At 45.4% G+C, this 42,602-nt stretch carries 32 protein-coding genes; 4 read left to right on the top strand and 28 right to left on the bottom strand.

The features are described from left to right. From BUA56_RS15130 to mnmM, 12 genes are all read right to left on the bottom strand, one after another. A partial coding sequence (locus BUA56_RS15130; RefSeq protein WP_158641013.1) for an immunoglobulin-like domain-containing protein occupies positions 1–8,519 on the bottom strand: 8,519 nt, incomplete at its 3' end. A 162-nt stretch (positions 8,520–8,681) separates the two neighbouring features. Then, positions 8,682–8,930 (bottom strand): GIY-YIG nuclease family protein, encoded by a 249-nt coding sequence (locus BUA56_RS15125; protein ID WP_072853232.1) that lies wholly within the window; start codon positions 8,928–8,930, stop codon positions 8,682–8,684. A 212-nt stretch (positions 8,931–9,142) separates the two neighbouring features. Further along, positions 9,143–9,937, bottom strand: coding sequence for a M23 family metallopeptidase (locus BUA56_RS15120; protein WP_072853229.1), 795 nt, complete (start codon positions 9,935–9,937; stop codon positions 9,143–9,145). A 78-nt stretch (positions 9,938–10,015) separates the two neighbouring features. Next, positions 10,016–10,906 (bottom strand): SpoIID/LytB domain-containing protein, encoded by an 891-nt coding sequence (locus BUA56_RS15115; protein WP_072853227.1) that lies wholly within the window; start codon positions 10,904–10,906, stop codon positions 10,016–10,018. A gap of 493 nt (positions 10,907–11,399) precedes the next feature. After that, the gene (locus BUA56_RS15110) at positions 11,400–12,386 is read right to left on the bottom strand and encodes an aldo/keto reductase (RefSeq protein ID WP_072853225.1); all 987 of its coding nucleotides are present in this window, start codon (positions 12,384–12,386) and stop codon (positions 11,400–11,402) included. Continuing rightward, positions 12,374–13,426 carry a zinc-dependent alcohol dehydrogenase gene (locus BUA56_RS15105; protein ID WP_072853223.1) on the bottom strand — a complete coding sequence of 351 codons (1,053 nt, stop codon included), beginning with the start codon at positions 13,424–13,426 and terminating at the stop codon, positions 12,374–12,376. The genes BUA56_RS15110 and BUA56_RS15105 overlap by 13 nt, the downstream gene beginning before the upstream one ends. 14 nt (positions 13,427–13,440) lie before the next feature. After that, entirely contained in the window at positions 13,441–14,433 is a 993-nt protein-coding gene (locus BUA56_RS15100) for a substrate-binding domain-containing protein (RefSeq protein WP_072853222.1), read from the bottom strand. A gap of 34 nt (positions 14,434–14,467) precedes the next feature. Further along, entirely contained in the window at positions 14,468–15,421 is a 954-nt protein-coding gene (locus tag BUA56_RS15095) for an ABC transporter permease (RefSeq protein WP_072853220.1), read from the bottom strand. Continuing rightward, positions 15,378–16,961, bottom strand: a complete 1,584-nt coding sequence (locus BUA56_RS15090; RefSeq protein WP_072853218.1) for a sugar ABC transporter ATP-binding protein — start codon at positions 16,959–16,961, stop codon at positions 15,378–15,380. Before BUA56_RS15090 ends, BUA56_RS15095 begins: the two co-directional genes overlap by 44 nt. A gap of 29 nt (positions 16,962–16,990) precedes the next feature. Continuing rightward, positions 16,991–18,223 carry an anhydro-N-acetylmuramic acid kinase gene (locus BUA56_RS15085; protein ID WP_072853216.1) on the bottom strand — a complete coding sequence of 411 codons (1,233 nt, stop codon included), beginning with the start codon at positions 18,221–18,223 and terminating at the stop codon, positions 16,991–16,993. A 178-nt stretch (positions 18,224–18,401) separates the two neighbouring features. Continuing rightward, on the bottom strand, positions 18,402–19,448 hold the full coding sequence (locus BUA56_RS15080; RefSeq protein ID WP_072853214.1) for a LacI family DNA-binding transcriptional regulator: 1,047 nt from the start codon (positions 19,446–19,448) through the stop codon (positions 18,402–18,404). Positions 19,449–19,686: 238 nt separating this feature from the next. After that, entirely contained in the window at positions 19,687–20,253 is a 567-nt protein-coding gene (gene mnmM, locus BUA56_RS15075; RefSeq protein ID WP_341443462.1) for a tRNA 5-(aminomethyl)-2-thiouridylate-methyltransferase MnmM, read from the bottom strand. A gap of 250 nt (positions 20,254–20,503) precedes the next feature. Here mnmM and BUA56_RS15070 point away from each other — a divergent pair, with 250 nt between their 5' ends. Continuing rightward, on the top strand, positions 20,504–21,202 hold the full coding sequence (locus BUA56_RS15070) for a response regulator transcription factor (RefSeq protein ID WP_072853212.1): 699 nt from the start codon (positions 20,504–20,506) through the stop codon (positions 21,200–21,202). Next, a complete protein-coding gene (locus BUA56_RS15065; protein ID WP_072853210.1) occupies positions 21,177–23,429 on the top strand; it encodes a sensor histidine kinase in 2,253 nt (750 codons plus the stop codon). The genes BUA56_RS15070 and BUA56_RS15065 overlap by 26 nt, the downstream gene beginning before the upstream one ends. A gap of 61 nt (positions 23,430–23,490) precedes the next feature. Here BUA56_RS15065 and BUA56_RS15060 read toward each other — a convergent pair whose 3' ends face one another. The 5 genes from BUA56_RS15060 to BUA56_RS15040 all read right to left on the bottom strand — a co-directional run bounded on the left by BUA56_RS15060 (position 23,491) and on the right by BUA56_RS15040 (position 29,847). Then, complete coding sequence (locus BUA56_RS15060) at positions 23,491–24,777, bottom strand: O-acetylhomoserine aminocarboxypropyltransferase/cysteine synthase family protein (protein WP_072853208.1); 1,287 nt, start codon at positions 24,775–24,777, stop codon at positions 23,491–23,493. Between the two features lie 141 nt (positions 24,778–24,918). Further along, entirely contained in the window at positions 24,919–25,281 is a 363-nt protein-coding gene (gene crcB / locus BUA56_RS15055; RefSeq protein WP_072853206.1) for a fluoride efflux transporter CrcB, read from the bottom strand. Positions 25,282–25,357: 76 nt separating this feature from the next. Beyond that, positions 25,358–27,781: a transglutaminase domain-containing protein gene (locus tag BUA56_RS15050; RefSeq protein ID WP_072853204.1), complete on the bottom strand. Its 2,424-nt coding sequence runs from the start codon at positions 27,779–27,781 to the stop codon at positions 25,358–25,360. A gap of 21 nt (positions 27,782–27,802) precedes the next feature. After that, positions 27,803–28,894: a DUF58 domain-containing protein gene (locus BUA56_RS15045; RefSeq protein WP_072853202.1), complete on the bottom strand. Its 1,092-nt coding sequence runs from the start codon at positions 28,892–28,894 to the stop codon at positions 27,803–27,805. 2 nt (positions 28,895–28,896) lie between these two features. Then, on the bottom strand, positions 28,897–29,847 hold the full coding sequence (locus BUA56_RS15040; protein WP_072853200.1) for an AAA family ATPase: 951 nt from the start codon (positions 29,845–29,847) through the stop codon (positions 28,897–28,899). Between the two features lie 214 nt (positions 29,848–30,061). Between BUA56_RS15040 and BUA56_RS15035 the strand changes: the two genes are divergently transcribed. Further along, the gene (locus BUA56_RS15035) at positions 30,062–30,643 is read left to right on the top strand and encodes an adaptor protein MecA (protein WP_072853198.1); all 582 of its coding nucleotides are present in this window, start codon (positions 30,062–30,064) and stop codon (positions 30,641–30,643) included. 78 nt (positions 30,644–30,721) lie between these two features. Here BUA56_RS15035 and BUA56_RS15030 read toward each other — a convergent pair whose 3' ends face one another. The 10 genes from BUA56_RS15030 to BUA56_RS14985 all read right to left on the bottom strand — a co-directional run bounded on the left by BUA56_RS15030 (position 30,722) and on the right by BUA56_RS14985 (position 41,218). Beyond that, complete coding sequence (locus BUA56_RS15030; RefSeq protein WP_341443491.1) at positions 30,722–31,876, bottom strand: MFS transporter; 1,155 nt, start codon at positions 31,874–31,876, stop codon at positions 30,722–30,724. 84 nt (positions 31,877–31,960) lie between these two features. After that, positions 31,961–32,632: a YczE/YyaS/YitT family protein gene (locus tag BUA56_RS15025; RefSeq protein WP_072853194.1), complete on the bottom strand. Its 672-nt coding sequence runs from the start codon at positions 32,630–32,632 to the stop codon at positions 31,961–31,963. A 160-nt stretch (positions 32,633–32,792) separates the two neighbouring features. Next, on the bottom strand, positions 32,793–33,779 hold the full coding sequence (locus BUA56_RS15020; protein ID WP_072853192.1) for a C-terminal binding protein: 987 nt from the start codon (positions 33,777–33,779) through the stop codon (positions 32,793–32,795). A 25-nt stretch (positions 33,780–33,804) separates the two neighbouring features. Beyond that, positions 33,805–35,232, bottom strand: coding sequence for a sodium:solute symporter family protein (locus BUA56_RS15015; RefSeq protein WP_072853190.1), 1,428 nt, complete (start codon positions 35,230–35,232; stop codon positions 33,805–33,807). A gap of 28 nt (positions 35,233–35,260) precedes the next feature. Next, the gene (locus BUA56_RS15010; RefSeq protein ID WP_072853188.1) at positions 35,261–37,357 is read right to left on the bottom strand and encodes an acetate--CoA ligase family protein; all 2,097 of its coding nucleotides are present in this window, start codon (positions 37,355–37,357) and stop codon (positions 35,261–35,263) included. Between the two features lie 15 nt (positions 37,358–37,372). Beyond that, on the bottom strand, positions 37,373–37,906 hold the full coding sequence (locus BUA56_RS15005) for a 2-oxoacid:acceptor oxidoreductase family protein (RefSeq protein WP_072853186.1): 534 nt from the start codon (positions 37,904–37,906) through the stop codon (positions 37,373–37,375). Then, positions 37,903–38,643 carry a thiamine pyrophosphate-dependent enzyme gene (locus tag BUA56_RS15000; RefSeq protein WP_072853184.1) on the bottom strand — a complete coding sequence of 247 codons (741 nt, stop codon included), beginning with the start codon at positions 38,641–38,643 and terminating at the stop codon, positions 37,903–37,905. The genes BUA56_RS15005 and BUA56_RS15000 overlap by 4 nt, the downstream gene beginning before the upstream one ends. A gap of 12 nt (positions 38,644–38,655) precedes the next feature. Continuing rightward, positions 38,656–39,711 carry a 3-methyl-2-oxobutanoate dehydrogenase subunit VorB gene (vorB, locus tag BUA56_RS14995; RefSeq protein WP_072853182.1) on the bottom strand — a complete coding sequence of 352 codons (1,056 nt, stop codon included), beginning with the start codon at positions 39,709–39,711 and terminating at the stop codon, positions 38,656–38,658. Positions 39,712–39,723: 12 nt separating this feature from the next. Further along, positions 39,724–39,924, bottom strand: coding sequence for a 4Fe-4S binding protein (locus tag BUA56_RS14990; RefSeq protein ID WP_072853180.1), 201 nt, complete (start codon positions 39,922–39,924; stop codon positions 39,724–39,726). A gap of 31 nt (positions 39,925–39,955) precedes the next feature. Beyond that, positions 39,956–41,218, bottom strand: coding sequence for an MFS transporter (locus BUA56_RS14985; RefSeq protein WP_072853178.1), 1,263 nt, complete (start codon positions 41,216–41,218; stop codon positions 39,956–39,958). Positions 41,219–41,566: 348 nt separating this feature from the next. On the opposite strand from BUA56_RS14985, the gene BUA56_RS14980 reads away from it, so the two are divergent. Next, on the top strand, positions 41,567–42,292 hold the full coding sequence (locus tag BUA56_RS14980) for a FadR/GntR family transcriptional regulator (RefSeq protein ID WP_072853176.1): 726 nt from the start codon (positions 41,567–41,569) through the stop codon (positions 42,290–42,292). A gap of 72 nt (positions 42,293–42,364) precedes the next feature. Here the strand turns inward: BUA56_RS14980 and BUA56_RS14975 are convergent, their stop codons facing one another. After that, positions 42,365–42,538, bottom strand: coding sequence for a hypothetical protein (locus tag BUA56_RS14975; protein ID WP_341443427.1), 174 nt, complete (start codon positions 42,536–42,538; stop codon positions 42,365–42,367). Positions 42,539–42,602: the final 64 nt, after the last annotated feature.

Here is a 42,602-nt window from a genome sequence, read left to right as displayed (position 1 = left end):
GTTGCCATCGCTCCGCTGCTCTTCAGGTAGTACCAGGTCTTTCCGTCCTGCAACCAGCCCGTTGCCATCGCTCCGCTGCTCTTCAGGTAATACCAGGTGCTGCCATCCTGCAGCCAGCCCGTCGCCATAGCCCCGTTATCCTTCAGATAGTACCAGGTACTTCCCACATAGACCCATCCGGTTTCCATAATACCATCTCTGTTCAGATAATACCACTGGCCTCCAGTAAAGAGCCAACCGGTCTTCATGTAGCCGTCACCGTCAAAATAATACCACTGACCGCGAATCTGTTTCCAGCATTCCACGGCAAAGGTTCCGTCTCCGTTGTCATACTTCCACTTTCCGTTCTCTGCCACCCAGTGAGGCTGCAGCTTTTTGGTAACCGTTACTTCAGCTGAACCCTTATTTCCCTTGCTGTCAGCTGCAGTGATAATCGCTTTGCCCTCTTTGATTCCCGTTACCTTGCCATTCTGATCCACAGCCGCAACTTTTTCATTAGAAGAACTCCATGTCAGGCTTCCCTCATAATTTCCGGTCGCTGTGATTGTAAGGCTGCTTGCAGCAGGTACAATTGCCTTTGCAGGATCCAGTTTGATTTCCACGGGCTTCTCCGGCTCTTTTGTAACAGTAACCTCTGCGGTTCCCTTGTTCCCCTTGCTGTCGGCAGCTGAAATGGTCACTGTTCCTTCTTTCACCCCTGTCACCTTGCCGTTCTGATCTACAGTGGCAATAGCATCATCAGAGGAACTCCATGTGAGGCTTCCCTCATAATTTCCGGTTGCGGTAAGAGCAACACTGTCACCCTCAGCCACTTCTGCCTGGGAAGGATTAATCTTGATTTCAACCGGATCCACAGGTCCCTGACCGCTCAGCGGAATCATAATCACATTTACTGAATATCCAGGTACCTTATAAACCACTTTACTTCCAGCAATAGAAACGGAAGATTTCTGAGGCGTAATGCCCTCATTGTCCATAGTATTTACTGCATTCAAACTGTCGCCCTTCAGAGATATAACAGACGCCTCGCTGCCTGTGATATTCAAATTAGACAGATTTAAGGTGATCTGCTTATTGCCGCTCTCTGTGTTGACCAATTTTACATATACATAGTCATCGTCTTTGGAGACAGTGTTGTAGATGTCGTTATGGTATGGCCTTAAGTTCATACTGTAATCCTCTGCATAGCGTGTCACACTTGCTGAGGTATAGCCAGCTTCCAGACGGTCGTTAATTCCATAATTAAAGCTTACAGTTACCGCTTCATTTACTGGGAACTTCGTATATCCAGGCGATGAATAGTAACTGGAATTGTACCATTCATGATCGTTGGAGATTACATTGCCGTCTGAATTAGTACGTGACCTCTGTACAACATTTCTGCTGTCTGACCACCCACCCATGTTATACCAATAGTAGTCACTGCCGCTGGTGGCTCCTGCGCCTACCATAAATCCTTCATTGCCGGATTCTTTTACTACAACGGCTTCTACCTTATAGTCATACCATTCAGGATCGTTTACTACACTGGGAATCCATACCCCATTGGTGCCAGATGCCTGGGACAGGTAGAGTTTTCCATCCTTGATCTCAAAGCTGCCGCCCGATCCGGGGAATTTCTCCCAGAGATCCAGTGTTTCACTGTCATCCTCAAATGTCTCGTCCAGAAGTACTGTCCCGTCTTCTCTGGTAACCTTAACGCTTTCCACATACCCTTTTGTTGCGTAGGTAGCCAGTACCGGGCTTCCTGTATTCACCGTATACCGTTCTCCCTGTCTGTCAAGAAGCGCCTTTATCGTCTGATCCCCTGTGTACTTGGAGAACATCTGCTGCACATAGTAGTTGATAGATCCGATGCTGTTATACTCATCAAACCAGATGAGGTCAGTCTGCCAGTTGGTGCTGCCCATTTTGTTAAACAGAGGTGCATAGGATACATTCTTTACAATATCGCTGTTTCTCTCAATACCGGTCATATAAGCTGCATCTGACAATGCTGATTCCAGACTGTTTGCCACGCCAAGCCTTGTGGCATATTCTCCCAGAAATACGGGAAGTCCGCCTTCCTCTTCTCTTAAGAAGTAGTCATAACGATCGTCCTGTCTCTGTGAGAAATTAGTACCTACATAGTAATGTTCATCCACCAGGATGTTATCACCTTCATGATTTTGCTTCAGCCAGTTCCATGCCTTCTGATTGTTTCCATCATCTGCGGCTGTTCCGGAAGCTGCAATTACGGTCAGTTCCCGATCCGGATAATTGGCCTCTTTGTATTCCATGACTCTGTCATAAATAATGTCAAAGTTCTTAAAGTATTTGTCATCCCAGTTCTCATTTCCAATGCCCACGTATTTCAGGTCAAAGGTTTCTTCATGCCCGTTCTGTGCACGTTTGGCTGCCATTTCATTGGTGGCGGGATCGCCCCAGCAGTAATCCAGCAGATCCGTTGCATCCTTTACAAACTGATCTAAGAGTTCTCCGGTTGCTGCCGGTATATTGTTGCTTCTTGCCTGGCAGAGTACACCTGCATTTAAGATTGGATACGCTTCTGCACCAATCTCTTCACAGAGGGAGAGGATTTCATGATATCCGAATCCATAGGACTGCATGTAACCGTAGGTCGCATCATTGCCCCAAAGGTTAGGAATCTGTTTCCTTTCCTCCAGAGGCCCAATGGTGTTCTCCCAGTCATAGTAGGTATCCCACTCGTAAGCGCCCTCAATGATACAGCCGCCCGGGAAACGGATAAATCCAGGATTGATGTCTGCAATCTTCTGCACCAGGTCAGCTCTCAGACCTGCACCGTGTCCATAATTGGTGTCCCCGTATCCAAATGTATCCTGGGGGCTGACAGAGATCATGTCCACACTGAGCGCACCCTCTCCTGCTCCCTCTACTTTGAATACCAGCTGGCCCTTTTCTGTTGCTTTGCCGGTAAGTTTTCCGGTAACCTTTGTCCACTCGCCTGTCTTAGCGGGCTCAACTGTGATTTCATCCGTCAGTGCCTCGCCTGCCGCGTTCTGGAGTTTCACCTTCATTACTCCGGCGTAGGATGGATCTGCTTTTGTAAATACAGAGAAGTTCATATCCACCCCTTCTTTTACTGCCATAGAAGGTGTACCCAGAGAGTTAATAGGCGTATATCCATTGTTTGTAAGTGTCAAATCTCCTGTAAGCACCGCATAATTCGGGTTGTTCCCGTTCAGAGGATTCTCAGAGGCAACTGCAAACCTGTCTGCTGCGTCGCAGTTCCACATATTCTTGTAATCATTGACTCTGCGTTCCCCGTCATAGCGGTAATTCTCAAAGGAATTGTTCTTAACCATTTCAGGATTTAAGCCGCCGTCTGCGGAATTATTGATGTCTTCAAAGAATAAGCCTACCAGACGATCGTTGATATCAACCCCGATATTATTTCCGTCAATGTCCATAGAATAATCGGTTGTCCCTGCAGGAAGCAGATAAGCCTCATATTCTTTTTCCAGGCTGGCCTCTCCCTTGCTGAAGGTAGCTGTAACCTTTATTTTAGTTTTTTCTTTTACATTTCCTACTACTTTACCCGCATTGGTAACATAGATAGGATTACCGCTGACCCATTTGATTCCTACATTATATTTGTCATCCCTTGTAAGAAGCCCCAGATCTCCGGTAATAATTCCATTGTCAATGCCTTCTATCACATATTCTTCTGCTGCACGGCGGACAGATTCCTCGTCGGACAGCCCTTCAAGGTAGCTCTTTTCAATTTCCTCATCTGTCAGTACTTTATTGTAGATCGTAATATCTTTGAAGGAGCCTTTAAAAATAGGATCCGGATAAGATGATTTGCCCAGATACGCTGCCAGATCCGAACCAAAATCGCTTACTGTTCGGTCTAACGCCACAGTTCCTATCTTTTCTCCATTCATATAGCCCGTAATGCTGTCTTCCGTAATTACCGTAGTATATTTTACCCACTGGCCCTTCAGAGACTTTGTGGATGGTCCTGCAATCCCTTTTGTACTGTCTGAGGGTGAGATACCCACCTCTGTCATATAAGGTTCTTTTGCATTAACCGTATTGGTAAATACCGTTTTCATATTCCCGGCCGGGTTGGACGGATTGAGCAGCCAGTAGCTGACCGGCAGATCCTCCTTTGTCCCAAAGAACATAGCCGCGTAATTATTCGGATCTAACTCATTCTTTACCCACAGGTCCACAGTCAATGTATTCTGGCCTGCAAACATACTGCCCGGAAGTTCCACATAATTTGTATTCTGGCTGGCAGTAGCACCCGGAAGGGTGAGAACGCCATCCTGGACGGTAACATTTCCTACTATTTTACCATTATTGCCATGTCCTGATACATCCTTTACGCCATCGCTGAAATCATATTTGGCAATAATGTCAGGATCCGGCTCTTCCTGATTTCCCTCAATCTTAACGGTCATGGTTACTTCCTGATACTGAGGATCCACAGCCTGATCCTCGGTCATTTTCAGAATCGGTGTTCCGTCGGCTGCCCAGTGTACCGTCTTGATTCTGGCATGACGTCCGGGATCATGCAGAGGATCTCCGTTTACGGTTGTTGTAGATCTGGCATGGTACACAAAAATATCATTGCCGTACTCATCTGTAGTAAATGAGTTGTGCCCCGGCCCGTATTCTCCTTCCACATCCGCTGAATTCAATACGGGGTATGGTGTCTTTGTCCAGTTATCCAGATTCAGAAGATCCGCATTTTCATCTGCCGTCATCATACCGATACAATATTCAGCTCCGGTACCTGCGGCTGAGAAGCACATATACACTTTTCCATCCCGTTTTAATACAGAGGGACCCTCATCCACGTTATAGCGGATGCGCTCCCAGGCGTACTCCGGAACGGTAAGCACCTGCGGCTCTGAAGTCAGTTTCCACGGTTCATCCGGGTCTATAGTTGCGATCAGCAGACTGGAATTCCCAATGGTTTGTGCCCAGATTACATAGTGCTGTCCGCCCGCCTCAAAGTGTGTCATATCCAGTGAAAAGTTTGTAAATGACAATGCATCTCCATTAGATGCTTCCATTCTCTGCACGCTCCAGGATGCAGGATCCATTGGATTGCCGCCCTCTTTGCATACAAGGATATGGGGACGAATGCCAAATGGGTTATTCTTCTCTACACTTCCTGTAAAGAATACATACCATCTGCCGTTTATCTGGTGAATCTCAGGTGCCCAGATATAACGGTATACGCCCTCTGCAGCGCTCCAGTTCCAGATAGAGACCTCTTCCGCTGTCTGCAGGCCTTTGATGGTTTTAGCTCTGCGCAGAGTCACACGGCTGTACCCGTTGGAATCACCGCCGCCGTTCATTGGATAAGATGCCGTAAAATAGTAATACCCGTCATCCCCTTTCGTGATCCACGGATCCGCCTTGGACTCAATAAACGGATTATCATATTCAGGATACCCCACCTTACCTGTTACGGTATAGGTTCCATCCTGTTTATAGTTTACGCTGGAATCATCCCAGGTTACAGGGATCTCTGCATTGGATCCGTCACTGTAGGACGCGTCCACAGACTGAACGGTATCCGGTAATTTACCCTCTTCCGCCTGTACGGTCACGGAAGATGGCAGACTGCTGATACCTGTGTTCACAACAGGGGCCAGTTTCTTGACTACTCTTTCATATTCCTCCTGATTTACCTCCAGCACGTTGCCGGCATTGGCTCCGTCCGGTATGGCAGCCTCAACACTATCCTTATCTCTCCCCTGTATCTCAACGGGAGCAGAGGCTGTCTGCAGATCTGCGGATGTGTTCTGATAGGTTTTCTCTCCGTCTGTCCAGGTAATGATATATTTCTCACCATCCCACTCACAGACCGGTTCCAAAACCTTCTTATCCGTATTCAGATCTAATTTCGATTCGTTGTTAAAAAGAAGCAGATCTTCTGAGTCAAATACATATATGTAGCTGTAGTTATTATTATTGGTCGCTGCAAATGCATAGCTTCCGTCTGCTTTTCTGAAAAGATACGGGGATAAAATACCGTTGAGAGCATCCTTATTATCCGTAAAACAGATACCGGAATCGTAATTCAGAGCGCTGTAGGTGCTGCCGTCCTGGCTGTATCCCATATGCAGACTGTTTGCAAGGGCCGCTTTATTCTCACTGCTGGTATCTGAAAAACCTTTTTTGTCTTTTGATCCTGTATAAGAAAGCAGGTATCCGTAAGGTTTCTGAAGGACTACTGCCGGAAAATCTTTATGTGCAGTTACTCCGCCCAGGGTAATTTCCGCCTTAAGAGTAACATTCTTATCACCGTCTTCCGGTCTTGTAACCTTACCGTCATTACCAATATATTCCGGGCTGTCCGAGGTCCATGTAACCGTAGCACCATTGGCGGCAGCTGCAGGCAGAGTAAGATCCTTTGTTACGTAGTACGTTCCGATAGAAAGATCTTTTACTGCTGCCACCAGATCTCCCTCAGGATTATTGTACTTTACGGTAAGCGGAAACTCTTTTGTTACGGATTGCCCCTTTAATGTCAAAGTAGCTGTCAGAGTTACATCCACATCCTGGTCTTGCGGCCTGTTTACCTTCCCGTCATTTGTAATATACTCCGTTTTATCAGATTCCCACGTAATGGAAGACTGATACACAGATCCCGCATCAGGAAGGGTGATATCCCCTCTGATTTCGGTTGTTGGAAGGGTTAATGCTGCCTTATCCTTATTGAGCATCTCCAGGATAACCGATTCATCTGCAGTATCACTGTAGTCTTCTATAATTTCATCCTCTGTTAAGGCCTTCGTATATACTCTTACGTCCTTAACGCCGCCCTTATAATATTTATCCGGATAGGAAGACCTTCCGATATATCCCACCAGATTGCTTCCGAACTGAGAAACAGGCCTGTTGGTCTCTACCGTGCCCACCTTTACGCCATTATGATATCCTGTAATAGAATCTTTAGTGATTACCGTGGAGTAATAGGTCCAGCCTTCCCCTGTAGCGGGTCCAGCAATTCCCTGAGCGGCATTTGTTGGAGATATCCCGTACTCTGTGGACCAGGGTGCGCCGCTGTCGTTGCCGTTAGTAACAACAGATTTCATAAGTCCTGCGGGGTTGCAGGGATTAAACAGCCAGTACTGTCTGGGATAATTTTCTGTAGTTCCGAAAAACATAGCAGCGTAATCCCCATTTTTTGTCTCGTTTTTCAGCCAGAAGGAGATTGTCAGGGTATTCCGCCCGTCAAACATCCCTGTTGGCATCTGTACATAGGCTGCGCCTGAACCATTGGCACCGCCCGGAAGGGTTAATGTTCCATCGGCTATGCCAGCGTTTTTCCCATGAATTGTACCATCGTTCCCATTACCTGAAGTATCCGCAACAGTACTTCCTTCTGTCGCCGCTCCGTCGGCAAACTCATAGTGAAGCAGAAGGCTTTCCTCTTTCGTAAGCTCTGCCTGTGCCTTTACGGTAACAGGAAATTCTTTTGTCGTACTTGCGCCGAGAGTTCCATATGAAATGGTGGCAGTAAGCACCGCAGATTTGTCCCCCTCCTCAGAAGGAGCCCTGTGTATGGTACCGTCTGCCTCTACTACAGCTGCATCACTGGTCTCCCAGGTGATAGAAGAGCCGTAATTCCCTGCATCCTGAAGCACCAGATCCTCAACAACAGCATCCAGTCCTCCCATCGTCAGCTCAGAGGCATCCAGGTTTACGATACCCTGATCGTACTCTGCCTGTACCTCATCGTCTGTCAGTTCGTCGGTATATACTTTGACATCTCTGACTCCGCCCTTGTAAAGTTTGTCCGGATACAGAGATTTTCCAATGTAAGATACCAGATCACTGCCAAAATCACTGGCGCTTCTTCGCAAGCTTACCGTACCCATGTTTTCTCCGTTATAGTATCCGGTAAGTGTATCTGCAGTAATAACCGTGGTGTAAAGACCCCAGCTGCTGTCAGTAGCGGGTCCCAGTATTCTTTCCCCGGTAGAAGCCTCGTTTGTGGTAAAACCGGCTTCATGGAGATATGGCATTCCATCCTGTGCCACCTCGTCTGTAAGAGCAGTCTTCATTGCCCCCTGCTCCAGATTACACGGATTTAAGATCCAGTAGTGAAGGGGCATGCCGTTTACAAGTTCCTTGCTGCCGAAAAACATAGCTGCATAATTTCCCTTGCCGGTATCGTTTTTCAGCCACAGGGAAATGGTCAGGGTATCCTTTCCGTCAAACATCCCCTCCGGCAGTTCCACGTATGCGGCATCGCTCCCGTTAGCGCCGCCCGGAAGGGTTAGAGTACCGTTGGAAATCTGTGCACGATTTCCCCTGATGACACCATCGTTGCCGTTCCCTGAGACATCCTGGATCAACTGGCCGTCTTCGGCCGATGTTCCCGAGAAGTCATAATGCAAAAGCGGAGTCTTTTCAGGCTCCGCTTTTACTTCCAGAACAGTTCCCAGCATATCTGCCGGTATACTTCCCAGTACCAGAGCGAAGGTCAGCAATAGTGCAATAATACGTTTGACTTTACTCTTCTTCATTCAATTTCCTCCTTTTTCTTTATAATATTTCTATTATAAAAGTTGTATGGAGGGTGATTAAATGATGTTTTTTATCCACTTTGTTGGATATTTTTCGCTCTTTTATTTTTTATATTGTTTTTATGAACTTTGTTGGATATTTTATGGAATAAGTGTGTTTTCTTATGCATTTTTTGCATGCAGCAATTTTAGCTTGTCCGTCCGCTTCAGCCGTTTTATGGCATATTCCCTGCTCATTGCCTCTTCTTTTGTGGAGAATTCTTCCACGTAAACAAGTTCTACCGGACGCCTGGTCCTGGTATATTTTGCACCTTTTCCCGCATTGTGATCCGCCACTCTTTTTTCCAGATTGTTTGTCCATCCCGTGTAGAGGGTTCCGTCTTCACACCTAAGAATATACGTATAATTCATGGTACTGCTCCTATACTATGTATATGTAAGATTTTGCAAACAAACTGTCTGCAAAATCTATCAGATTTATATAAAGCAACCGGAGGAGAAAAAGGTACTCTACCCAAAAAACAAACAATAAATAGTAAAGCTGTGAAAAACCGGCTGCTAATATTGGTATATGATTGCTCACATAGTATATTATACTCTATTTATCCAATCCTGTGCAAATCCTAAGGCAAATACATTACAGGATCAATTGGTGTTCCGTCTTTTGTCATCTCGAAGTAAAGATTGCTTCCTTCTACGCTGTAGTATTTAGTTGGTTCACTGATGTATCCGATAACGGAACCGCTTGCCACGGTATCCCCCTCTTCATACGGAACTTCCTTTAACTGTCCATAGACAGCCTGGTAACCATTTCCCATATCCATGGTAAGGGTAGTACCTGTCTCTTCATTGGTTGTAATAGACAATACCTGGCCGTTGGCTGCTGCCAGAACCGGTGCATTTACGTCTGATGAAATAACAATTGCAGGATTGTATTTATACTCGTTTAATGTTGGGAAATAGACAGTTTTGTCCATGCTGTAATCCAATAATACATCCCCATTTAACGGCCACTCCATAAGAGAAGACTCAGAAAAATTAATTTCCGGAGCTTCTGCCTCTACATTTTCTGTGGCTGCACTTTCATTTGCTGCATTGTCCTGTGCATCCGGATTCTCCTGTGTATTCTGGTCTGCCTGCGCATCCTCAGCCTCCGGTGTATTCTGGTCCGGCTGGTCCTCTACTTCTTTTGTTCCTTCTACATTCTCTGTACCGGATTCCTGGCTTTCCTCTTCCTGCATATCCTGGCTGTCATTTGCCGCCAGTTCTTCTCCGTCTGTGTCTTTTGTTTCTTCCGCTAAACTCTGTTCCTTCTTCGTATTGGTACTCCCTGTCTTATAAACACCCACACAGGTGGCAACAATAGCTACCAACAGTACACTGCTAACAACAATACGAATCATTTTTTTACTGTTCATCATATTCTTCACCTCAACTTATAGTCAATTGTTGTAACTATAGGGTTTCCAGAATATGTGAAAGTATTCATTATTTTCTTAATTCTGACCAATAACTGTTTTTACATCCTGAATTTCCAAATCCGGGAAAAAATATGTAATAATTTCCTTATAATTCTTTCCCTCTTTTCCCATCTGATCTGCGGTATACTGACTCATTCCCATTCCATGGCCGATGCCCTTGCACAGAAACCGAATCTTTTCCCCCAGATCCTGCACCGTAAAGCAGGAGGATGTCAGACCCAGAGCATCTCTCAGCTCCTCACCCTGGAATTCCTGGTTTCCCACCTGAATCTCCAGGACATAATCCGTACTGTCTGTTTTTATGATTTTTACAGGTTCCTCTTCCGATTCCCCCCATGCAAATCCCGGGTATTTCGTTTTCAGCTTTTCTTCTATTTCTTCAGAAGTAAAATAAAAACCTTTTAAATAATCCTCACTGTCAATGTCATTGCCGGTATCTACAGAAGGCACATACGCATAAGAATCACCCAGAACCTCTTTTCCGTCCCTGGTCTTTCCCCCGCTCAATCTGCAATAGGGAATATCCGTAAGCTTCCCCTGATTACAGAGAACCTGCCCTTCTGTCTCCTGTACCGCCTCCTGGTAGTTTTGAAAACGTTCCAGGAAATCATCATTCATTTTATTTTCTTTTAACTGATCCACCGCATGTTTTACTTCTCCGGAAACAGCACCTTCCTCTAATTGTGTATAGAGGTTGCTGCGGGATACTATGGCCTGCGCTTTGAGCGCCTCTTTCGAATAGTTCCATGGAATTTCCATGGCCACAATAGCCGGGAGGTAGTCTTCCACCTCCACTTCTTTTATTATAGGACATGCCTCTCTCCCCGAGATGAGAGCGGTAATTAATAAGGGGAGGAGAAGAAGGATCAGCAGTAAACTTATGATAAGCTTGATATTTTCTTTCATATCATATCCAAAGATGTGTTCTTACATACTATATGAGAGAATGTTTGTCTTAAATGATAGTTTTGTGTATGTAGTTTGAGGTTATACAGGCGGGGGAGGAGCATAGCAGACGGACGGTCAAGAGAGGAGGTCTTGGGGCCTGGTAAGGGAGGGTACTGCTTCTATCTGTTTGCTACTGCGCTTCTCCTCTGCTAACTGCTTAGCCGTTCACTAAGAAGCTCAGGAGAGCCTTCGCTCCTAAGTGACCGCTGGCAGTGGATCTTCGGACGCACTCCGTAGTCTGCGCAGATAGAAGCAGTACCCTCCCTTACCAGGCCCCAAGACCTCCTCCCTTGACCTGGCAGAGACTCACTTCACATTCACGAAAAACGGGCGGGGATGGTCGTGAGTGGTACACTTTTCCTCTGCTTGTTTAGCACTCTTGGTGGCTCAATGTTTTGAATAAACTGCCAAACAGCATCATCCGTTCAGCAGCAGTCTTTCCTACAACTAATTAAACAAGTTCCCCTAAATCCCTTCTCTCGTTCCCCCAAGGAAGGATATATGGTTCCAAACTCGGCCTGAATGGTACCATATTATAAATCTCATCTAACCGCTCCAGAATATCCTTTGGCAATGGTCCTTTTTCTACAGATTTGTAATTGCTGATAAATTCCTCTTCTGATCTGGAACCGGTCAGGACACAGCTCACAATTGGATTAGAAATTACAAATCGCATGCTCATTTCGATGATATCCATCCCCGTATCATCCAAGAGTTTATATAACTCTTTAAATTGATTTCTTCTGGGAAGGCTTATCCAGGGTGCTCCATTTTCAATTATATCATCTCTTCTCACAGCCAGTGCCCCCTGCTGCAGAGGCGAACCGCAGACAACACCCATATTGTGCTTTTTTGCAGCCGGGAGGATCTCATACTGTGCCTCTCTCCATAATAGACTATAGTTAAATGCCGTTAAAACCACATCAAATTTTCCTGTATCACATACCATAGCAAGTTCATGCGCAGCAGTCCCCCCAACGCCTGTATATTTAATCATACCGCTTTTCTTCATCTCATCCATGGCATCTATGACAGGACCTGTACAAGTCAGGGGATCCTCCCACCAATCCAGATACAGATTTCTCTCCGGCTCGTGAACAAATAACAAGTCAATGTGATCTGTATGTAACTTTTCAATACTTATTTCTACCGATTCTATGATATCTTTTTTTGATTTAGGATCAAAGGGGGCAGGCATCCCAATTTTGGTAGATATAAACGGTTTATCTCCATGCCAATCCTTTAAAATATTTCCAAGTACCGTTTCACTGTTAAAATAACTGGGCGCTGTATCAATATAATTAATGCCTGACGCAAGGGCAAACAAAGTTGCCTTTTTAGATAGTTCAAAATCCCCTACTAAATCTGACATAAATAAACCGCCAAGGGACATCTTCGTTACTTCCATTCCAGTTCTGCCTAAAACTACTTTCTCCATTGTCCTTTCTCCTCCTCTGTCTGATATAGTCGGATAACCGACTTGATTGCCTTTTTGCTTCTTACATATTCATACGCCTCAGGGGCATTTTCCCATGTAAATATATGATTTTTATCCAGCCAGTTAGAGGCATCCAGTCTGCCGGATCTGATAAGCTCTATTACCTCCTGATGAGTTTCCGCTTCATCATAAACGGCGTTGTAGAAACGGAATGATACAGGTCCGAGGATGGGATTAAAGCTGTAGCTGTAATAGTCATCCATGCCGTACACTGCCACAGTGCCTCCTGTTTTCAGACAAGTCATATAGGGTGTAAGTGCTTCCTTTTTACCTGTTGCATCAATGATATAGTCAGTCTGGCCCTTATGAGTCTCTATCAGGGTTTCCACGTCCTTTTGAGACCTGTAATCTATATATTCCTGCATTCCCGCCCCAAGTGCGCTGCCTTTTCTGGATGCACTGCCAAGCATAATCACATGAGCTCCCTTGATAGCACACATTGCTCCGATAGAAATGCCGTTAGCCCCTGAGCCTATAACTAAAACCCGGTCGCCTTCCTTTACTCCCATTCTGTTTACCCAACTCAGATTTTCTCTCCAGGTAATTATCATAGTAGCGTCCATTGGATCGATAATACCCTCAGGAATGACCTGATTTACCCTGTAATACTCCCATTCACTTTTATCTAAACCGTCCAGCTGCATGGCCTGATGATCCAAAGCCAGGCCATATTCGCACATTCCTCCCCAGCTTAAACCCATTCCTTCTGTCTCTCTGGTGTATACCCTGGCAACCAAATCCCCTACTTTAAAATTACGTACTTTTTTTCCCACCTCTATCACCCGTCCGATACTTTCGTGACCGATAATGGAAGGATATACATTCCCCCATGCAAAGGTACCGTCGATAACCGCCAAGTCTGTTCCTGTACAGGTAGCTCCATAGAGCATTTGGCAGCGCGCTTCATAATCTCCCATGGAGGGCTCAGATACATCCTGTACCTGAAGTACTCCCGGCTTTTCTACAACTAGTGCTTTCATTTCCAGTCCTCCTTTTATTCTGTATAGTATTCGTCAATATTATTTTTATCAATTACCTGGAAGGGAACTATATATTCGGGTTCTACCGTTTCTCCAGCTAAAATTTTCTCCGCTACTTCCCCTGCTTTTTTAGCAATAGATGGTGCATCCTGCAGCACAGTCGCTATCATATCCCCTGTTTTAACAGCCTTAAGGCCATCTTCAATGCCATCCACCCCGATTACAAGAATATTTTCTTTTCCATTGGCTTTTAAAGCCTGTACAGCACCCAGTGCCATCTCATCATTCTGAGATACTACCGCATCGAATTCCATAGTCTGAAGCCAGTTTTCAACCGTACTCATGCCCAATTCCACACTCCAGTCAGCAGGCTGCATCGCCAGAATCTTTATATCCGGATAGTTTTCCAACACTGAATTTATACCTTCCGTACGCTTTACAGTTGCATCTCTTCCATCCAACCCCTGAAGCACAACGATATTTCCCTTTCCGCCTATTTGCTCTGCAATATATTCCATCTCCATTTCTCCCGCCTGGGTATCATCAGAACCTACATAGCAGGTTGCATTTTCCTGATTTGCTATCTTACAGTTTACAATCATAATAGGAATTCCCGCCTCATTGGCTGCTGTCACCGCAGGTGCACAGGCGTCACTGTCCGCCGGGGATATCATGATAAGATCTGCCCCCTGTGTAATAAAATTCTCTACCTGTGATACTTGTTTAGATGCATCATTAGCTCCATCGCCTTCCAGATATTTTGCTCCCAAATCCGATACAGCTTCCTTGATAGAATCGGTCAGTGTAACCTGAAACTGATTACTCAGATCCGCACAGGACCAGGCAATAGTAATTTCTCCGTCAGCCTTTTCCTCTGTTTGTCCGGAACTGCTTTCTGCTGCCTGTTCATTTTTTCCCTTATCCGGGGAATCGCTGTCACCGCATCCTACTGTAGAAAATGCCAATACAGCTACACATACCATTGCAAATAATTTCTGCTTCTTCATAAGAACCTCCTTAAATTAAAATATCGTTTATGGTTTAATTTTGCTTTTTAGATTTAAAATACTGGTCTACAAAAACAGAACCAATAATAATCACACCCTGAATAACCTGCTGGTAATAAGATGGAACATTCAGCAGATCCAACCCATTATTGAGAACACCAATAATTAGAACACCAGCCAAAGTACCCGCGACACTGCCAACACCTCCGCTCAGGCTCGTGCCTCCGATTACAACAGCAGCAATCGCATCCAGTTCATAGCCATCCCCTGCTGTAGCCGTAGCGGTAATTACTCTGGAAGATAGCACAATTCCAGCCAGGGCAGATAAGATACCTGCAATCACATATACGCAGATAATAATCCGATCTACATTAATTCCGGATATTTTCGCGGAAGCTTCATTTCCTCCAACTGCATATACATATCTTCCCAGTCTCATCTTTCCCAGCAAAACACCTCCTGCAAGCATAGTAAAAACCAGGATATATATTGGTATAGGAATAGAAAGCAGGGTTCCCCCACCAATCACCTTAAAGCTTGCATCAAAATTTGTAATGGCCTTTCCATTGTTATACATAAGTGTCATTCCTCTGCATATTGTCATCATACCCATAGTTACAATGAAGGCCGGAACCTTTCCTTTTGCAATAATTACCCCATTGATTCCGCCGCACACTGCACCGATTGTCAGTGCAATGAGTATAGGTACAATTATCGGATATGTATTTGGATGAATAAAGTCACAGGCCACTATAGAAGATAATGCCAGAATCGATCCAACTGACAGATCAATTCCTCCTGTAATAATAACAAACGTCATTCCTGTGGCAATTATTCCGTTGATAGATAGCTGTCTTAACAGATTAAGGATATTCATCTTTGTAAAAAAGGCCGGGGATGCAAATGTCATGATGACAAAAAGTGCCAGAAACACCAGATATATTTTAAATATCTTTATATATTTCATTACCGTATGATTCTGTTTCATGCTGTCTCCTTTCCGTATGCTCTATAGATATTTCCTTTCTTCGAATGCCTGCGGCGCAGGCCATAATGCCCTCCTGCGTCACTTCCTCCCGAAGGAAAGTCCCTGTGATTTCACCTTCGTGCATCACCAGCACCCTGTCGCACATTCCCAAAATTTCAGGAAGTTCAGAGGAAATCATTATAATAGAATTGCCCTCTGCTACATATTCACTCATAAGCCTGTATATCTCCGATTTTGCTGCTACATCGATCCCCCTGGTAGGTTCATCCAGTATCATAATCCGCGGATTACAGGAAAGCCATCTTGCAAGTACTACTTTCTGCTGGTTGCCCCCGCTGAGCTGTCCTGTCATTTTTGTGCAGGAAGGTGTCTTAATAGAAAGCTTTTTAATGTAGTCTTCTGCAATCTCTTTCTCCTTAGCCTTTTTAATAAACTGCCCTGCCTTACAATATTTTTTTAGATTTGCAATTGTTATATTCTCTTTTATATCGGCTACAAGATTTAGGCCTGTCAGCTTACGGTCCTCGGTTACAAACGCCAGTCCCCGTCTAATTGCCTCTTTAGGCGTTTTAAAAAGATAATTGCGGCCATTTAAAACTATTTCTCCGCTGTCAGGAGGATGGATACCAAATACTGCCTCTGCTACTTCAGTCCTTCCAGCCCCCATCAGACCCGCTATTCCCAGAATCTCTCCCTTTTTCAAGTCAAAGCTGATATCTTTGAACTTCCCCCCCCTGCTAAAATTTTTCACTTGAAATACGACTTCTCCAATAGATACTTTACTTTTGTAAAACTGTTGATTCAGCTCCCTGCCGACCATCATAGACACCAGCACCTCATGATTCATCTCAGAAGCGGGACGGGTATCTATTTTCTCGCCGTCTCTCAAAACTGTAATCTCATCTGCAATGCGAAAAATTTCGTCCATTTTGTGAGAGATGTATATAATTGCTTTTCCCTGCCTTTTTAATGTTTCAATTGTTTCGAACAGGTTCTCTACCTCACTGGAGGTAATGGCAGAGGTAGGTTCATCCATAACTATGATATCCGCTTTACAAGAAATAGCCTTTGCTATTTCAACAAGCTGTGCCTGTGCGACACTTAAAAACCTGATGTTTGCCCTTGGATCAATAGGGGCTTTGATACCCTCTAGAGCAATTCCGGCCTGGCGGTACATCTCTTTTTCATCCACAAACATTCCTCCCGGCCCTTTCAGATATTCTCTTCCCAAAAAAATATTGGCTGCCACGCTGAGATCAGGCAGAGATGTGAGTTCCTGATGAATCATGGATATTCCCAGATCCTGCGCCGCCTTAGGATTAGATATATTTACCTCTTCCCCTTTCAGAAGAATTCGGCCGGCATCTTTTTTATAGATTCCATTCAGAATTTTCATCAGAGTTGATTTTCCGGCCCCATTTTCCCCCATCAAAGCATGCAGAGTACCCCTTTTAAGTTCAAAGGAAACATTATTTAAAACCTTTACATTACCGAAGGATTTGTCGATACCCTCCATCTGCAAAACTACTTCTTGTTTCACTTGTGACAACTCCTTTCCTCATCGCTGCACTAGAATTCTGCGCCTCCTTTGATGTTCCTGGGTGCCAGGCCTATATTCCCCAGAATGGCATACTGGGAGGCATGTCCTGCAGCCGGAATGTTACCCGGAACACAATGAATTGTAGAGTAAGCAAGAGTAGCAAATTTAATTGCCTCTTTGAATTCCGGTGGAATTCCTATCTCTGAGGAAGAAACCAGTTTAATATTCTGTGGAATTCTTTTCTGGATTTCCTGAAGGATCGCCGGATTTTTTACACCCCCGCCGCTTGCATACAGCTGATCAACCTGCTCTATTACTTCCCGGGGAATATTGTCCTCCATAGATTTTGCCACAGCCTCACCGGTAAATGCACAGGCGGTAGCCATCATATCTTCTCTGGCCACATGGCTGAATTTTGCTATGGTACTGTTCAAGTACTCAGGACTGTAATCCATTCTCCATCCGGAACGAGGTACCGGCCTCTCAAAGAACGGATGATGCATAAAGTAATTCAGCATATCTTCATTCACCCTTCCTGACGCTGCCAACGCACCATTTCTGTCGTACTCTTTTCCATAAAGTCTCTTTGCAAAATAATCGGAGATTACATTCCCGGGTCCCACATCAAACCCATACATTTTTCTTCTGTCACTGCAGGCAAGGTGAAGATTGGCAATTCCTCCTATATTTAGTGTCATCTTAGGTTTCTCTTCTTTTCTGAACAGAACAAAATCAAGGTACTGCATAAGGGGGGCCGCGCTGCCTCCAAATGTGTGATCTGCCTGACGAAAATGAGTCACCGTATCAATATTTGTCAGATTTGCAATAACAGATGTATCACCAACCTGATAACCTGCAGGGTATTTGCCGGATATCCATCTTCCGGGCCAGTCAGCCTTTTCCTCAGCAGTCATCGCTGCTATTGCTTTATGATCGGGCTGCTCCTGGTAAATGGTCTGTGTATCTAGCCCCAAAACCTTAATCTCCCTGGATTCAATACCGTTTTCCTTCAAAAATTGAACTGCCTTCTCCGCGAAAACTGCCCCCGCAACATAATTAAGTCGATTCAGTCCCACCATATCTACTTTGTTCTCAAAAGCATCTAATACTACCTTCTTAACATCTAACGGCCACTCATAAGAACTGCCCTTTATAAACCGAGGTGCCGCCGGGAATCCGTCCCCGTCCATTTTTGTCTCTGCCAGAATTACGTCAATTCCATCAAATGAAGATCCACTGTTCATTCCCATAATTAAATCCATTTACTGCTTCCTCCTTACATACTTAAAATTTTTCAGGGTGTAATGGCCTTTTATATAGTTGTAAAATTTTGCCATTTTATATAAAAAATCAGATTTTGGGAACGTTCTCATTTTTAGTAAAAAATTCTCCTCCCTTCATTTCTATTAAGTTCCCTGCATATTGAATCTGCATAACTACTCATCCTTCCTCTTTTATCTCTCTGCAGGATTTCCTTACTATCATTTCTGTTTCCAAAACCTGAATATAAGTATCTCCTCTTCTGTCCGGCATTTCTATTAACTCGAATAATCTCTCCGCTGCATAAGTTCCCAGCTTCTCCACCTGCTGTTTCATAGTGGTAATTTCCATCAGCTGGTTCAAATTCTCATCATCCCAAGCTACTATGGAAATATCCTCCGGTATGGAAAGCCCCTTTTTTCTCAGACCCAGAAGCAGCGGAGCCAGCAGAGAGTTATTAAATACAATAATAGCTGTCAGTTCCCGAATCCTTGACAGTATCCCTTTTTCTAGGATCTCTTCTACATTCTCTGCTTCGTAATCAATTTTCATAAAATTATCGGAATGAAACCCAATCCCCTCATCCTCCATAGCTTTTTGATAACCGGCAAAACGTTCCGCGACAGTTGCAAAACTAGTTGTCGCAATTCCGCCTATTTTTTGATGTCCCAGTTCTATCAGATACTGAGCTGCTTTATAACCAGCATCCCTGTTATTACTTACAATAAGATTTCTTGATGTCCCTTTCACTTCCCTGTCCACATAAACCATAGGTATATCCCCGTCATAAAGATGCTTATTCTTCTTATTTATAGATGTTTCTGATGTACTGGTAGCTGCAATTACAATTCCTTCTACCCTCCTATTATGTAAACTACTTAAATGCTGTATTTCCAATAATGGATTTTCATGTGTACTGCAGACCATTACACTGTATCCTTTTTTCAAAGCTACTTTTTCTATCCAGGAGGTAAGTTCACTAAATAAATGGTTGTTAATACTTTCCACTACCACTGCAATCGTTTTACTGGTATTGCTTCTCAGACCCTGAGCAATAGCATTAGGATAATATCCAAGCTCTTCAATTGCCTTTTTTACCTTGGTTTTTGCACTCTCAGATACACTTCCGTAATTTCCTACCACACGGCCGGCAGTAGCTCTGGAGACTCCTGCTAGTTTTGCAACATCATCTATTGTAATACTTTTATTTTCATTTCTTTTATCCATATTGTGTTCCCCCACTCTTTTATGAGAACGTTCTCACTCGATACTGTAATTATATTCCTGGGTGTCAATTTTGTCAATTTCTTTTCTTTAGATTTATAATGATTATATAAAATTATCAATTTTATATGGCCATATATAACAATACTGAATACTGATTTGTTAAATATGCACATAAATATTCAAACTTCCCCTTGTATATCTTACGCTTTGAGATGAGAATACTCCGGCATATTCCGTTCTATTTTTTTAATATAAAAACCGGAATAGGCGGATGGTTGCCCCGGTTATAATAGGAATTCACTATCACAAGATACCTCCGGCTGTCCAGCTGCCTCAGTTCTTCCAGGATTGCATCCCTCTCCTCAAAGCCTGTATCTCCTCCGCTGTATATGCAAAGGCTCATCAATCCGCCCTCTTTTAGTATGTCCAGTCCAGCGCGTATGGCTATCAGGCTGGTATCCGGATTTGTGGCCATGGCGTGATCTCCGCCGGGAAGATACCCAAAGTTAAAACAGATGCAGTCCGCTTTTTCTCCCCCCATGTACTGCTCCATATTTGCATGGCTGTCAAGGATAAGCTGCGCCCTGGCTGTCAGCCCGCGCTGTTCCAGAAGCTTCCCTGTCCTCTCGACAGCCAGCTCCTGAATGTCAAAAGCAAATACCTTCCCCTTTTCTCCTGCCAGTTCGCAGAAAAAGGCTGTATCATAGCCATTTCCCATAGTGGCATCTATATAAATACCTTCTCTTTGCACCTGGCTTTTTATTATCTCATGGCACCATTCGGTTATCTGGTACGATTTCATCATAGTGCTGCCTCTCCCTTCCTGCTGTAAATTTGCTGCCTGACTCAGTATAGCACAGGCGCTATTCTTTTTATAGTAGTGATACCATTGTTTCAACTCTATGTTATAATTAGATTACTGTGCACAAATCCCGCAGACTTGGGTGTCTGAACAGTACCCTGATTAGAATCTGTAAGAAATCCGTAAGATATTTATTCATAAATTCGTAAGGCCTATGCCATAAACTAAACGTAGGCTCAAAGGAGGAGAGAACATGAGGGAATGCGTACTCGTGGTTGACGATGACAGAGAAATTGTAAAGGCTATATCCATTCTTTTGGAAAAAGAAGGCTTTCAGGTAATTAAGGCCTACGACGGGCTGGAAGCCCTGGAAAAAATTGCAGAATATCCCGTACAGATTATTCTCATAGACGTGATGATGCCTAAGCTGGACGGCCTGTCAGCGATTTTGAGGATCCGGGAAAGGCGTAATCTGCCGATTATCGTACTGAGTGCAAAAAGTGAAGAGACAGACAAAGTGCTCGGACTCTCCATGGGAGCAGATGACTATGTGACAAAGCCGTATAATCCCCAAGAACTTACAGCCAGAGTAAAGAGTCATCTGCGGCGTTACACCAGACTTGGGGATGTACATGCCTCTCAGATTTCCAATCGCTATGAAAATGGGCGCCTTCTGTATAACGCAGAGGAAAGAGTTCTGTATGCTGACGGGGATCCGGTACGGCTGACTGCTACTGAAACTAAAATTATAGATCTGCTGATGCGCAATCCGGGACGAATCTTTCCCGCAGAGGAGATATACCAGAGAGTATGGGAGGAAGAATCCTTTGCCCCTGAGAATACTGTAATGGTTCATATCCGCCGTATCCGGGAGAAAATTGAACTGAATCCGAAAGAGCCAGAATATTTAAAGGTGGTGTGGGGAATTGGATATAAAATGGAAAAAATGTAAATCGGTTACAAGCTATGCGTCCTTTGTTGCGGCATTATGTCTGCTGATGGCGGTGCTTCTTACGGGCTCCGGCCTCTTGGCTGCAATGCAGAGCATAGCTATAAGTCCTGCTGACGCATTCCGGGGAGATTATCAGGATACCAAGGCATTTCGGCAGTATATCAGTTACCGCCTGGAGGACTTTATCATGATGGCAGCCGGAGGCAGCACCGGAGCATCCATGGGAACTGCTGCTGTCTCCTCAGACATTGCGGTTTCTGAGGAGACAGCAGCAGAGGTGTGGGAGGAAGCCGCCGGTGAGCTTTCCGCTGCACAGGAGAGACGGGAGCTTCACAATGCACTGAAGGATGATAAAAATATGCTCTATACCATCTCCTATGACGGAGACACTTTATACTCCAATGCAGAGGAAGGTACCTTAGACGGAGCTGCAGGCAAAATGCCCGAGGGTTATAACTTTTTACTGTATTTTGATGGTTCAAAAGTCTATCTGCAAAAGGACGGAAAAACCATTGATGTCTACGGGGATGGTTACTACAGGGAAAACAGCGACTGGAAAGTACCGGGATATCATAACTTTACCACAGACAGCAAATCGAAAAAGGCTTCGGTAATCATAGCAGCTGCAAAAACTCCCAGGATTTATATGAAGGCAGATTATTCCAGCTATGGGGAAGAGTCGGTGAGCAACCGGCTCTACCGGCTGAACCAGGATCTTTACAGCCTGCGCAGCCTGATCCTGTTTTTTGGCCTATTGACGGCACTGTTTGCCGTATCCCTGATCCTGGCTGTTCGATGGAGAAAACAGATAAAAAGTGTGAATCAGTTTATAGCTGCTAAGACAAAAAAGATATGGGTTGAGGTAAAAGCTGTTCTCTGTCTGGGCTCCCTCCTGCTCCTGATGATTGCCGGCACTGAAGTTCTGAGAGAACTTTACTGGAGTCTGCAAAACAGCTACGACGTTGTCTATGAATATGACTATTACGTATTCAGAATTACCGGATCTATATGGACCTGGCTTTCCTATCTTACTGTTATATTGGTATGTGTCTGGATCCTTTTCTTTCTGGGTAACGATATCCGCTATAACAGAAACCCCTTATCCTCCAGTGTACTTCGCAGTTTGTGGAATTACATTTTCCGAATGTTCCGCTTTAAAGGGGCCGCCTTGCCAGTGCAGAAAAAGATTATTTTCCGGTATCTGCCTGCATTTCTGGGGGAGGGAATGGTTGTGAGTTTACTTCTCCTCCTGGGGTTCCGGCTGTATTACAGCGGCACCTTCTACAGTGCAGACATGTTTTTATACGTTTTAGCACTTACGGCCGCAGGGCTGACTCTGGCCGCACAATTTTGGTATATCTGGAGAAATCGGTCCGCAGCGGAGGATATAGAAGCGCTTATACAGCAGATTGACAGAATAAAAGAGGGCAAGATCGCGGAAGAGGTTCCGGTACTTACGGATCCCGATCTGGGAGAGGCAGCCAAAAATCTGAATGATATCCGCAACGGGCTTGACATTGCCGTTCAGGAACAGATAAAAAGTGAGCGTATGAAGGTTGAACTTGTCTCTAATGTATCTCATGACATTAAGACCCCCCTTACTTCTATTATCAGTTATGTGGATCTTATGAACCAGGAGCCGGATCTTCCGGAACATGTGAAAGATTATGTAAAAATCCTGGAAAGCAAATCCCAGAGGCTGAAAAGTATGGTACAGGATGTATTTGAGATCAGCAAAGCAGCCTCCAGACAGCTCCCTGTAAACATAGAGACACTGGATCTGGGGAAACTTATCCGGCAGACCCTTGCCGATATGTCTGAAAGTATAGAGCGCAGCACCTTATCTGTTAAGACAAGGATTCCGGAGGAACCTGTATTGATTAAAGCAGACGGGCAGAGACTTTACCGTGTATTCCAAAATCTGCTTCAGAATGCTCTCCAGTATTCCATGGAACACTCCAGAATCTTTATCACTCTGGAAACAGACGGCATACTGGCCGCGGTCAGTGTGAAGAATATCTCCCGGTACGAGCTTCCGGATCGGATCGATTACACGGAACGGTTTGTCCGCGGGGATGAGAGCCGTTCGGACGGGGGGAGCGGACTTGGGCTCTCCATTGCCAAAAGCTTTGTGGAGGCATGCCGGGGAAGCTTCCGGATAGACATCAACGCCGACCTCTTTGTGGTTACGGTAGAGTTCCGGGATATTACATCGACTACTAACTAATATATTTGTGCATTTATAAAAAGGAAGAGCTGAAACCTGCTCTTCCTTTTTGACTGTTCTACTATTCTGCCTGTTCCAAAGCCTGCTTTAAATCTTCGATAATATCATTTACATTCTCAATTCCAACGGATAAGCGAATCATTCCCGGGGAAACTCCGGCTTCCTTCAGCTGCTGGTCGTTCATCTGCCGGTGGGTATGGCTTGCCGGGTGAAGAACACTGGTCCTGGCATCAGCCACATGGGTAACGATAGCTGCCAGCTTCAGGCCGTCCATAAACTTCACAGCGTCTTCCCTTCCTCCCTTTAATTCAAAAGAGATGACACCGCAGGTACCCTTGGGCATGTATTTCTTCGCCACTTCATAATACTTATCTCCCGGGAGTCCTGCGTAGTTTACATGCGCTACCTTCTCATGAGCATTTAAGAATTCAGCCACCTTCTGTGCATTGTAGCAGTGCCTCTCCACACGGAGGAACAAAGTCTCCAGTCCCACATTCAGCAGAAAACAATTCTGAGGGGACGGGATAGAGCCCAGATCTCTCATAAGCTGTGCCGTAGCCTTAGTAATATAGGCAGCCTTTCCAAACCTCTCTGTGTAGACTACTCCATGATAGGATTCATCAGGTTTCGTCAGACCGTGGTACTTATCTCCATAGGCAGCCCAGTCAAAGTTCCCGCTGTCTACAATCGCTCCCCCTACCTGCATGGCATGTCCATCCATATATTTCGTGGTTGAATGGGTTACAATGTCTGCTCCCCACTCAAAGGGACGGCAGTTTACAGGGGTAGCAAAGGTGTTGTCCACAATCAGAGGCACCTCATGCTCATGGGCCAGCCTGGCAAACTTCTCAATGTCAAGTACAACCAGGGCCGGATTAGCAATGGTCTCGGCAAACACTGCTTTTGTGTTTGGCCGGAAGGCCTTGCAGAGCTCTTCGTAGCTGTCATCGGGATTCACAAAAGTGCACGCAATGCCAAGCTTTTTCATCGTCACGCCAAACAGGTTAAAGGTACCTCCATAGACTGCATTGGCACAAACGATATGATCTCCTGCCTCACAGATATTAAATATCGCATAGAAGTTAGCCGCCTGACCGGATGAGGTCAGCATAGCGGCCACACCGCCCTCCAGATCTGCTATCTTGGCCGCCACAGCATCATTGGTTGGATTCTGCAGCCTGGTATAAAAATATCCGTCATCCTCAAGATCAAATAATTTACCCATCTCATCTGTGGTATCATATTTAAAAGTAGTACTCTGATAGATAGGAAGAACCCTGGGCTCCCCTTTCCTGGGCTTCCAGCCCGATTGTATACATTTCGTTTCAATTTCATATCCCTTGCTCATATGTATTGTCCCTCATTTCCTGATAATTTTATTCTTGCGTACCGCCCGCAAGGGTCAGATACCTTGCCTTACCGGAAAGGATATTTGACTGATTGTACAAATTATACCATAATTCCAGTAAAATACAAATATAACCGGGGTCTACTTTACCAGCATCCCCCCTGCCATTACAGCTCCCATACACAGACACACGCTTAAGATAATATAAAGCATACCTGCCAGCATTCTGCCCTCCCCCAGCAGATTTGTTGTCTCCAGGGCAAAGGTAGAAAAGGTAGTAAACCCTCCGCATACCCCCACTTTCAGGAATAGGATCAAGGGGGTGCTTCCCGCCCCGTGTTTAGCTGCGGCTGCGCTGATTATCCCAATCAGAAATGCACCCAGAAAATTGATGACAAGGGTCATCACTGGAAATGACATCCTGGGCAGCGGGATTTGTCCCATAAGGTATCTTCCCACTGCCCCCAGAGCTCCTCCCAGTCCTACATACAGACAATTTAACATCTCTTTTGTCCTCCTCCGGCCAAGTATATTCCACTGAATAGTATGAAGCCTTTTACGCGTATATGCAATACTTATTTTATCTGCACTTTATATATTTCCACTGAAGCTTTTTCCATCCATGAAAGCTTTTATAGAGGTACCTGCTGATCCTCCTGTACAGCTTTCTTCCGTCAATTACCTCCTGTCTGGAGCATCTTTCCTTTCCGAATGCAGCCCGCTGTGCGGCTGTCATAAATGCCAGAAACTCTTCTTTTTCCAGGCAGGGAAGGTTGTCCTGCACATAAGACGCCCACTGAAGGTCCCACATCTTATCCCCCTGATCATATCCCGCTTCTGTCAGAACCTGGTATATGCTGTGAGATATTCTTATAATTGCCAAATTTGGATTACGGTTTCCAAAAAGTCTGAGGCGCCTGGACACTAAGAACCATCTTCTGAGCATTATTAATAACAACAGAAAGATAACAGACGCAGCTGCAGTTCCGCCATAGCGCACCGCTCTTCCTGCCTGGCTGCTCATATTCCCGGTGATTCTATCCCAGAACCTGTCCCCGATTCCTGCCTTCCTGTCTGAATTGCTGACGCTTTTCTTTTCCTTAGCTTCAGTTTCCCCGGATAGACTTTCTTTCTCCCCCCGGCTATCCTCTGCTTCCTCCTCAGGGGTATCCCCGGTATTATCCAGCCCCTCCTGTGAGGTATTCTCCTGTAACTCCGGAATTTCCTGTCCTTCCTCCCCGGGCAGGTATCCGGGCGTCACCTCCACAGGCATCCATCCCCGGCCGTCCAGATAGATCTCCACCCAGGCATGAGATTTTTCATCTTTTGCCACTGCTCTGTATGCCCCCTCCTGTTCCTGAAATTCATTCTGCGGGACAATAAAACCAGTAACATAGCGGGCAGGAATGCCGAACATCCGATACATTAGAACAGCTGTGGTTGCATAGTGAATGCAGTATCCCCTTTTCTGGCCGTACAAAAAGTATTCCGCAAAATCCTCTCCTCTGGGAAGCTTGTTGATCTTAAGGCTGTAGGAGGTATTCTGGTGCAGGGTATTCCGAATGTATTGTGTAATATCATTGATTTCTGCCAGATTCTGTCCCTGGCATTGACTGCGCAGCTGTTTCAGACCCTCCCGGGGCAATAGAGTATACTGTTCATAGACAAATGCCCGGTACTCCGGCTCCGCGGTACCGTTATCCGTAACAGAAGGCCACTCCAGACACTCAAAATTGCTGAAATACCCCTCGTACTCCTGCGTGTTTCCTGAACTGCTCCTTACGGCCCCGTCTCCCTCTGTCACAGCACTGTCCGGAATATAAGAATAGTAAGGAACATATGCCACAGAGGAATCTGCATTCACAATCTGTATCCCCATAGATTGTCTGGAAAGCCTCTGGTCTGTCCCGGCATTGGATAACAAAAAATCATGGGATATGTTCTGAATCTTATGGGAACGGAGATTGCTGCTGCCTGATACAGGATTCCATCGGTTTCCCATATATTCATCTCCTACAAATCCTCTGAGATAAATATCACGCTCCGGCCTTTCCTCTAATATGACATACAGCTCTTCCTCCCCTTTATACGTAATCTCTCTGTTGTCCAGCATACCGCTGGATGTATAAAAGGGAAGGGAAACATTGGAAAACATATTCCAATCTCTAAATTGTCCGGACATAATCTGCTGCTCGATCCGGTTTACTGTCTGGTATATACGTTTCTGATTTTTTAATATGCCGGGGGATGCCGCCGGTGTCAGTACAACACCGGCAATCAATATCAGAATTCCGGCGAGGATCCCCATAAAGAGCCCGGCGCTGCCTGCTCCCAAGGACCTTTTGTCCCCCTCCAGAGGCATATTTCTTGCGGAGATGACGGCTGACATTCCGCAGTAGGATATTACCAGCATCCCCAGAGACACTGCCGAGGGAACCCTGCCCATTAACAGGCCCGCCCACAGGATATACACAATCAGAACCCCGAGAACCCATTTTCTGGCCCAATACCCCAGAACCGCAGAGATCACCAACATCAGCACAAACATTCCAAAGCAAAAACTTAACGTACATGCTCCGGTGTCACTGTCATTTACCGGAAACATTTCCATATTACCGCTGTAGTACCGGTTAATCTCAGCAATGACCCTGTTGGCAATCACGCAAAACCCATAGCCAAGGGTATCCCGGCCTATAAATCCTATGCCTCCTGTCACCAAAAAAACAAAAACGTAAAATATACCTTTGGCATAAGTTCCAAAGGCAGCTATACCGAACACGACCGAAGAGGCCAAGCAAAACGGCAGAATTCCCGCTTTGGAGACGGGAAGCTCGGCCAGGCTGATAAAGGCGTAAGCCACACCAGTAAAAAACAGAAAAAGATACGCCGTTAGCAGGAGAGTCCCTGTACCGCCGCTCTTTTTTTCATTTCCGCTCATTATTTCAATACTGGTATACGGGGAAACGGTAATCCCCTCCGTCTTCCCTTTTTTTCTTCTTAACATAAGTTCTGTCTCCTATACCCCCTATACTGTCAGATCCATTCCCCGGAGTTCATCCTCCAGCCCCTCGCCGTGGAACCTTACCCATAAGCTTTCCTTCAGATACAGCTCCAGCAATAGATTCAGGCGAATCCCAGTACTGTAATTCTCCCCGGGATACTGATCCCTATACAGGCGCTCCAGTTCTATCTCCTCTTCGTAGAGCGGAATCTGAATCAGGGGTTCCAGCATCTCATAGATATCATCTGTATTCTCTATCCTGGCCCGAATCAGCTTCTGTTCTTCCCTGTCAAACCAGCATAGAAAATGCATACAATGTCCGGCCAGAAGTGCCAGTGATACAGAAAGTGCAAGCTCAAGCAGTCCGCTCACATCTCCTCCATTCCGGTACCGCCTGAAATCCAGAAACAGCACTACTGCACAGCCTAAAGGCCTGCTGTACTCTTTTACCATAAGTTCCTCTGACCGCGCACTCAGTTTCCAGTGGATCCTCTGAGGCCTGTCCCCTGCCCTGTATTCTCTTATCTGAAAGATCTCCGAAGGGTCGTCTCCCTTTCTTTCCTTATCATATTCCTCCCCCTCCGCCGGAAACTCCCTGGTGGCTCTGCTGACATTTACAAAGGTTTCATATCCTTTTGGAAGTACGGCAAGCTCCTCTGACCCGGTTATTCGTTTTTTGACAGAAAAAAAGTGCATATAATCATACACCCGGATTCCATCCAGAGTCAAAAGGATTTTTCCGCAGAAATCGCTATTGACGGGGCAGGTCAGCCTTACCCTGCTCTTCCCTCCCACAAGCCCCTCCATTACAAATACTCCCTCTGTACCTAAAAGCAGATTTTTATAACGGATCCGTGCCGCCACTTTTGGAAGTATCCAGCTTGAGGGATTATAAAGCTCTAAAGCCAGCTTTGTGCCCTCTCCTCTTGTGATTACGGAATCCAGAACCGTCATCTTTGCCTTCATCCTGCCCGCAGGGTAGCTGATACATACCAGCATAAAAAAAGGGATCAGAATCTCTGCCAAAAACAGCATAATCAGTTCCCTGCTGTTATACATTAAAGAGAAGAACAGTGTCAGCAGAACCCCAATCAGATAACTAATAATTTTACCCATTCCTAGTAACCTCTCCGCACAGAAGGACGCCTCACCCGATCCAGAATCTGTCCAATAATCTTCTCCTCTGTCACATGGTTGATTCTGGCCTTGGAATTCATACAGATCCGATGTACGGCTATATCAGGGAACACATAGGATACATCCTCCGGTATCACATACTCTCTCTTATGAAGAAACGCATACGCTTTAGCCATTTTAGTAAGCGCAATGGTACCCCGGGGGCTGATTCCCAGTGCAATCAGAGGATCTTCCCTGGTCGCCTGTATCAGCTTTCCGATATATTCATAAACCTCATCGTGAATAAAAATCTTACCCGCCTCCTCCTGTAGATGAAGGAGATCCTCTCTTGAAATTACCGTTTTTACATCCTCAATAGGCGTACCGGAAGTATTGCCTTTTGCAATCTCAATCTCATCCTTCATGCTGGGATATCCCATACTGATGCAGATCATAAACCTGTCGATCTGTGATTCCGGAAGCATCTGGGTTCCGGCACTCCCCACCGGATTCTGGGTGGCTATCACAATAAACGGACGGGGAATCTCCTGCTGCACACCGTCCACGGTAACCTTTCCCTCTTCCATAACCTCCAGAAGCGCAGATTGTGTCTTAGGTGAGGTACGGTTGATCTCATCTGCCAGAAAGAGATTGCACATTACCGCTCCGGGCTGATAAACAAAAGAATTTGTCTCTTTTTTGTAAATGGAAAACCCGGTGATATCCGCCGGAAGCACATCCGGTGTAAACTGCATTCTGTTCTGTTCCAGTCCCATAGCCTTGGAGAATGCAAGGGCAAGGGTTGTCTTCCCCACTCCCGGTATGTCTTCTATTAATACGTGACCTCCCGCCAGAATAGCAGTCATTGTTTTTATAATACAGGCATCTTTGCCCATAACTGCCTTTTTTACCTGGGCAATTACGCTCAATGCTCTTTTTACATCCTCTGTCATCTTATACTCCTCTCCGTTAAGGTGATATACTCATATTATACATTATCTCAAGATATTTAACAGAAATTAGAAGAAAAATTAATTTTCTATGAAATATGAAAATAGTACTTGACCTTTCATGTTCTATTTATTATATTATATATATAACAATAGATTAATTATTATACTGCGGCAACTATCACTAAGTTTTCATAGATTAGAGAGGAGGATAACCATGAAAGTTGAAAAAATTAATGATTCCCAGTTCCTGTGGTCTTTAGACAAAAACGATTTTGTTGAGAATCAGCTGAAGCTCCAGGATTTCCTGTTGGGAACAACAAAGGTTCAGACACTTTTTCAAAGAGCTCTGGAGATGGCAGAAGAGGATTTTCAGTTTCAGGTTGAAGGTTATCTCCTGTATTGTCAGCTGACTGAGATGTCAGAAGAAAAGGTTTCCTTTGCGATAACAAAGAAGAAACAGCTTGCCGAGAATCAGCAGCTTCCGGAAAATATAATTGAACCCGGGCAGGATCTCTTCCTGCTGTACCGATTTGAGAGCTTAGACGATGTCATTCAGGCTTCCAGGATACTCAATGGAAGGGTTCAAGTAGTCAATTCCCTTTATCAGGTAGATAACCAGTACTATATTTTGGCGGAACCTGACACAGACAATGAACAGCAGATGAATACCTGCGGCATTGTGTGGACAGAATTCGCCCCCTTGAAGGCAATCTCCCCGGCACAGAAAGCCTACATGGAAGAGCACCACGCGTGCATTATTGCAGAGCATGCCATAGAGACACTTGCAAATCTGTAACCTTTTATTTCACATAATCGGATCCCTCATTTAACGAAAGGATGCCCCCATATTCCTATGGTGCGGCATCCTTTCACATTATCTTCCGGGAAAAGCCCTTTTATATGCTTCCCTAAAAAACGGATAGCTAATCAAACCGAACAGAATACAAAAAATTCCACCTGCTTTTATAGCCGACGAGGGCAGATCCGACCCAAAGAGAAGCTTACCCGTCCACGGCGCCACATACGCGCAAAGCGCCTCGCCGCAGTAAGTAGCACCAATAAACAGACCCGAAGCAATTCCCACGTACTTCCCTTTTGGTGTCATAGCCACTACAGTTCCCTGGGCTGCGTGGAATGCATTCACTCCCAGATTTAATAAGCTGTAGCCTGCCACAAACCCAATGGTACCGGGAACCAGAGCAACGGTGAGGGTACAGACTCCCATCACAATGCCGGCTGCCACTGTACTTGCACCTTTAAAAGCCTTCAGCCACAAAAACAGAAACATAGTGACCACAAGTCCCACTACCTTATTTACCGTAGTTACATTGCCCACAAGGGCAGAAGTTCCTGTACCCAGTTCATTGATAATGTAGCTTGATGCATTCAGTCCCAGGGACATGTAAAACATGGCAGACAGGAACTTAACAGCAATCAGACCCATAATACATTTTGGCATCCTCTCTTCCTTCGGCAAAGCAGTGCCTTCCGCTGTTTCCCCGTATGCCTCTGCCTTGGACATACTCCCTTTTCCTGAGGGATACCAGATGACAGCGGCAAGCAATACAGGAACCAGCACAAAGGCAGCATTAAATGATTTCGCCCAGTTCCCCCCTGCCGCACTGTAACCGGCTATGGTATTGCACACAATAAATCCCAGATTACTGCATACGCAGGTCCAGCCGCACACCTTATCTCTCAGATCTGCGGGTGCAGTCTCCGCCAGAGCAGCTAAATTTGCGGAAGGAATTACCCCTGACGCAAAGCCAGTCAGCGCAGATCCCGCTATACAGAGAGGCAAACTGCGGATTCCGGTAAACCGTATGAGGAGTCCTCCCACAATTGTCATAATAATAGAACCCACAACTAAAGATTTGCTGCTTATTCTCTGTATAAGGCCGGCAGAAGCAAACCCGCCAATCATAGCAGTAATCCCGGGAAGCGTAACCATTAAATATACCGTTTTTTCCTGTCCCGGAAAATCCTTCAGAATATACCCCAGAGGGGTAAACACTATACAGTAAAAGATAGATGCAAATTCTGAAATAAAAATAGGGGTAAGTTTTTTCCATATACCTAAGTCACCCGTTCTAATAGGAGCGCCTCCTCTTCATCAGCATGCCGGCAGAAGTTTTTTAGTTCTGGGCAGCCAGAACTGCACCAGGGGTCCTGTCAGGAAAACTGCCGCTATGGTTCCCACACCCACGGTTCCCCCCAGAATATACCCCAATGTCACAAAAAACAGGTCACATCCAACCCGGACCCACCGGAACTGCACAGAGGCAATCTTATCCGATAATATAATGGCCACCAGATCATTTGGACCTGTGCCTGCATTACTGTTGATGACCACGGACATTCCCGCGGATAAAATAATACATCCTGCAACCATACTGGCCGCACGGATTCCCATGGGCGCATTTCCATTAATGAAATCCTGAAATACCCACGTGAATAAATCAATAATAGGCCCCCCGCAGAAGGCACACAGGATAGTGCCAGGCTTTATGTACCCTTTGGTTGTCACCGCCATGAGGATCATTAAGATACACAAAACAATTACATGTACCGTTCCCACCGTCAGATGGACATTCCTGGCAAGCCCCTGGATAAAAACAGTGAATGTATCCGTTCCCAGCTCCGACAGAAGAAAGAGTGTCACCCCCAGATGGGCCACTGTAAGGCCAATAAGGAGAATCAGCAATGCCTTGGCCCAGTCCTTTGCCGTTCTTGCTGAAGTGTCGGAGGCAAACTGTTCCTTTTTCCCTTTTTGTACTGCTTCCATAACAGAATATTCCCTTCATCTTATTAAATTATTTGATAGAAATATTATATCCTTCCGTCAGATATTATTCAACTGTGATCCCTGCTTTTTGGGCAGTAAAAGAGATGCCTGCTCCCATCGGAGAACTCTCCGAAAAACAGACATCTCTTCCATACTTTCCTTACTCTAATCCAACCCCATTTACTACTCTGTTTGCCTCTTTATATTTGCCCTCCAGACAGCGGAGTACATTTTCCGCAGGAATCTTATACAGGAGATACTCCGTGGTAGTAGAGTAAAACGCACTGTGAGGGGTAATAATGACATTCTCCCTTCCCGCCAGAGGACACGTATTCATATCCGGTGTCTCGGAAGAGAGTACGTCCAGCCCCGCACCGCTCACCAGTCCGTGATCCAGCGCATACACCAGATCCTCTTCTTTTACCGCACCTCCTCTGGCCACATTCAGGAGTATTGGACTGCGCTTCATCTTCCTGAACTTTTGCAGGTCAAACATCCCCTGATTTTCTCCGGTCAGATTCATATGAATAGTGATTACATCACTTTGTTCCAGAAGCTCATCCATTGTCACAGGCTCTGCTCCCATCTCCCGGACGGCCTCATCAGGTATATAGGGATCGTAGGCCAGTATCTCCATGCCAAAGCTTTGTGCTCTTTTTGCAACAGCTCTTCCAATCTTCCCGTATCCTGCAATTCCCAGCTTAAGCCCTTCAATGCGTTTTACACCAGGCTTTGCGTTGTAGATCCATTGTTTGTCCGTCTGAACGCTTCTCTCGTACGTTTTCAGGCCCTTCAGCAGTGCCAGCATCAGCATAATGGCGTGATCCGCAACTTCCTGTGTACAGTACTCGCCTATGGCGCAGACTGCAATCTTCTTCTCCCTGGCGTATTCCCAGTCCACATAGTTCCATCCCGTCGCCTGAACAGAGATAACCTTACAGTTCTCCAGTCCGTCGATAATTCTTTTGTTAATGCCTACATATCCCACCAGGATGGCATCCGCATCCCTGCACTGTTCAATAAAGGCATCCTCTGTCTCCGGAGTATACACAGCCAGCTCCAGCACTGCATCCTCAGGAAATACTTCCCTCTCTATACTGAGATCCCGATCCGCGGATTCCGGATATTCTGCAATTATAATTTTCATAGACTTCCTTCCTTTCCATCACTTGTTACGATAAAAAATGTTGAATTTTCTCCCTCTCCTCTGCCTTCTGGCCTCTCAGCACAGATATGGAAAAAAACAAAACGGCTGATACTCCCAGACCCGGCCATAAAGCATCTATATGAAAAATGGATCCCCATCCCAGAGACCGTCCAATGTACCATACGATTACGGTTAGCAGAGAGAAGGTCATACTGTAAAAGGCTGCGCTGATACTTCCCCGTTTCCAGAAGAAACCAAAAAATGTAGGAATAAAAAGTCCCGCCGATAAAAAAGTAAACGTAATCAGCAGTATATCCATAATATCAGGATTCAGCCATGCAAATAACAGACTGATACATCCTATAATAAGAGAACTGATGGTTCCCAGACGTACAATTCTCTTATCGGAAGCCTTCGGGTTAATGTATCTTTGGTAGATATCCCTGGTCACATTTGCCGATGCTGTTAATATTGCGATATCCGCAGAGGACATAATAGCGGCAAAGATCCCTGTTATCACCAGCCCTTTGATTCCGCTGGGGAATGTCATCAATATTAATTGTATCAGAGAGTTACTTCCTGCGGGAAGATCCGGTATTAAAACTTTCGCTGCCAGACCTTCATACGTAGCACAAAGTGCAATGGGCAGGATACACAGAGCAGCGATAAAGCCGCCTTTTCTTGCTGTATTGGCATCCTTGGCCGCCATACATCTGGTATAGCTGTCCATGGTAGTAAAAAAGGAAAGCAGCGTAGAGAGGGCAAATGCTATAATGGTAGGCCACCCCCAGGCTCCTACATCGAAATAGCTGTCCGGCAGCGCCCGTATCTCCCCTGCTCCGCCGATTGCGTTGGCAGCAAAGGGCACTGCTAAGATAACCCCAAACATTAAGAGCCCTACCTGAACCCAGTCCGTATAGGTTACCGCAAGATATCCTCCCAATGCAGTGTATAAGATCAGAACTACAGCCGCCACGGTAAAAGAAATTCCATTTCCCCACCCTGTAATCGTATTCAGGATCACTCCGCTGGCCACAAGCTGCGACGCTGTTACCCCAATCATCCCAATCAGAGTACAGATGGTAGATACGAATCTGCACCTGTGATCGTACCTGCTCTCTATAAAGTCCGGGTAGGTCAGATTTTCAAGATGATCCCCTATTTGCTTTACTTTTTTTGAAAAGACCAGGGAAAACAGTCCACAGCCCACAGCCAGTATCCCCACATACCATATGGCAGTAATCCCCATATCGTAAGCCTTTGTAGAGGTTCCTATTACCGAGGCACCCCCTATCCAGCAGGAGATCCAGAGACAGGCAATGGAAAATGTTCCCAGCTTTCTGCCTGCCACATAATATGTCTCCATGCTGCTTTGCTTCCGTGACGTGTAAATCCCAATACCCAGCATCATTGCCATATAAATTACTACAAAACAGATATCAATCCCCTTCAAAGGCCAGCACCTCCATCCGCAGGAAGCTTTACTCTTCCAGCACTACTAATGCATCTGCCACACCAACTCCGGCACCTTCCCCGTATACAAACAGAGGATTTATATCCAGCTCACAGAGTCTGTCTTTGTTCTTCCGGGCAAATTCTGATATGGCAACCATCATTTCCACTACGGCATCTATATCTCTGGGCGGTGTGCCTCTGTAACCGGTCAGCATTTTATACGATTTCAGGGACTTCAGCATCTCATATGCTTCGTTTTTATTCAGAGGAATGGGGTACAGAGAGCTGTCACCGAACACTTCCACGAATACGCCTCCCAAGCCGGCCAGCAGCATGGGTCCGAATTGTGCGTCTCTTTTTACCCCAAGAATCAGTTCGGTCCCCTGGGGCATCATGTTCTGCATCAGGATCCCGTTAATCTTAGCTTCCGGCATTCTGCTCTTTACATTTGTCAGAATCGTATCAAACGCCTTCCCTATCTCGTCTTCGCTCTTAATATTCAGGATCACGCCTCCGACATCTGATTTATGGAGAATATCGTCAGATTCTATCTTCATCACCACCGGATAGGTAAGGTACTTTGCCTTCTCAAGGGCATCCTCCCTGCTTGTAACAATTACTCCAAGATCCAGAGATATTCCATTCTCCATAAGCATCTGTTTACTTTTTACCTCACTCAATGCCCGCCTCTTTCCCGCAGGTGCTTTTTTTGGAACTGCCAGAGAAAGCTCCCGTTTGCTGCTGTCATACCTTATATAGCTAGAAAGATGACTCAGAGCGGAAAAAGCATACTTCGGGCTGGGAAGAATGGGGACTCCAATCTCCCTGAATTTCTCTGCCACATCCCGGTTGCGTGTTCCCTCAATAAAGGGCAGTATGGCAATGGGTTTTTTATATCCCTGATCCACAACCTTCTTAACTCCATGATAAATATTATATATAGTAGGATCTGCCACTACCAACTGTATGGTGATTCCTATGAGGACCATCTCAATATTGGGATCATCCATCACTACCTTCAGCCCCTCTGCATATAGGTCACTGTCATAACAGAGAGCTGCCGTCATATCCAGAGGATTACCCGGCGTGCAGAAGGAGGGAAGCATAGATTTTAACTTTTTCAGGGTACTTTCCTCAAAATCCGGATAGTTAATTCCAAACGTGCTGCCCATATCCGCACAGATTGCGGTTTCCCCTCCGGATATATTCATGGACGCAAATGCCGCCTTTTCCGGAAGATTTTTTAAAGTGGATAACAGCAGCGCCGTTGACATCATCTCCTGCATATCGTCCGCCCTGATAACGCCAAACTTATCAAATACTGCATCATAGGCCCTGTCGGATCCTGCAAGGGCCCCTGTATGAGATGCCGCTATCTTGCCGCCCTTTTCGCTTTTTCCGCCCTTCTGAATAATGACAGGCTTTTTCTTTTCCGCAGCCTTACGCAGACAGGAAGCAAAATGTTCCGCATCCTGGACGCCTTCCATATAGACTGCAATGACCTTTGTATGTTCGTCCTCAACCAAAAAATCCAGATAGTCTTCCAAGGTTACAATCTTTCCATTCCCGATAGAAATTGCATAAGAAAATCTCATCTCACTGCTGTCCATAAGGTTAATGCAAAACTGTCCGCTCTGTGAAATAAACCCAATGCTTCCTTTTCTGTCTCTCTTTTCCACAGGAAATGCAAATGAAATTACGTCATCCACATAATTGTTGAATCCTCCACAATTTGGACCCAAAACCGCAATGTCCAATTCCTTCGCCAGAGACTTCAGCTCTTCTTCCGCCGCCTTCCCTTTTTCATCTCCGGTTTCACTATAGCCGCTGGCAAAGACAACCGCTCCCCCGCAGCCCTTTGTTTTTGCCTCCCTCAGCAGGCCGCATACTGTGGCCTGTGAAGTGCAGATAATAACCAGCTCTACCTCGTCGTCAATCTCCGAAAGACTTTTATAGCACTTTCTCCCCAGCACCGTCTCTCTGCCCGGGTTTACAAAATATACTCTGCTCAAATCTTTCCTATACTCCAGGATATTTCTGCAGGTATCTCCCCCGAACCCCGGTTTTTCACTGGCGCCCACTACCGCAAGTGACCTGGCTTTCAGCAGCTTATTCAAATCCATCTCGACACCTACTTTCTATGAAACTGCCTTGAATCCTTCATCAAAGCACAGAGCATTCTTAGGATTCACTTTGCCTTTTTTAGCAAAATATTCATCTATTGAACGTTTCATAAATTCTTCCTCAAACAGCCCCGTAGCCTTGCAAAGTGCGCCAAGCATTACAATATTGGTTCCCTTTGGGTTATCCAGCCTGGCAGCGATCTCCGTAGCCGGGACTTTTACAACCCTGATGTCATCTCTGAACACTCTGTCCTCTGCCAGAAGAGAACTATTGGCCATCAAAACTGCCCCCGGCTTCATAGTCGGTTCAAACTTATTAATTGCCACATCATTCATAGATACAAGAATATCCAAATGTTTTGCATATGGGCTGGCAATCTCTTCCTCACTTATTTTCACATTGCAGTTGGCTGTTCCTCCCCGCATCTCCGAGCCATAAGAAGGATACCAGGTAAAATATTTTCCCTCCTGCATACCGCAGTAGGCCAGAATCATCCCGGTGATCAGTACACCCTGACCGCCGAATCCCGCACAAATAATTTCTGTCATTTTTCTTCTCCTTTCTTATCTACGAATTCTCCCAGCTTATAATAGGAAAGCGTCTTCTCACGAATATGCTTCAGGCTGTCTACCGGTGACAGCCCCCAGTTTGTGGGACATGGGGCAAGAATTTCAACCAGACAGAATCCCTCATTGTTCATCTGTTTTTCAAATGCCTTCTTTATGTATTTTTTGGCCTTATTGACCGATGCCGGGCAGTCCAGGGACGCCCTCGCCAAATACGCAATGTCAAACTCTCCCAGTGCTTTTACAACATCAAAAGGTTCCCCCTGCTTTTTTGGATCTCTTCCCTTCGGGGAAGATGTTGTCTTCTGTCCAATCAGGGTAGTAGGCGCCATCTGACCGCCTGTCATTCCAAATACTCCGTTATTCATAACTATTACAACGACATTGTCATTTCTCAATGCGGCGTGCATCGTCTCAGCCATACCTATGGCATATGCTGCCCCATCCCCGATATAAGCCACTGAAAGTTTATCCTTGCGGACTTTTTTCACTCCGATTGCCACAACAACGGGTCTGCCGTGTGCAGCCATAACGGTATCAAATCGCCAGGTATCCATATTCAGCGCTCCGCACGCCACATCCACGGTGGGAATAAAATCCTGCTGCAGTCCCATCTCATCTATAATTTCCCCTATCAGCCTGGCTGCGATCCCATGACCGCATCCGGGACAGAATGAGGTTGGTCTAAAGGTAACTGTTTCCGGTGCTTTTAATTTCACTGACATAACCCCCTATCTCTCTGCCATTGTCTTTGCGATTTCAATGATTCGTTCACTCTCAGGCACATCAAAGAAAGTACCATAGAATTCTATTGGATATTTTGCGTCTGTGGCCAGCTTAATGTCATCCACCATCTGGCCCAGAATATTCATCTCCACACTGATAAATCCTTTAAAGTGATCAGATAAATTCCGGAATGCCTGAACCGGATAGGGCCATAAAGTGATGGGACGGATAAGACCCAGCTTTAACCCCTGTTTTCTTCCGTTGCGGACTGCTTCCTTTGCAACTCTGGAGGAGATTCCGTAGGCTACCAGGATAATCTCCGCGTCTTCTGTCTGCATGCTCTCCCAGCGCTGTTCATTCTCCTCAATTGTCCTGTATTTTTCTCTCAGATATTCCTCGTAATCCGGATGTCCATAGAAGCAGACATTAGATATAATTCTCTGGGTATCCCCGGGTTTGCACCCTTTCACGGTCCAGTCAAACTTATCAATGTTGTGTTCCTTCATCTCCGGAAAGGTCACTGCCTCCATCATCTGGCCAATGGCCGCATCGGATCCAATAATAACCGGATGCAGATACTTTTCCGCCAGGTCAAAGGCTTCATAAATCAGGTCCGCACTCTCCTGCACGCTGTTGGGCGCAAGAACTATAGTTCTGTAGTCTCCGTTTCCTCCGCCTCTGGTCAGCTGCCAGTAATCTCCCTGCCCCTGTGCAATATCACCCAGTCCGTTTCCTATCCTCATAACATCGATTAGGACAGCCGGCAAATCCGCAGCGCACAAATAGGAGATCCCCTCCTGCTTCAGCGCAAATCCCGGACCGGCTGAGCTGGTAAGTACTCTGGCTCCGGCTGCCGTTGCCCCGTAGAGCATATTGATTCCTGCCAGTTCTGATTCTGTCTGCACAAATTCACCGCCGACCTCTTCCATTCTCCAGGACAGATATTCCAGGATCTCTGTCTGGGGAGTTATGGGATATCCGCTGTAAAATCTGCAGCCCGCTCTAAGCGCGGCTTCTGCCAATGCTTCGTTTCCTTTCATCATGACTTTTTCTGCTGCCATTTTTTCCCCTCCTTATTCCAAAATCTCAAACACACAGTCCGGACACATACGGTAGCACATTCCGCATTGAATACATTTCTCCTCGTCTGCGACTACGATACTGTAGCCCTTTTTGTTCAGCTGTCCCGGCTGTGACAAGGCTTTCTGTTTGCAGGCATCTACGCAGTACCCGCATCCTTTGCAGCGTTCAATGTTCAGTTTCAGTTTTTGCATAATATCCTCCCTTTCCGGTAAACTCTATAGATTAATTTGCTGAGATTCTTTTTGCAGCAGTCCTCTTATTGGCAAATATCAGTGATAATGCGGCAATGACTCCCACTACACACAATCCGATCAAAAAGTAAAAGATGTACTGGTATCCCGTGTTCCCGTATTTATCCAGCCAGCTGCCAAGCAGCGGAGGCAGGAATGTATCGGGTATATTAAATCCGATGATAGAAGCAACGGAAATGGCCGTACCTGATATCTCCGGAGGGATCTCTGCCTCTGCAATGGTTGCCCACATCGTTCCCCTTGCCATAAAACAAACGGTTGCAAGTATGAGGGATAATACGGTAAGTATGGTGATCAGTTCACTTCCCCCCGACGCGTTCGCTATGTAGATCACCACTGCTGCCATAATAATGTAGCAGCCGATTGCCAGCTTCGACGGAGAGTGCAGCTTATCGGCTATCACACCCCCTACAGGACCTCCCAGAATCTTCAGCCCGTAGCTTCTGAAGATTGCAAGTACGCCGCTGAAGGTAACTGCGGCACCTAAAACATTGGTGAAGTAAGGAGTTAAAAAGGACTGGCTGCTGAAGAATCCGTAACTGCAGAAGACAATGATACAGCTCAGATAAAGCTTCGGCAGTTTAAAGACAGCGAATGTTTCTTTAATGCTTACTGTCTTTCGCTTCTCCCCTCTTTCATCCGTAGATGTCATGTTCTCGTCGTAGAGCCACCATACCAGCAGTCCGCCGATGATGCACATCACACCCATACTTGCCACTGCCCCTTTCAGGGCTGCTGTAGAATTATCAAATCTGGAAAATACATATAAAGCCACAAAATTTCCGATTGTTGCCGAAAGGCCGCAGACCCCTTCCCAGAATCCGTAGGCTCTTCCCTGCTCATCCTCCGGTGATATCAGACGCACCGCCTTTAATATAGCAGCCCAGAAAGCAGTAACCCCTGCTATGGCAGATACAATCCAAGTAATCATGGCACACGCATAGTTTCTCATGGTAAACATAAAGAAAATACAGATAATTCCGTTCAAAAATGCGCTTCCTACAATGATCCCTTTTGTCTTAAACCGATCGGCAATCCACCCTCCCGGAAGCAGCCCTGCCGTGCTGACTATGGTGTAAACAGTTAAAAGAAGTCCCAGCTTTGTATTGCTCACACCCATTCCATCAATCATGGCATCATAGAATACATACTTGATATAAGGCAGGTTAAACATAGTGCCATATACCAACCCCAACGCAGTAATTGCAATGTAACGTTTTGCTCTGCTATTCATCCCATAACTCCTTTCTTTTTCACCGCATGGTTCCGCCGTTTATTTGCATGCCAAATTACAATTGATGCTTTTGTATATATTTATTGCTTTCTCCCTTTCTTTATTGTTAATATTATGTTATTGTAATATTGTCATACAAATTTATTATGGTTATAAACTACCACAGAAACTATTGCATGTCAATATTTATTGTGCATTTTTCATCGTTAACTTTTTAACTCCTTTAGCACTAATGCTTTATTAATTCTGTATAATATGGTAAAATTATAACAATTATACAAAATACGACACACTATCTTTTACTTTTTACCAGTTATCATGTAAGAGATGCACAAATTGGAGGATGTCATGTTCAATCACATTGGAAATAAAAAGAATTATGAATACATTGTAGAACAGATTAAGGATATGATTATAAACGGTGAGCTTACCGTGGGAGAACGGCTGCCCACAGAAAAAGAACTCTCCGAAAAATTTGGTGTAAGCCGCACCTCTGTGCGGGAGGCGCTAAAAGCCCTGGAGGTGATCGGCATCTGTGAAAGCCGGCAGGGGGGAGGCAATTTTATTGTAAATAAGGTACAGGAACGGACGACCAATAACCTTTCACTCCTGTACACACTTAATAATGGAAAAATCGAAGATTTGATACAGTTAAGAAGGTGCATTGAGTCTGAATCCATCAGAAATATAATTGAACAGGGGAATGACGATATTATCCGTGAGCTTGGAGAAATTATAGAGCATTACAATTCCAGTGCCACCTCAAAAGAACGGACCGGCTGGGATCGGCAGTTTCATTCCAAAATCATAGAGGCTTCCGGAAACAGCATGTTTGTGTTTCTTTTAAACGCCCTGTCTAAACTCTACTACCAGAATATATCTCTTGTATCTAAGATTATAGAGGATGCTTATCCTAAGGATCTGCTGCAGCAGGAACATAACGAATTGTATGAGGCAATAAAAACCAGGGATCTGGAACTGGCCCGGAAAGCCATCAATGAACATTTTGCATTCACAGACGATGATCGGGCGGCTCTGAAAGTACTGCAGTCCATTGCCAAGGATCCCCTGTAGAATCGAGTAGGAGGGAGTGATTAACTCCCGTCCTCTCACACCACCGTGCGTACCGTTCGGTACACGGCGGTTTCAATAGTTGACGTGCACAGACTGATAGGCAGTGGCTAAATCATAGAAGCCACTGTTTATCAATCTTTCTTTTGTTAATGCTCTGTTGACCGCTCCCATTCCCGATACATACCAGTATTTCCTGCGGCTGTTTGCCGCCTGATGTGCAAAATATTCGGGTATTCCGTGTTTCATAAGGTTTCTTTTCCTTGTTTTGGGTAACTTCCACTGTTTCCATATGCACATACGAATACGGTGA

This window comes from Lactonifactor longoviformis DSM 17459, from assembly GCF_900129135.1.
In the GTDB taxonomy this organism is placed as follows: domain Bacteria; phylum Bacillota; class Clostridia; order Lachnospirales; family Lachnospiraceae; genus Lactonifactor; species Lactonifactor longoviformis.
The sequence above is the reverse complement of the archived record's forward strand: the minus strand, read 5'-3'. Positions and strand labels throughout refer to the sequence as shown.

Bases quoted from the DNA above. Each gene is read 5' to 3' on its own strand.
- BUA56_RS15125 (WP_072853232.1), bottom strand. From the start codon at position 8,930: ATGAATTATACGTATATTCTTAGGTGTGAAGACGGAACCCTCTACACG.
- BUA56_RS15120 (WP_072853229.1), bottom strand. From the start codon at position 9,937: ATGAACAGTAAAAAAATGATTCGTATTGTTGTTAGCAGTGTACTGTTG.
- BUA56_RS15115 (WP_072853227.1), bottom strand. From the start codon at position 10,906: ATGAAAGAAAATATCAAGCTTATCATAAGTTTACTGCTGATCCTTCTT.
- BUA56_RS15110 (WP_072853225.1), bottom strand. From the start codon at position 12,386: ATGGAGAAAGTAGTTTTAGGCAGAACTGGAATGGAAGTAACGAAGATG.
- BUA56_RS15105 (WP_072853223.1), bottom strand. From the start codon at position 13,426: ATGAAAGCACTAGTTGTAGAAAAGCCGGGAGTACTTCAGGTACAGGAT.
- BUA56_RS15100 (WP_072853222.1), bottom strand. From the start codon at position 14,433: ATGAAGAAGCAGAAATTATTTGCAATGGTATGTGTAGCTGTATTGGCA.
- BUA56_RS15095 (WP_072853220.1), bottom strand. From the start codon at position 15,421: ATGAAACAGAATCATACGGTAATGAAATATATAAAGATATTTAAAATA.
- BUA56_RS15085 (WP_072853216.1), bottom strand. From the start codon at position 18,223: ATGGATTTAATTATGGGAATGAACAGTGGATCTTCATTTGATGGAATT.
- BUA56_RS15080 (WP_072853214.1), bottom strand. From the start codon at position 19,448: ATGGATAAAAGAAATGAAAATAAAAGTATTACAATAGATGATGTTGCA.
- mnmM (WP_341443462.1), bottom strand. From the start codon at position 20,253: ATGATGAAATCGTACCAGATAACCGAATGGTGCCATGAGATAATAAAA.
- BUA56_RS15070 (WP_072853212.1), top strand. From the start codon at position 20,504: ATGAGGGAATGCGTACTCGTGGTTGACGATGACAGAGAAATTGTAAAG.
- BUA56_RS15060 (WP_072853208.1), bottom strand. From the start codon at position 24,777: ATGAGCAAGGGATATGAAATTGAAACGAAATGTATACAATCGGGCTGG.
- crcB (WP_072853206.1), bottom strand. From the start codon at position 25,281: ATGTTAAATTGTCTGTATGTAGGACTGGGAGGAGCTCTGGGGGCAGTG.
- BUA56_RS15050 (WP_072853204.1), bottom strand. From the start codon at position 27,781: ATGTTAAGAAGAAAAAAAGGGAAGACGGAGGGGATTACCGTTTCCCCG.
- BUA56_RS15045 (WP_072853202.1), bottom strand. From the start codon at position 28,894: ATGGGTAAAATTATTAGTTATCTGATTGGGGTTCTGCTGACACTGTTC.
- BUA56_RS15040 (WP_072853200.1), bottom strand. From the start codon at position 29,847: ATGACAGAGGATGTAAAAAGAGCATTGAGCGTAATTGCCCAGGTAAAA.
- BUA56_RS15035 (WP_072853198.1), top strand. From the start codon at position 30,062: ATGAAAGTTGAAAAAATTAATGATTCCCAGTTCCTGTGGTCTTTAGAC.
- BUA56_RS15025 (WP_072853194.1), bottom strand. From the start codon at position 32,632: ATGGAAGCAGTACAAAAAGGGAAAAAGGAACAGTTTGCCTCCGACACT.
- BUA56_RS15020 (WP_072853192.1), bottom strand. From the start codon at position 33,779: ATGAAAATTATAATTGCAGAATATCCGGAATCCGCGGATCGGGATCTC.
- BUA56_RS15010 (WP_072853188.1), bottom strand. From the start codon at position 37,357: ATGGATTTGAATAAGCTGCTGAAAGCCAGGTCACTTGCGGTAGTGGGC.
- BUA56_RS15005 (WP_072853186.1), bottom strand. From the start codon at position 37,906: ATGACAGAAATTATTTGTGCGGGATTCGGCGGTCAGGGTGTACTGATC.
- vorB (WP_072853182.1), bottom strand. From the start codon at position 39,711: ATGGCAGCAGAAAAAGTCATGATGAAAGGAAACGAAGCATTGGCAGAA.
- BUA56_RS14990 (WP_072853180.1), bottom strand. From the start codon at position 39,924: ATGCAAAAACTGAAACTGAACATTGAACGCTGCAAAGGATGCGGGTAC.
- BUA56_RS14985 (WP_072853178.1), bottom strand. From the start codon at position 41,218: ATGAATAGCAGAGCAAAACGTTACATTGCAATTACTGCGTTGGGGTTG.
- BUA56_RS14980 (WP_072853176.1), top strand. From the start codon at position 41,567: ATGTTCAATCACATTGGAAATAAAAAGAATTATGAATACATTGTAGAA.
- BUA56_RS14975 (WP_341443427.1), bottom strand. From the start codon at position 42,538: ATGAAACACGGAATACCCGAATATTTTGCACATCAGGCGGCAAACAGC.